This window comes from Dactylosporangium sp. McL0621 (assembly GCF_049995355.1).
GTDB lineage: Bacteria > Actinomycetota > Actinomycetes > Mycobacteriales > Micromonosporaceae > Dactylosporangium.
Genome location: NZ_CP188259.1, coordinates 1,894,480 through 1,950,851, shown reverse-complemented (window position 1 = coordinate 1,950,851; position 56,372 = coordinate 1,894,480). Strand labels below are relative to the sequence as shown.

The 56,372-nt window shown below is 72.4% G+C and carries 53 protein-coding genes (1 of these 53 running past the window's edge); 22 read left to right on the top strand and 31 right to left on the bottom strand.

What is annotated here, in order from left to right; translation table 11 throughout:
• Window positions 1-51: 51 nt before the first annotated feature.
• On the bottom strand, window positions 52-2,955 hold the full coding sequence (locus ACPPVO_RS08965) for a GNAT family N-acetyltransferase (RefSeq protein WP_426510754.1): 2,904 nt from the start codon (window positions 2,953-2,955) through the stop codon (window positions 52-54).
• A 38-nt stretch (window positions 2,956-2,993) separates the two neighbouring features.
• Here ACPPVO_RS08965 and ACPPVO_RS08960 point away from each other — a divergent pair, with 38 nt between their 5' ends.
• Entirely contained in the window at window positions 2,994-3,263 is a 270-nt protein-coding gene (locus tag ACPPVO_RS08960) for a DivIVA domain-containing protein (protein ID WP_426510753.1), read from the top strand.
• Here ACPPVO_RS08960 and ACPPVO_RS08955 read toward each other — a convergent pair.
• Both ACPPVO_RS08955 and ACPPVO_RS08950 read right to left on the bottom strand, forming a co-directional pair.
• Complete coding sequence (locus tag ACPPVO_RS08955) at window positions 3,260-4,435, bottom strand: acetoin utilization protein AcuC (RefSeq protein ID WP_426510752.1); 1,176 nt, start codon at window positions 4,433-4,435, stop codon at window positions 3,260-3,262. The genes ACPPVO_RS08960 and ACPPVO_RS08955 overlap by 4 nt on opposite strands.
• Window positions 4,432-5,223 (bottom strand): sulfurtransferase, encoded by a 792-nt coding sequence (locus ACPPVO_RS08950; RefSeq protein WP_426510751.1) that lies wholly within the window; start codon window positions 5,221-5,223, stop codon window positions 4,432-4,434. Before ACPPVO_RS08950 ends, ACPPVO_RS08955 begins: the two co-directional genes overlap by 4 nt.
• A gap of 82 nt (window positions 5,224-5,305) precedes the next feature.
• Between ACPPVO_RS08950 and ACPPVO_RS08945 the strand changes: the two genes are divergently transcribed.
• The 4 genes from ACPPVO_RS08945 to ACPPVO_RS08930 all read left to right on the top strand — a co-directional run bounded on the left by ACPPVO_RS08945 (window position 5,306) and on the right by ACPPVO_RS08930 (window position 8,105).
• Window positions 5,306-5,956, top strand: coding sequence for a metal-dependent transcriptional regulator (locus ACPPVO_RS08945; protein ID WP_426514586.1), 651 nt, complete (start codon window positions 5,306-5,308; stop codon window positions 5,954-5,956).
• A 16-nt stretch (window positions 5,957-5,972) separates the two neighbouring features.
• Window positions 5,973-6,344, top strand: coding sequence for a winged helix-turn-helix transcriptional regulator (locus ACPPVO_RS08940; protein ID WP_426510749.1), 372 nt, complete (start codon window positions 5,973-5,975; stop codon window positions 6,342-6,344).
• Window positions 6,345-6,743: 399 nt separating this feature from the next.
• Window positions 6,744-7,700 carry a hypothetical protein gene (locus ACPPVO_RS08935; protein WP_426510747.1) on the top strand — a complete coding sequence of 319 codons (957 nt, stop codon included), beginning with the start codon at window positions 6,744-6,746 and terminating at the stop codon, window positions 7,698-7,700.
• A 66-nt stretch (window positions 7,701-7,766) separates the two neighbouring features.
• Entirely contained in the window at window positions 7,767-8,105 is a 339-nt protein-coding gene (locus ACPPVO_RS08930; protein WP_426514585.1) for an aldo/keto reductase, read from the top strand.
• A 14-nt stretch (window positions 8,106-8,119) separates the two neighbouring features.
• On the opposite strand, the gene ACPPVO_RS08925 is transcribed toward ACPPVO_RS08930, so the two are convergent.
• Window positions 8,120-8,656 carry a hypothetical protein gene (locus ACPPVO_RS08925; protein ID WP_426510746.1) on the bottom strand — a complete coding sequence of 179 codons (537 nt, stop codon included), beginning with the start codon at window positions 8,654-8,656 and terminating at the stop codon, window positions 8,120-8,122.
• A gap of 10 nt (window positions 8,657-8,666) precedes the next feature.
• Complete coding sequence (gene lhgO, locus ACPPVO_RS08920; protein ID WP_426510745.1) at window positions 8,667-9,848, bottom strand: L-2-hydroxyglutarate oxidase; 1,182 nt, start codon at window positions 9,846-9,848, stop codon at window positions 8,667-8,669.
• Between the two features lie 68 nt (window positions 9,849-9,916).
• On the opposite strand from lhgO, the gene ACPPVO_RS08915 reads away from it, so the two are divergent.
• Window positions 9,917-10,948 carry a lysylphosphatidylglycerol synthase transmembrane domain-containing protein gene (locus ACPPVO_RS08915; protein WP_426510744.1) on the top strand — a complete coding sequence of 344 codons (1,032 nt, stop codon included), beginning with the start codon at window positions 9,917-9,919 and terminating at the stop codon, window positions 10,946-10,948.
• Between the two features lie 543 nt (window positions 10,949-11,491).
• Here ACPPVO_RS08915 and ACPPVO_RS08910 read toward each other — a convergent pair.
• The 3 genes from ACPPVO_RS08910 to ACPPVO_RS08900 form a co-directional block, all read right to left on the bottom strand.
• The gene (locus ACPPVO_RS08910; protein ID WP_426510743.1) at window positions 11,492-11,638 is read right to left on the bottom strand and encodes a hypothetical protein; all 147 of its coding nucleotides are present in this window, start codon (window positions 11,636-11,638) and stop codon (window positions 11,492-11,494) included.
• Between the two features lie 60 nt (window positions 11,639-11,698).
• Window positions 11,699-12,229 (bottom strand): SDR family oxidoreductase, encoded by a 531-nt coding sequence (locus tag ACPPVO_RS08905; RefSeq protein WP_426510742.1) that lies wholly within the window; start codon window positions 12,227-12,229, stop codon window positions 11,699-11,701.
• Between the two features lie 263 nt (window positions 12,230-12,492).
• Window positions 12,493-13,773, bottom strand: a complete 1,281-nt coding sequence (locus ACPPVO_RS08900) for a LysR family transcriptional regulator (RefSeq protein ID WP_426510741.1) — start codon at window positions 13,771-13,773, stop codon at window positions 12,493-12,495.
• Between ACPPVO_RS08900 and ACPPVO_RS08895 the strand changes: the two genes are divergently transcribed.
• The 4 genes from ACPPVO_RS08895 to ACPPVO_RS08880 are packed head-to-tail and all read left to right on the top strand — an operon-like array spanning window position 13,763 to window position 16,266.
• On the top strand, window positions 13,763-14,998 hold the full coding sequence (locus tag ACPPVO_RS08895; protein ID WP_426510740.1) for an NAD(P)-dependent oxidoreductase: 1,236 nt from the start codon (window positions 13,763-13,765) through the stop codon (window positions 14,996-14,998). The two genes, ACPPVO_RS08900 and ACPPVO_RS08895, sit on opposite strands and share 11 nt — an antisense overlap.
• Window positions 14,999-15,006: 8 nt before the next feature.
• A complete protein-coding gene (locus tag ACPPVO_RS08890; RefSeq protein WP_426510739.1) occupies window positions 15,007-15,402 on the top strand; it encodes a RidA family protein in 396 nt (131 codons plus the stop codon).
• 58 nt (window positions 15,403-15,460) lie between these two features.
• On the top strand, window positions 15,461-15,700 hold the full coding sequence (locus ACPPVO_RS08885; RefSeq protein WP_426510738.1) for a hypothetical protein: 240 nt from the start codon (window positions 15,461-15,463) through the stop codon (window positions 15,698-15,700).
• A gap of 5 nt (window positions 15,701-15,705) precedes the next feature.
• Window positions 15,706-16,266, top strand: a complete 561-nt coding sequence (locus ACPPVO_RS08880; RefSeq protein WP_426510737.1) for a hypothetical protein — start codon at window positions 15,706-15,708, stop codon at window positions 16,264-16,266.
• Here ACPPVO_RS08880 and ACPPVO_RS08875 read toward each other — a convergent pair.
• A complete protein-coding gene (locus ACPPVO_RS08875; protein ID WP_426510736.1) occupies window positions 16,255-16,659 on the bottom strand; it encodes a GNAT family N-acetyltransferase in 405 nt (134 codons plus the stop codon). The two genes, ACPPVO_RS08880 and ACPPVO_RS08875, sit on opposite strands and share 12 nt — an antisense overlap.
• Complete coding sequence (locus ACPPVO_RS08870; RefSeq protein WP_426510735.1) at window positions 16,656-17,747, bottom strand: acyltransferase family protein; 1,092 nt, start codon at window positions 17,745-17,747, stop codon at window positions 16,656-16,658. Before ACPPVO_RS08870 ends, ACPPVO_RS08875 begins: the two co-directional genes overlap by 4 nt.
• Before the next feature lie 57 nt (window positions 17,748-17,804).
• On the opposite strand from ACPPVO_RS08870, the gene ACPPVO_RS08865 reads away from it, so the two are divergent.
• The gene (locus ACPPVO_RS08865) at window positions 17,805-18,356 is read left to right on the top strand and encodes a hypothetical protein (RefSeq protein ID WP_426510734.1); all 552 of its coding nucleotides are present in this window, start codon (window positions 17,805-17,807) and stop codon (window positions 18,354-18,356) included.
• A 266-nt stretch (window positions 18,357-18,622) separates the two neighbouring features.
• Here the strand turns inward: ACPPVO_RS08865 and ACPPVO_RS08860 are convergent, their stop codons facing one another.
• On the bottom strand, window positions 18,623-18,922 hold the full coding sequence (locus ACPPVO_RS08860; protein ID WP_426510733.1) for a hypothetical protein: 300 nt from the start codon (window positions 18,920-18,922) through the stop codon (window positions 18,623-18,625).
• 245 nt (window positions 18,923-19,167) lie between these two features.
• Here ACPPVO_RS08860 and ACPPVO_RS08855 point away from each other — a divergent pair, with 245 nt between their 5' ends.
• On the top strand, window positions 19,168-20,163 hold the full coding sequence (locus ACPPVO_RS08855; RefSeq protein WP_426510732.1) for an ADP-ribosylglycohydrolase family protein: 996 nt from the start codon (window positions 19,168-19,170) through the stop codon (window positions 20,161-20,163).
• Between the two features lie 48 nt (window positions 20,164-20,211).
• Here the strand turns inward: ACPPVO_RS08855 and ACPPVO_RS08850 are convergent, their stop codons facing one another.
• The 3 genes from ACPPVO_RS08850 to ACPPVO_RS08840 all read right to left on the bottom strand — a co-directional run bounded on the left by ACPPVO_RS08850 (window position 20,212) and on the right by ACPPVO_RS08840 (window position 24,323).
• The gene (locus ACPPVO_RS08850) at window positions 20,212-23,073 is read right to left on the bottom strand and encodes a vitamin B12-dependent ribonucleotide reductase (RefSeq protein WP_426514584.1); all 2,862 of its coding nucleotides are present in this window, start codon (window positions 23,071-23,073) and stop codon (window positions 20,212-20,214) included.
• A gap of 83 nt (window positions 23,074-23,156) precedes the next feature.
• Window positions 23,157-23,669, bottom strand: coding sequence for a transcriptional regulator NrdR (nrdR, locus tag ACPPVO_RS08845; protein WP_360388719.1), 513 nt, complete (start codon window positions 23,667-23,669; stop codon window positions 23,157-23,159).
• Window positions 23,670-24,002: 333 nt separating this feature from the next.
• A complete protein-coding gene (locus tag ACPPVO_RS08840; protein WP_360388722.1) occupies window positions 24,003-24,323 on the bottom strand; it encodes a LysM peptidoglycan-binding domain-containing protein in 321 nt (106 codons plus the stop codon).
• Between the two features lie 572 nt (window positions 24,324-24,895).
• Here ACPPVO_RS08840 and lexA point away from each other — a divergent pair.
• Window positions 24,896-25,576: a transcriptional repressor LexA gene (gene lexA, locus ACPPVO_RS08835; RefSeq protein WP_426514583.1), complete on the top strand. Its 681-nt coding sequence runs from the start codon at window positions 24,896-24,898 to the stop codon at window positions 25,574-25,576.
• Window positions 25,577-25,655: 79 nt separating this feature from the next.
• Here lexA and ACPPVO_RS08830 read toward each other — a convergent pair whose 3' ends face one another.
• Window positions 25,656-27,311: a hypothetical protein gene (locus ACPPVO_RS08830; protein ID WP_426510731.1), complete on the bottom strand. Its 1,656-nt coding sequence runs from the start codon at window positions 27,309-27,311 to the stop codon at window positions 25,656-25,658.
• A gap of 98 nt (window positions 27,312-27,409) precedes the next feature.
• Window positions 27,410-28,852 (bottom strand): GTPase HflX, encoded by a 1,443-nt coding sequence (gene hflX, locus ACPPVO_RS08825; protein ID WP_426514582.1) that lies wholly within the window; start codon window positions 28,850-28,852, stop codon window positions 27,410-27,412.
• Window positions 28,853-28,969: 117 nt separating this feature from the next.
• Here hflX and ACPPVO_RS08820 point away from each other — a divergent pair, with 117 nt between their 5' ends.
• Window positions 28,970-30,412 carry an NAD-dependent malic enzyme gene (locus ACPPVO_RS08820; RefSeq protein WP_426510730.1) on the top strand — a complete coding sequence of 481 codons (1,443 nt, stop codon included), beginning with the start codon at window positions 28,970-28,972 and terminating at the stop codon, window positions 30,410-30,412.
• Here ACPPVO_RS08820 and dapF read toward each other — a convergent pair.
• The 3 genes from dapF to ACPPVO_RS08805 are packed head-to-tail and all read right to left on the bottom strand — an operon-like array spanning window position 30,403 to window position 32,847.
• Window positions 30,403-31,257: a diaminopimelate epimerase gene (gene dapF / locus ACPPVO_RS08815; protein ID WP_426510729.1), complete on the bottom strand. Its 855-nt coding sequence runs from the start codon at window positions 31,255-31,257 to the stop codon at window positions 30,403-30,405. The genes ACPPVO_RS08820 and dapF overlap by 10 nt on opposite strands.
• 4 nt (window positions 31,258-31,261) lie before the next feature.
• Entirely contained in the window at window positions 31,262-32,167 is a 906-nt protein-coding gene (gene miaA, locus ACPPVO_RS08810) for a tRNA (adenosine(37)-N6)-dimethylallyltransferase MiaA (RefSeq protein ID WP_426510728.1), read from the bottom strand.
• Complete coding sequence (locus ACPPVO_RS08805) at window positions 32,164-32,847, bottom strand: hypothetical protein (RefSeq protein WP_426510727.1); 684 nt, start codon at window positions 32,845-32,847, stop codon at window positions 32,164-32,166. Before ACPPVO_RS08805 ends, miaA begins: the two co-directional genes overlap by 4 nt.
• A 196-nt stretch (window positions 32,848-33,043) precedes the next feature.
• Between ACPPVO_RS08805 and ACPPVO_RS08800 the strand changes: the two genes are divergently transcribed.
• Window positions 33,044-34,252, top strand: coding sequence for a DUF349 domain-containing protein (locus ACPPVO_RS08800; RefSeq protein ID WP_360388740.1), 1,209 nt, complete (start codon window positions 33,044-33,046; stop codon window positions 34,250-34,252).
• 104 nt (window positions 34,253-34,356) lie between these two features.
• On the opposite strand, the gene miaB is transcribed toward ACPPVO_RS08800, so the two are convergent.
• Window positions 34,357-35,823 (bottom strand): tRNA (N6-isopentenyl adenosine(37)-C2)-methylthiotransferase MiaB, encoded by a 1,467-nt coding sequence (gene miaB, locus ACPPVO_RS08795; protein WP_426510726.1) that lies wholly within the window; start codon window positions 35,821-35,823, stop codon window positions 34,357-34,359.
• 13 nt (window positions 35,824-35,836) lie between these two features.
• A complete protein-coding gene (gene surE, locus ACPPVO_RS08790) occupies window positions 35,837-36,604 on the bottom strand; it encodes a 5'/3'-nucleotidase SurE (protein WP_426510725.1) in 768 nt (255 codons plus the stop codon).
• A gap of 190 nt (window positions 36,605-36,794) precedes the next feature.
• On the opposite strand from surE, the gene ACPPVO_RS08785 reads away from it, so the two are divergent.
• The 5 genes from ACPPVO_RS08785 (at window position 36,795) to ACPPVO_RS08765 (ending at window position 42,996) form a co-directional block, all read left to right on the top strand.
• Window positions 36,795-37,538: an amino acid ABC transporter ATP-binding protein gene (locus ACPPVO_RS08785; protein WP_426510724.1), complete on the top strand. Its 744-nt coding sequence runs from the start codon at window positions 36,795-36,797 to the stop codon at window positions 37,536-37,538.
• 135 nt (window positions 37,539-37,673) lie between these two features.
• Window positions 37,674-38,636 carry a transporter substrate-binding domain-containing protein gene (locus ACPPVO_RS08780; protein ID WP_426510723.1) on the top strand — a complete coding sequence of 321 codons (963 nt, stop codon included), beginning with the start codon at window positions 37,674-37,676 and terminating at the stop codon, window positions 38,634-38,636.
• Window positions 38,637-38,706: 70 nt separating this feature from the next.
• Window positions 38,707-39,363, top strand: coding sequence for an amino acid ABC transporter permease (locus tag ACPPVO_RS08775; protein WP_426510722.1), 657 nt, complete (start codon window positions 38,707-38,709; stop codon window positions 39,361-39,363).
• A complete protein-coding gene (locus ACPPVO_RS08770; RefSeq protein ID WP_426510721.1) occupies window positions 39,360-40,235 on the top strand; it encodes an amino acid ABC transporter permease in 876 nt (291 codons plus the stop codon). Before ACPPVO_RS08775 ends, ACPPVO_RS08770 begins: the two co-directional genes overlap by 4 nt.
• Before the next feature lie 40 nt (window positions 40,236-40,275).
• A complete protein-coding gene (locus ACPPVO_RS08765) occupies window positions 40,276-42,996 on the top strand; it encodes an ABC transporter substrate-binding protein (protein WP_426510720.1) in 2,721 nt (906 codons plus the stop codon).
• A gap of 234 nt (window positions 42,997-43,230) precedes the next feature.
• Here the strand turns inward: ACPPVO_RS08765 and rny are convergent, their stop codons facing one another.
• The 7 genes from rny to dhaM form a co-directional block, all read right to left on the bottom strand.
• Window positions 43,231-45,012, bottom strand: a complete 1,782-nt coding sequence (gene rny / locus ACPPVO_RS08760; RefSeq protein WP_426510719.1) for a ribonuclease Y — start codon at window positions 45,010-45,012, stop codon at window positions 43,231-43,233.
• 1,609 nt (window positions 45,013-46,621) lie between these two features.
• Window positions 46,622-47,257 (bottom strand): regulatory protein RecX, encoded by a 636-nt coding sequence (locus ACPPVO_RS08755; protein WP_426514581.1) that lies wholly within the window; start codon window positions 47,255-47,257, stop codon window positions 46,622-46,624.
• Window positions 47,258-48,426: 1,169 nt separating this feature from the next.
• Entirely contained in the window at window positions 48,427-49,476 is a 1,050-nt protein-coding gene (gene recA / locus ACPPVO_RS08750) for a recombinase RecA (RefSeq protein WP_426510718.1), read from the bottom strand.
• Between the two features lie 155 nt (window positions 49,477-49,631).
• The gene (locus ACPPVO_RS08745) at window positions 49,632-49,832 is read right to left on the bottom strand and encodes a DUF3046 domain-containing protein (RefSeq protein WP_350622017.1); all 201 of its coding nucleotides are present in this window, start codon (window positions 49,830-49,832) and stop codon (window positions 49,632-49,634) included.
• 9 nt (window positions 49,833-49,841) lie between these two features.
• Window positions 49,842-51,065 (bottom strand): MFS transporter, encoded by a 1,224-nt coding sequence (locus ACPPVO_RS08740; protein WP_426510717.1) that lies wholly within the window; start codon window positions 51,063-51,065, stop codon window positions 49,842-49,844.
• Complete coding sequence (locus tag ACPPVO_RS08735) at window positions 51,055-51,309, bottom strand: HPr family phosphocarrier protein (RefSeq protein ID WP_426510716.1); 255 nt, start codon at window positions 51,307-51,309, stop codon at window positions 51,055-51,057. The genes ACPPVO_RS08740 and ACPPVO_RS08735 overlap by 11 nt, the downstream gene beginning before the upstream one ends.
• On the bottom strand, window positions 51,293-51,685 hold the full coding sequence (gene dhaM / locus ACPPVO_RS08730) for a dihydroxyacetone kinase phosphoryl donor subunit DhaM (RefSeq protein ID WP_426510715.1): 393 nt from the start codon (window positions 51,683-51,685) through the stop codon (window positions 51,293-51,295). The genes ACPPVO_RS08735 and dhaM overlap by 17 nt, the downstream gene beginning before the upstream one ends.
• An 18-nt stretch (window positions 51,686-51,703) precedes the next feature.
• Between dhaM and dhaK the strand changes: the two genes are divergently transcribed.
• Both dhaK and dhaL read left to right on the top strand, forming a co-directional pair.
• Window positions 51,704-52,699, top strand: coding sequence for a dihydroxyacetone kinase subunit DhaK (gene dhaK / locus ACPPVO_RS08725; protein WP_426510714.1), 996 nt, complete (start codon window positions 51,704-51,706; stop codon window positions 52,697-52,699).
• Window positions 52,696-53,307 carry a dihydroxyacetone kinase subunit DhaL gene (gene dhaL, locus ACPPVO_RS08720; RefSeq protein ID WP_426510713.1) on the top strand — a complete coding sequence of 204 codons (612 nt, stop codon included), beginning with the start codon at window positions 52,696-52,698 and terminating at the stop codon, window positions 53,305-53,307. Before dhaK ends, dhaL begins: the two co-directional genes overlap by 4 nt.
• Window positions 53,308-53,485: 178 nt before the next feature.
• Here the strand turns inward: dhaL and ACPPVO_RS08715 are convergent, their stop codons facing one another.
• From ACPPVO_RS08715 to ACPPVO_RS08705, 3 genes are all read right to left on the bottom strand, one after another.
• Window positions 53,486-54,628 (bottom strand): acyl-CoA dehydrogenase family protein, encoded by a 1,143-nt coding sequence (locus ACPPVO_RS08715; protein WP_360388782.1) that lies wholly within the window; start codon window positions 54,626-54,628, stop codon window positions 53,486-53,488.
• 426 nt (window positions 54,629-55,054) lie between these two features.
• Window positions 55,055-55,795, bottom strand: coding sequence for a hypothetical protein (locus ACPPVO_RS08710; protein WP_426510712.1), 741 nt, complete (start codon window positions 55,793-55,795; stop codon window positions 55,055-55,057).
• A gap of 516 nt (window positions 55,796-56,311) precedes the next feature.
• Window positions 56,312-56,372, bottom strand: the 3' end of a protein-coding gene (locus ACPPVO_RS08705) for a hypothetical protein (RefSeq protein ID WP_426510711.1). Its footprint extends 569 nt past the window's final position; only the last 61 of its 630 coding nucleotides appear in the window; the start codon falls outside the window, past its right edge — the gene reads right to left on this strand; the stop codon is at window positions 56,312-56,314.

The window sequence follows — 56,372 nt, the reverse complement described above, 5'->3', positions numbered from 1 at the left end:
CTCGTGGCTTTTCGGGTCCGGCGCGTTGTCGAGGTAGCGCACCATGGCCGGTCACAGGCGTCGGGGGCCGCTGTCCGGTCTCGGTAGGTGCGGGGCGAACTCGGCGCTCGCGTGCAGTACCGCCAGCCCCGACGGGCGGGCCAGGACCGGGTTCAGGGTCAGCGACGACAGCGTCGTCTGCTCGTCCACCAGGCGCCCGACGCGCAGCAGCAGGTCGGCCAGGGCGTCGAGGTCCACCGGGTCGGCGCCGCGGTACCCGGTCAGCAGCGGCGCCGCCCGCGGGGCCAGGACGAGCGCCGCGGCGTCGCGGTCGGTCAGCGGGACCGGGCGCCACGCGCGGTCGCCCAGCAGGTCGACCGCCTCGCCGCCGAGGCCGAAGCCCACCACCGGGCCGAACGACGGATCGTCGACGACCTCCACGACGCACGCGACGCCCGGCGCGACCATGGGCTGCACGACCACCTCGACGCCGCGGCCGAAGAGGCGCTCGAGCTCCTCGTAGGCCTCGGCGACGGCCGTGGGCGAGGTCAGGTTCAGCCGTACCGCGCCGAGGTCGAGCCGGTGCCGCCACGGCTTCTTCGCCACCTTCAGGGCGACCGGCAGGCCCATCCCCGCGGCCAGGTCGACGATGTGGTCGCCCGAGGCCCACCGGCTCGGCACCACCGGGATGCCATAGGCGGCGAGCAGCGCATCGGCCTGCCCGCGTTCGCCGACGCCCGGCGTCGCAAAGCCGGTGCCGGCCGCGGCGCCCGGCGTCGCAGGACCGGTGCCCGCCGCAGCGCCCGGCGTCGCAGGACCGGTGCCCGCCGCGGCGCCCGGCGTCGCAGGACCGGAGTCCGCCGCGGCGCCCGGCGTCGCAGGACCGGTGCCCGCCGCGGCGCCCGGCGTCGCAGGACCGGTGCCCGCCGCGGCGCCCGGCGTCGCAGGACCGGAGTCCGCCACCGCGAGCGGCGTCGCACGACCGATGTCCGAAGCCGGCACCGCCAGCGGCGTCGCGATTCCGGCCCCCGCCACCGCCAGCCGCCGCGCGATCTCGGTTCCCCGGGCGGTGTCCACGCCGGGCAGGTCGGGCAGGGTGCCGATCGGCTCGCGGCGCCACGCGGCGTAGCGGGCGACACGGCCCAGGGCCCGCACCGCCTCCTCGATCGCCGGGTACATCGGCAGCGCGGCCGGGTCCTCGTCGCCGTACGTCGGGGCGACCGTGAACGACGGGTCGGCCGGCATCACCACGGCGAGCGGGCGCGGCGCGCCCGCCGTCGACACGCGCAGGAGCTCGGCCACGCCGAGCTGGTCGCCCTCGGCCAGCGCCGGGGCGTACGCGGCCACGACGGCGTCCGCGCCCTCGTCGTCGAGGGCGGCGTGCACGGCGCGCACGAACTCGACGTCGGTCACGGCGGGGCCGAGGTCGAGCGGGTACCCCTCGGCGATGCGCAGCCCCGCGGCCGGCGCCTTCGCCACGGTGAGCACGCCCAGCGCGGCCGCGTTGGTGACCACGGCGACCCGGTCGCCGGTCGGCAGCGGGCGGCCGGCGATGAGCAGGCCCACGTCGAAGAGCTCGGCGACGGTGTCGACGCGGATGACGCCGGAGCTGGCGAAGAGCGCCGCCACCCCGCGGGCGTCCGGGCCGACGGTCACCGCGTCGAGGGCCGGCGGGCGCACCGGGCTCGCCACCGCGGCGACGGGCTTGCGGCGGGCCAGCTCGCGGGCGATGCGGGCGAACTTGCGCGGGTTGCCGAAGGTCTCCAGATAGAGCAGTACCGCGTCGGTGTGCGGGTCCTCGCGCCAGTACTGCAGCGCGTCGTTGCCCGACACGTCGGCCCGGTTGCCGGCCGAGATGAACGTGGACAGCCCCAGGCCGCGCCGGTCGGCCTCGGCCAGCAGCGCGGTGCCCAGGGCCGCGGACTGGCTGAAGAAGCCGACCCGCCCGGCGCGCGGGAGCAGCGGGGCGAGGGTGGCGTTGAGCCGTACCGCCGCGTGGGTGTTGGCCACGCCGAGGCAGTTGGGCCCGACAAGCCGCATCCCGTGCTCGCGCACCGCACGGAGCAGGGCGGCCTGGGCCTCCGCGCCGGCCGGGCCCGACTCGGCGAAGCCGGCCGACACGATGACCAGCCCGTGCACGCCGGCCGCGGCGCAGTCGGCGACGACGGCCGGGACGGATTCGGCGGGGACCGCGATCACGGCGAGGTCGGCTCCCGCGGTACCGCCGAGGCTTGAAACGGCTGGCAGGCCGCCGACCATCGGGGCGGTCGGGTGCACCGGGACCAGTTCTCCGGCGAAGCCGGCGCCCTTCAGGTGCGACAGCAGCGCCGCGCCGATGCCCGAGCCGCCCGCGCGGGCGCCGTAGACGGCCACGACGCGCGGGGTGAGCAGCCGGGCGATCGAGCGGGCCTCGGCGCGCTGCTCGCGGTCCTGCTGCACGCGCAGGGAGTCGGGGGTCGCCTTGATCGGGAACCACAGGTGCACGACGCCGTCGGCGAACTGGCGCTCGATGTGGAAGCCGGCGGCCATGAACACGCGCAGCATGGCCTGGTTCACCGGCAGCACGTCGGCCTCGAACTCGGTGATGCCCTCGGCGTCCGCCGCGGCGACGAGGTGCTCGATGAGCACCGAGCCGATGCCGCGGCCCTGGTGCGCGTCCTCGACCACGAAGGCGACCTCGGCCTGGTGCGAGCCGGCGCCGAGCCGTTCGTAGCGGCCGACGGCGATCAGCTCGCCGGCGTGCTCGACCACGAATGCCTCACGGTCGTGGTGGTCGACGTTCACGAACCGGTCGAGGTCGCGCTGCGGGATTCGGGGGTACGCCGAGAAGTACCGCAGGTACCGCGTCCGCTCCGAGAACCGCGAGTGCAGCGCGACGATCCGGTCCGCGTCGTCGGGCCGGATCGGTCGCAAGTGGACGGTGGTCCCGTCCGAGAGCAGCACGTCGGCGGCCCGTCCGGCCGAAACGTCGTTCACCCGCATAGTCTCCACCCGTCTGGGTTACCGTGTCTGCCATGATGCTGACCCCGGCGGATGTGCAGGCGCTGCGGTTCGCCAAGGCGCCGTTCGGCAAGCGCGGGTACGACGAGGACGAGGTCGACCAGTTCCTCGACGTCGTCGCCCAGACGCTCATCGCGCTGCAGGACGAGCTCGCCAACCTGCGGGCGAGCGCCGCACCGCACGCGTCCTACGGCACCTCGGCCGCGGCCGAGACGGCGATGCTCGCCGAGCTGGACCACATCAAGCAGCGCCTGACGCGCCTCGAGGCCGCGGTCAGCCCCTAGTCCCGCGGGTCGTGCGGGTCGAGGCCGAAGAAGGGGTACACCTCACGCCGGGTCGCCATGATCGCGCGGTCCACGGCGTCCGGGGAGTCGCCCGGCACCCACGGCGTGAACCGCGTGTCGCCGCCGTCGCCCATGGTCGCCGGCAGCGGCTGGCCCGGGACGCGGCGCCCGGCCAGCTCGCGCCACTCGGCCGGCACCTCCAGCGCCGGGTCGAGCGCCTCGCCGGTCAGCACCGCGAGCAGGTGGGTCCAGGCCCGGGGCACGCACTCGACAAGCGCGTAGCCGCCGCCCCCGCTCGCGACCCATCTGCCCCCGGCGACCTCGGCGGCGAGGTCGCGCAGCGCGAGGTACGCCGCGCGCTGCCCGTCCACGGTCAACCGGAGGTTGGCGAGGGGGTCGTGGCGATACGTGTCCGCGCCGCACTGCGTGAACAGCAGCTGCGGCCGGAACGCGCGCAGCACTCCGGGGACCACCGCGTGAAAGGCCCGAAGCCAAGAGCCGTCGTCGGTACCGGGCGGCAGCGCGACGTTCACCGCGGAGCCGGGCGCGTTCGGGCCGCCGGTCTCGTCCGGGAACCCGGTGCCGGGGAACAGCGTGCGCGGCGACTCGTGCAGGCTGACGGTGAGCACGCGGGGGTCGTCGTAGAACACCTCCTGCACGCCGTCGCCGTGATGGACGTCGATGTCGACGTACGCGACGCGCTCCGCCCCGAGCTCCAGGACGCGCTTGATCGCCACGGCCGGGTCGTTGTACACGCAGAAGCCCGACGCCCGGTCCGGCATCGCGTGGTGCAGGCCGCCGGAGATGCTGACCGCGCGCTCGGCGGCGCCGGTCCACACGGCCTCGGCCGCGCGCCGGGTCGCGCCCGTGATGAGCGCGCTGGCGTCGTGCATGCCGGGGAAGGTGGGGTTGTCGCTGGTACCGAGGCCCATGAGGCTGATACGCCGGCCCGTCGAGGCCGCCTTCACCACCGCGATGTAGTCGGGGTCGTGGACGGTCGCGAGCATGTCGTCGGTGGCCGGCTCCGCCCGTTCCAGCACGACGCCGGGGCGGTCGAGGACGCCGAGGCGGCGGGCGAGGTCCATGGTCAGCTCGACGCGGACCGGGTCGAGGGGGTGATCGCCCATGTTGTACCGCAGCAGCCGCTCGTCCCACACGACAAGCGCGCTCATGCGATCGGCCGCTTCGGGTCGGTGATCCAGTGGCTCCACGACCCCACGTAGAGCGCCGCGTGCTGGCCCTGTTCGTAGAGCGCCAGGACGAGCTGCGCCGCCGTGACCCCGGAGCCGCAGTAGGCGCCGGCCGGTTCTTTCGCCTCGATGCTTTTCAGGAGCCCGTTCTCGTCGACCGTCTCCGCGGCCGGCAGATTGATCGCGCCCGGGATGTGACCGGCGACCGCGTCCACCGGCTCGACCTCGCCGCGGAACCGTTTTTCTACGCGCGCGTCGAGCAAAGTGTTACGCGAATCGCTCGCCTCGACCTCGGTCCACACCGGCATCCCGCCGGGCGTCACCGTTACGTCGCCTTCGTCCGGTTCGGGGATCTCGGTCGTCACGGGGAGTCCATCCCGCATCCACGCCGCGTAACCGCCGTCGAGCACCCGGACGTCCCGCAAGCCCGCCCAGCGCAGCGTCCACCAGGCGCGCGCCGCCGCCCCGGTAGGATTGCTACCGCCTGCGTCGTACACCACCACCGGGTGCTCGGCGCGGACCCCAAGTCTCCGCAGCGCGGCCTCCAGCGCGGCGGGATCGGGCAGCGGATGGCGCCCACCGGCGCCCGGCGGCCCACAGAGGTCCTCGTCGAGATCGGCGAAGACCGCGCCAGGCAGGTGACCGGCCGCATATGCGACCCGGCCGTCTTTCGCGAGGGTCCAGCGCACATCGAGAAGAGTCGGCGGTTGGGCGGACCGCACCAGCTCGGCGAGAGCGGCGACGTTCAAGATCGCCCGGTTGGCTGTCACGCTCCAATCTTGTCGTACGCAGCGAGTACCATCGCGTACCGGGAGGGCAACGGCAGTGAACGACCTAGTCGACACCACCGAGATGTATTTGAAGACGATCCTCGAACTCGAAGAAGAGGGTGTCGTCCCCAAGCGTGCTCGGATCGCGGAACGCCTGCACCAGAGCGGCCCCACCGTCAGCCAGACCGTCGCCCGCATGGAGCGCGACGGCCTGCTCATCGTCGAGGGCGACCGCCACCTGGCACTCACCGACCAGGGCCGCGAGCACGCGGTCGCGGTGATGCGCAAGCACCGCCTCGCCGAGCTGCTGCTCGTCAACGTGATCGGCCTGCCCTACGAGGAGGCCCACGAGGAGGCCTGCCGCTGGGAGCACGTCATGAGCGACGCGGTCGAGCAGCGGGTCTACGAGTTGCTGGGGCGCCCGACGCGCTCGCCGTACGGCAACCCGATCCCCGGCCTCGACACGCTGCAGGGCGACGCCCAGAACGAGGCCGGCGACCCGGAGCGCAACCTCGCCTTCCCGGGCCTGGCCGGCGCCGTCGTCGTGAGCCGCATCTGCGAGTCGGTCCAGACCGACGCCGACGTCCTGCGCCAGCTCCACACCGCGGGCATCGACCCCGGCGCGACCGTCACGGTCGCCCAGGAGCGCGACGGCGTCTCGATCGACCGCGAGGGCGAGCGCATCCGCCTCCCGCGCGAGGTGGCGTCGCGAGTCTTCGTGGCCGCGGCGTAGCCCCGCCCGCGCGCCCGTGCCTCCCTCGAGCCCCGACGACGGCGCCTGCGGCCCCTGCTCGGTGGAAGAGGTCCTCGACCGGATCGGGTCGAAGTGGAGCGTCTGCATTCTGGTCGCCGCTTCGGGAGCCCCGATCCGGTTCTCGGCCCTGGAGCGCGCCATCCCGGGCATCAGCCGCCGGATGCTGACCTTGACCCTGCGCAACCTGGAGCGGGACGGCCTTCTCGTGCGGACGAGCTACCCGACCGTGCCGCCGCGCGTCGAGTACTCGTTGACGCCGATGGCCTTGGAGCTGCAGACGGCGTTGACGGCGCTGACCGGTTGGGCCGAGCGGCATCGATCGGATGTGGCGGCGTCGCGGTCGCGTTACGACGAGCGCCCCGCCTAGCGAACGTCGCGCCCGGCGCCGTGGGCGCTTTGAGGCCGTGGGCGCTTGGGCGCCGTGGGCACTTGGGCGCCGTGGGCACTTGGGCGCCGTGGGCACTTGGGCGCCGTGGGCACTTGGGCGCCGTGGGCTCAAGGGCACATGGCGCTTTCGCGCCGTGGGCGCTTGGCACCGCGGACGCTGCGCATCCTTCAGCGCCACGCCGACCAGGGACTTGAGCTTGCCCCTCGTCCACCTTGGGCACCGCGGACGCCGTGGGGTGCTTCGGCCCCATGGGAGCTTGGACGCTTCGGAGCCGTGGGCGCTCGGCGCCGTGTCCGCTTCGGCGTCCCGGAAGGGCAAAGCGGGTGACATGCCGACGCAAGCCCAAACATCAGAAATTTCGCGACTTAGCCTGAGTTGGTGGCATTTGACCGTGCTTTCTCCGACGAATCCCTCGAAAAAGCTCTCTGGGCCCTGGCCGACGACGCCGACCCCACCGCCGCCCTGGAACTGATCGCCACCACCGAGGACACCGCGACCCGCGAGCACGCCGTGGCGATCCTCGGCGCGGCGGGCGTGACGCGAATCGAGCGGCTGCGCGAGCTCACGGCCCAGCAGGCCTATCTCCCCGAGCGCTGGCTCCTCCTGGGCGCCGCCCTCTCCGCCGCGGCCTGGGCCGTACGCGAGAACAACCACGCCTCCCCGGTCGTCACCGAGCGCCTGGTGCAGGAGCAGCAGGTCCTGGTCGCCGAGGCGCGGTCCGCGCTGCGCCAGGCCGCCGCGCTCTCGCGGGACGACCCGGTGCCGTGGAGCGAGCTCGCCGGCGCCGTCGTCTGCGCGCCGCTGCACCGGACCGAGGTCGCGGACGTGTTCAAGCGGGCGTGCGTGCTGGCCTCGGACCTGTACGCGGCGCACACCCGGCACCTGACCGGCCTCACGCACCGCTGGTACGGCAGCCAGGACAAGGTTATCGCCTTCGCCCTCGTCCGCACCGCCGAGCGGCCCGACGGTCACCCGCTGCACGCCCTCGTGGCGCTCGCGCACATCGAGGGCTACGTCGACGGCCTCCTGCGCGGGACCGTCGTCGGGCGGTTCTGGCGCGCCTGGCGGTACTTCGCCGACTCCAAGGTCCGCCGCGAGACCGACGCCGCCGCCGACCGCCTCCTCGCCGGCCACGCCGAGTTCGCGACGCACCCGTGGACGATGCACGCGCACCAGGCCTTCGGCGCGCTCTACCACCAGGCGAACGAGCCCGCCCGCGCGCGCACGCACCTCGAGCTCGGCGGCGACCGGGCGGCGGTCTGGCCGTGGCGGTACTTCGGCGACCCGGAGCGACAACTCGCGGCGGCCCGCAAGGCGGCCGGCCTGGACGCCTGACCTCGCCCCGCGGTCAGAGGGGTTCCGGCAGTACCGGCAACGGCGGCGTTCGGCGCCGAGCACGGCATCCTCACGCAGGCGTGGTCCCCGATCGGCGGCATCACCTTCTACCGCGACAGCGGCCACACCAGCACCCTGCAGGACCCGGTCATCGGCGGCATCGCCGCCCGGCACGGCCGCACCCCCGCCCAGGTGATGCTGCGGTGGCACCTGCAGCAGGGCCGCTCCGCCATTCCCAAGTCGACCGACCCGCGGCGCATCGCCGAGAACCTCGACATCCTCGGGTTCGAACTCACCGGGAACGAGCTCGCCGAGATCGACGGCCTGGACACCGGTCGCCGCGGCGGACCCGAGCCCACCGACATCAGGCTGGCGGCCTTCGGCCGGCCGGTTCCCGAGGCCTGACCCGGCGTCCTTGGCTACAGGCTGCTCAGGTCGATGAGCTTGGCCAGCTCGACCATCTTCGGCAGCGCCGCCTGGGCCTGGTCGTCGCCGGCGCCCGGGGCCAGCCGCAGCGACAGCTTGATGATGCGCTTGTTGCCGGCCAGCCAGCCGACCTCCACGCCCGGGCCGGCCTTCTCCGCGGCCGGCGTCGGCATCTGGTACCCGGCCACGCCCAGCCCCGGCACCGCCTGCGCGTCCTTGGGCTGGACGTCGGAGCCGAACACGTCCGCGCCGATGGTCGTCGTGCTCACGGAGAGCACGAGGTCCGGATAGCTGCCCGCGGCCGACTGCAGCACGCAGCTGAACGAGTTGTCCATGGACGCGCCCGCGGCGACGCTCAGATTGAGGCCCAGCTTCGCGTTCACCATGCCGAAGTCGAGCAGCTGGCACGCGCCGCCCGCGGCCGCCGCGGGGGCGGTCGAGGTCTGGGCGGCCGGGCTCGCGCCGGCGTCGTCGCACCCGGCGACGAGCGTGGCGGACAGGGCAACGACGGCGAGCAGCACCCTTCGCACAGCGGGCACCCTATACCGGCAGGCGCGCGGTGATGTACTTGGCGATCTCCAGCGAGCTCGTCGCCGCCGGGGACGGGGCGTTGAGCACGTGTACCTGCCGGCCCTCGGTCACGATCATGAAGTCGTCGACCAGGTCGCCGGCCGGCGTGATCGCCTGCGCACGCACCCCCGCCTCAGCCGGTACCAAATCCGCAGCAGTCACCGCCGGGACGAGCCGGGCCAGGCTCTCGGCGAAGCGGCGCTTGGACAGGGAACGGCGGACCTCCGTGAGGCCGTACCGCAGGTGCTTGCGCCCCAGCGCCCACAAACCCCTGTAGGAGGCGGCGTCGACGACGTCCCGGGGCCGGATCCGCGCCCACGAGTAGCCTTCCCGCGCCATCGCCAGCACCGCATTCGGCCCCGCGTGCACGCTCCCGTCGACCATTTTGGTCAGGTGTACCCCGAGAAAGGGGAACTGCGGATCCGGTACCGGGTAGATGAGCCCGTTGACCAGGTGACGGCGCTCGGGGCGCAGCTCGTAGTACTCCCCGCGGAACGGGATGATGCGCGCCGGCGGGCTGATGCCGGCCATCCGCGCCACCCGATCGGCGTGCAGGCCCGCGCAGTTGACGAGCACGTCGGCGGTGATGTCGCCGGTCGTCGTGCGCACCACGACCTCGCGCCCGCTCGCCCGGATGCCGAGCACGGCGGTGTTGAGGCGCAGCGTCGCGCCCGCCGTCCCGGCGAGCTCGGCGAGCTTCACGCAGACGGCCTTGTAGTCGGCGATCCCGGTCGAGGCCACGTGGATGCCCTCGACGCAGGCGACCTCCGGCTCGTACTCCCGCGCCTCCGCCGGACTCACCAGGCGCACCGGCAGCCCGTTGGCCTGCGCCCGCTCGAACAGCGCCCGCAGTCGCGGCCGCTCCTCGTCCCCGGTCGCGACGATCAGCTTGCCGGTGACCTTGTGGGCGATCCCGTGCTCGGCGCAGAACTCGACCATCGAGGCGCTGCCGGCCTTACAGAGCGTGGCCTTGAGGCTACCCGGCTTGTAGTACACGCCGGCGTGGATGACCCCGGAGTTGTGCCCGGTCTGGTGGGCGCCCCATCCCGGCTCCTTCTCCACGACGGTGACCCGGGCGTCCGGGCGGTCCTGGACGAGCCGATGGGCGGTCGCCAGCCCGACGATGCCACCACCGATGACGATGTACCGCACGCGCCGACTCCTTCACCTCGGATCGCGCCATCTTAGGGGTCTCAGATGGCGTGCTAGCGTGACCGACCGTGAGTGGGGTGGCAATGGACGACGGCACGGTGGCCCCCGCGGCCACCCTGAAACCGGCCCGCCCGTGGCGCGCCCGCCTGATCCAGGCGGTCCGCATCCTAGCGGCGCTCGCGATCGCGTACTTCATCGTCGCCACCACCGTCCAGCAGTGGTCCTCGGTCTCGGAGACGTTCCGCGGCCTGTCGTGGCCGTCCCTGGGCGCGTCCCTGGCCTGCGCCGTGGCGTGCCTGTGGGCCACGATGATGGCCTGGCGCGCGATGGTCGGCAGCCTCGACCACCCGCTGCGCATCCGCGACGCCGCGCCCATCCAGCTCATCGGCGCCCTGGGCAAGTACCTGCCGGGCACGGTGTGGGCGTACGTGGTCCAGATGGAGCTCGGCCGCCGCGTCGGCGTCTCGCGTGCGAAGGTCTTCATCGGCTCGGCCGTGGTCACCGGCCTGGGCGTGACGGTCGGCCTGATCCTGACCGCCCCCGGCTTCGGCGTCGCCTTCGACGGCGCGGACGCGACGAGCCACCAGACCTTCGCCGCGATCGCCGTCTGGTGCGCGGTGATCCTGCTCCCGTTCGGCCTGGCGTGCTGCTACCCCCCGCTGCTGACCTGGCTCGTGGGCCGCGCGATGCGCATCCTGCGCCGCCCGGCCCTGGACCGCCCCATCACCTGGCGCCCGGTACTCGTGAGCAGCGCCTGGTGCGCCGTGGGCTACCTGGCCGCGGGCCTGCACATCTGGTTCCTGGTCCGCGCCCACCTGCCCGGCGTGCACGGCCTGGTCGGCTCCATCTTCGCGATGGCCCTGGCCATGAGCATCAGCACCTTCGTGATCGTCGCGCCGTCGGGCCTGGGCGCCCGCGAGTTCCTGATGGCGATCGCGCTGGCGGGCCTGGGCGTACCGTGGCCGACGGCCTGGGCCCTGACGCTCGTCTCGCGCCTGCTGTTCACCCTGGCCGACGTGGCGGCCGCGGGCGCCTCGGCCGCGGTGGGCCTGCGCCGAATCCGCCACACTCCGCCGCCAACTCCGGCGCCGGAGTCCTAGCGCCGCGCTCGCGCTCGCGCCTTGCCGCGCACGCCGCCGCGCACGCCGCCGCGCCTCGCCCCGCACGCTCCCGCGCCCCGCCGTGCCCCACGCTCCGCGGCGCGCGCCCCCATGTCTTGCGTGCACGCTCCCGCGCCCCCCGCCGTGCCCCACGCTCCGCGGCGCGCGCCCCCACGTCCTGCGTGCACGCTCCCGCGCCCCCCGCCGTGCCCACGCTCCGCGGCGCGCGCCCCCACGTCCTGCGTGCACGCTCCCGCGCCCCCCGCCGTGCCCACGCTCCGCGGCGCGCCGCCTCGCCGCGCGCCGCCTCGCCGCGCGCCGCCTCGCCGCGCGCCCCCGCCGTGCCCCACGTTCCGCGGCGCGCGCCCCCACGTCCTGCGTGCACGCTCCCGCGCTCCGCCGAGCGCCGCCCCGCGGAGCGCCGCGCACGGCCCCGCGCGTCCCAGCCGCGACAGGCTCACGCCCCCAACGCTTCCGCGCGCGTCCCGGCCGACGGCCGCCTTACGCCTCCGCGCGCGTCTCGGCCGCGGCGGCCGGCGCCCTCTAACCCGCGCGCCGCCGCTCCAGATACTGCTCCCAGGTCACCGTCCCCAGTGCCCGGTCCGGAGCGAGATGCCCACCCGAGCGGTACCCGGCGAACGTCTTCCCCGGCAGCCGGAGCGGCACGAGGAGGCGGCGCTTGCCGTACACCTGCAGGAAGCTACGGAAGAGATCCCGCGCCGGCCGCACCTCGGGCCCGGCGAAGTCCTCCTACACGGGCGCGGCCCCCGACCCGAGCGCGGCCGCGACCGCCCCGAGCCGCCGCGCCACATCGCGCGTGTCGACGGGCTGGAAGTCGAACGCGGGATAGGGCACCACGGGCAACCGAGCGAGCCCCCGCGCGATCATGAAGATCAGGTCGTGAAACTGCGTGGCGCGGAAGATCGACCCGCCCCGGTCCCGCACGAGGCCCTCGACGGCGAGCTTCTGGCGGTAGTACGGCAGGGGCACCCGATCGACCCCGACGATCGACACGTACAGCAGCCGCTGATCGGCCCCGAGCGCACTCAAGAGCCGCCGCGCCGCCACCACGTCGCGCCGCCCGTCCGTCGCCGCGTGAATGACGAGCCCCACCCCACCGAGCGCGGCCGCGAGCCCTTCCCCGCTGACGAGATCGGCCCGCACCATCCCGGGCGCCGAGCGGCTCATCCCCCGAGCGGCCAGCCCCCGCTCCCGGAGCTCCTCCATCAGTACGCGCCCGAGCTTCCCGGTCGCCCCGGTCACGAGAATGTCCGCCGCCATACGCTCGGACGCCTCCTTAGGACCGTCTATATCGCGCAGGGTAGCGAAGTTCCCGCCGACGGTGGGCCCTGCCTTAGTCCTCGCCCGGACGTGACGGCGCGGTCGCCTCACGCCCATCCGCGCCCGGGCTGACGCCGCACCGTGAGGCCCCGAGCGGCGCCACGCGTCCCGAGCCCACCCCGAGCTATCCGCGCCCGGGCGCGTGGAGCGCTGACCGCCGCACCGTCAGGCGCCCGGACGCGCGGGCGCTGACCGCCGCACCGTCAGGCGCTCGGACGCGCGGCCTCGATGACCTCCTCACGCAGAGTGCCCAGGAAGGCCTCGACGACGGGGGGCACCGTGCGTCCGGCCAGCGTCGCCGCCACCACGGTGCGGGGCGGCACCTCGGCGGGGTCGAGCGGCAGCAGTACGACGTCGGCGGGGGCGGTACGCGCGGCGAGCCCCGGCACCAGGGTCACGCCGAGCCCGGCCGCCACGAACCCGAACTTCGCCGTCCACTCCCGCACCACGAACTCGATCCGCGGCCGGAACCCCAGCCGCACGCTCGCCCCGAGCAGCGTCTCCTCCGCACGGGCCGACCCGGCTACCCAGGCCTCGCCGGCCAGGTCACGCAGCCGCACGACGCGCCCGCCCGCACCCGGCCGGGGATCAGCCACACTTCGCCGCGCCATTTGTCCATCCGTCGGCGATATATCCGATATCCGCGAGAATGTCGGATTGGGTACCACTCCTTCGGCGCCGTGTACCGGTGCATGAGACGTCGGACTGGGTTCAGCGAAATCGGCACCGTCCGCCGATGCCGGGGATATCCGATCGGGTCCCGCCCCTTCGGCTCTACTCGCCGATGCATCGGCGAGCGGACCCAGTCCCCCACCGCCGGCGTCGTGAGGCAATGAACGGGAAGCCGGACGCGCCAGGGCGTGGGAGACGCTCACGGCGAGCAGCATCGGCTCGTCCACCAGATGATGCAGCTGGAAGCGTTCATCCGTGAACGGGCGGTCCGCGCTCGCGTTCACCAGTACCACGTCCGCGTCGCCCACCAGCAGGGCCGACAGCAGGCGCGTGGTCAGGCCCTCGACCAACGAGATCTCCACGTGCGGGTGGGACGCGCGGAAGCGGGCGAGCGCGCGTGGTACCACCGCCGCGTCCGCGGTTGCGAAGGCGCCCACGCGCAGGCGTCCGGTCTCGGCGTCGCGCACAGCCTGGACCTCGCGGCGCGCGGACGCGAGGCGGTCCAGCACCGCCGAGGCGTGCTCGAGCAGGCATTGCCCCTCCGCGGTCAGGGCCACGCCGCGCGGCAGGCGGTCGAAGAGGCGGGCGCCGAACTCGGCCTCCAGGGCGGCCATCTGCCGGGACACGGCCGATTGGGTGTACCGCAGCGTCGCCGCCGCGCCCGTGATGGACCGCTGCCGCGCCACCTCGCGGAACACCTCGAGCATCTCCGTCTGCACGATGTCGACATTCGCACGGCGCATGGCCACCATGCCAGACATTCGCTGGTGGCATGCGAGAAAGATCCATAGCGTCGTCGGCATGGACCACATCGCAGTACTCGGGCTCGGGCGGATGGGGGCCGCGATCGCCGTACGGCTCGCGGAAGCCGGCTGGGCGGTCACCGGCTGGAACCGGACGCCGCGCGGCCCGCTCCCGGGCGTCACTGTGACGACCGATCTCGCCGCCGTCGAAGCCCGCATCGGAGCCGGCAACGAAGCGGGCGCCGAAGCCGCCGTCGGAACCGGCAACGAAGCCGGCGTAGAAGCGGGCGCCGGGGCCGGCAGCGAAACGGGTGGCGGAGCCGCCGTCGAAACCGGCAGCGAAGCGGGCGTCCGAGCCGCCGTCGGAACCGGCAACGAAGCGGGCGTCGAAGCCGGCAACCAAGCCGGCGTCGTGATCACCATGCTCACCGACGGGGCCGCGGTCCAAGACGTGCTCGGTCGCGCCCGGCTGCGCGCCGGAACCGTTGTCGTGGAGATGTCGACGATTGGGCCGGATGCAGTACGCGCGGTCGCGGCCGGTCTCCCCGACGGCGTCGCGCTCGTGGATGCGCCGGTCGGGGGCAGCGTGGGGGCGGCGGCTGCGGGGAGGTTGCGCATCTTCGCGGGCGGGGACGCGGCCGACGTGGCGCGGGTGCGGCCCGTGCTGGACGCGCTCGGCGACGTGCGGCACTGCGGGCCGCTCGGCTCGGGCGCGGCGGCCAAGGTGGTGCTCAACGCGGCCATGATCTCGGCGGTCGCGGCGCTCGCCGACGTGCTGGTGGTCGCCGAGGCGGTGGGGTTGCCACGCGCGGGCGCGGTCGAGCTCATGCGGGCCGGGCCGCTCGCCTTCGCGGCCGAACGAACGCTCGGCGCCGCAGCCGAACGAACCCTCGGCGCCACGGAAGAACGAACCCTCGGCACCGCGGAAGGACGAACCCTCGGCACTGCGGAAGCACGAGCGCTCGGCACGGCGGAAGGACGAACCCTCGGCACTGCGGAAGCACGAGCGCTCGGCACGGCGGAAGAACGAACCCTCGGCACTGCGGAAGCACGAGCGCTCGGCACTGCGGAAGGACGAGCGCTCGGCACCGCGGCCGTGCGAACGGTCGGCGCCGGGAGGCCCGCGGCGCACTTCACGAACGCGCTGGCGGCCAAGGATCTCGACCTCGCGATCGCCGCCGTGGAAGGGAAGACCGGTCGTCGCGGCGGGCTGCCGGTCGTGGGGGCGGCGCGGGCCGTGGTGGGTCGGGCGGTACCGGATGCGGATATTGCCGTTCTTGTGAGAGAGGCGTGAACATGGTCATGAGGCTCGACAACCCCGCGGGTGTGACGGCGCCCGCCGGGCCCTATTCGCACGTTGCCCGGGTCGATGCCGGCGGCGCTACGTTGTTGTTCCTCGCCGGTCAGATCGCGGTCGGCGACGACGGGGCGATCGTCGGGGAGGGCGACATGGCGGCCCAGGCGCGGCACATCTTCGGTGTCGTGCGCGGCATTCTCGCGGCCCACGGTGCGGGATTCGCCGACGTCGCGCACATCCGTACGTTCGTCACCGATCTGGGGCTGCTGCCGGAGTACGGCACCGTGCGCCGCGAGCTGTTCCCCGGGACGCCGCCGGCCAGCACGACCGTCGAGGTGTCGCGGCTCTTCCGCGCGGGCGCGCTGCTGGAGGTCGAGGTGACCGCGGCCGTGCGGCGTTGACACAACCCTTACGTCGGGCCGCGGGTCGCGCTTACCCGCGGCCCGCACCATGGGCGCCATGAGACGAACGCTCGCCATCGCGCTGGCCGCGGCGCTGCTGTTCCTGGGCGGCTGCGGCAAGGATCGCGGACAGCGGCCCGCCGCACCAACCCCGCCGGCGGCGACCGTGACCACGGCCCCGGCCGCCACGACCGGCGGCGCGGCCGCCGACCAGGGCGGCGCGGACGTGGACCAGCTGCTCGACCAGGTCGGGCAGCAGCTCAGCAAGGACGCCCAGGCTCCTGAGGACGAGGACTGACGAGAATGAACCGGATCGCACGTACCCTGCTCGCCGCGACCGTCGTCGTCGGCGCCACGCTCGCCGTCGGCGCCCCCGCGAGCGCGGCCCCCACCCTCGACCAGGCCAAGCAGGCGGTCGCCGCGCGGATCGACAAGCGGCTCGACGCGCTCAAGCAGTTCGACGCCACGATCGGCGGCGCCAAGCAGCTCACCGCGGCGCACAAGGACACGCTCACCAAGCTCGTCGCCGACCAGCGCGGCGGCCTGACCGCGCTCAAGACCAAGGTCCAGGGCGAGACGACGGCGGCGGCGCTCAAGGCCGACGCGCAGAGCATGGTGAACGACTACCGCGTCTTCATGCTCACCGGCCCGAAGGTGCGCCTCACGGCCGCCATCGACACCGAGCTCGTGGTCGCGCACAAGACGGCGGGCACGGACGCGATTCAGAAGTCGCTGGAAGGGAAGGCCGACGCGCTGCTGGCGGTCAAGCCCGGCCCCGACGCCGACGCCATCAAGGCCGCGGTGAGCCCGATCCGCGACGCCGCCAAGGCCGCCCACAAGAGCCTGAAGGCGCTACGCAAGTGAGACTAGCCCGGCCGGCGTCGGGCTGAAGCCGCAGGACTCCAGGTAGAACTTCGTGAGGTGGGGTTCGAAGTCCACGTGGAGCCAGCGGCAACCGGTGGCCCTGGCCCCCTCGGCGGCCAGGGCCACCAGCCGTGTCCCGGCGCCCGTGCGGCGGTACGGCGCGGCGACCATCGTGTCCAGGACGAACGCGTGCTCGCCGCCGTCCCAGGCGACGTTCACGAAGCCGGCGAGGGCCGCCCCGTCGCGGGCGACGACCCAGCCGAGACTGTGCGCGTTGACCCGGGCCCACCAGTCGATCGGGCCGGCGGAGTCGCCGCCCCCGAAGCTGGCAGCGTGCAGGCGGCGCAGTTCGGGCGAGGTGAACGGGGCGCGCCAGGCGAAGGTGAGCGTCACCGCGCCAAGGTTAGGTGCCACTCGAAGACGCGGTGCTTCAGGGCGAGGGCCGGCCGCTCGACCAGGTGCCAGGAGGCCGCGGCCACGAGCAGGACCAGGGGCAGGCACAGCGCGACGTACGGCACGAGCCCCCACGCGGCCCCGCCGAAGTGCGCGACGGCCTGCTGGACGGGGAACGCGTAGATGTAGATGCCGTACGAGTAGTCGTGCTCCCGTCCGACCGCGTGCAGGCGGGGCGGGACGGTGCACGCGGCGTACAGCATCAGGTAGGCGAACGCCGGGTACCCGAGCACGAAGAAGCCCCCGTAGACGAGGCTGCCGGCGAGCACCAGCCCGGCGCCCAGCGCGATCGGCCACTTCAGGTAGACGTGGCCGGCGTACAGCTGCGCGCTCGCCCCGAGCAGGAACAGGAACCCGAGGTAGCAGGCGAGCTGCAGGTCCACGTAGCCCCATACCGGGAACGGGCCGAGCCCCCCGCGGTACTGCGGCGTCGTGGGACTCCGCACCGCGTCGAGCACGATGACGGCGTAGGCAACGCCCGCGAACAGCGGCACGGCCCACGGGGCGCGGCGCGGCAGCCCGGCGGCGATGAGGACCGTGAGGCCGCAGTAGCACAGCAGCTCGTACACCAGGCTCCACAGCGACCCGTTGACGACGCTGCCCTGCACGAGCCGGCCGTACGGGGTGTCGAGGAACATGGTGCCGATCCCCCACTGGTGCACGGAGCCGGCGAGGTTCGCGCGCACGAACCCCAGGTCGCCCGCGTGCCCGCTGACGGCGGCGGCGAGCGCGGTCGCGGCCAGGCAGACCCACAGGCCGGGGAAGATGCGCAGGAAGCGGTGCCAGGCGAAGCGCAGGGCCCCGCCGCGGCGCGCGGACGCGGCGACGAGGAACCCGGAGAGCACGAAGAACCCGTCGACGGCGAGGGTGCCGAGGTCGGTCTGGCCGCGGGTCAGGCCGTGACCGGGGTTGGGTTCGCCGAGGCCGAGCGGCCAGGCCTGGGCGACCAGCACCGTCAGCGCCAGGGTGAGCCGGAGCAGGCCGAGGCCGTTGGCCCGGGGGTCGTACCGCGCGCGCAGCGTCGTCACGTGAAGCCCAACGAACCGGACAGACACGAAGTTTCCCCGATAAATCGTTACACGTACGTGCCGATCCCCTCGCCCCGGCGTGTACAACTGCGCATCCCGGCCCTGGTCGCGGCCGCGTGGCTGCTGGTCACCGCCCTGTACGCGGCCCGCGCCGCCGTCGTCGTGCCGCCCCTGCTGCTGGTCGCCACCGCGGCCCTGCTGCGCGGCGGCCGCGGCCTGCTCGACCGGCTGATGCTCGCGGGCGCGGTGCTGCTCGGCGCCACCTGTGTGGACGGCCTCGTGTTCGCGTTCTGGCCGTGGGGCCTGCATCCGGTCGCCGTGGCCGGGACGGCCGCGACCGCGCTGATCCTGCTCGCGGCGTGGTCCCGGCGCCGCCCGCGCCTGCCCCGGCCGCGCTGGTCCGACGCGGTCGCGCTGGCCGCGGCCGGGGTCGTGGGCCTCGTCGCGGCGTGGCCGGTGTGGCACGCGGGGGCCGACCGGCGCCTGGCGATCATGCTCGACGGCGAGGACCTGGCCCGGCACGCGGCGGTCTTCGACGCCATCCGGCGCACCGGCGGCTACCTGTTCGCCGACCGCGCCCGGGCGAGCACCACGTCTACGGCGGCATGATCGACTATCCGCAGGGCTCGCACCTGCTGGCCGGGCTGCTCGACGGGTTCGCCCGGTCCTCGGCGGCGGATTTCGGCGGCGGTACCGGCATGCTGGCGCACTATCTCGCTGGTAGCCACCGGCCTGCTGACGCGGCGCGGGCGGCACAGCCGGATCTGGCGGCGGTACACGCTCGCCTTCGTCCCCGTCGCCGCGTTCGCCGGGGTGCTGCTGATCGGGCAGCGGCTGTTCGGGGTCGGCAGCGGGTACTACGCGAACAAGGCCCTCTACCTCGTCTTCGCCCTGCTGCTCGTGGGCGCGGGCGCGGTCGCGCTGCACCTGCCGCCGCCGGCCGTGTCCCGCCGCCACCGCTCGCTGCCGGCCGCGGTGCCGGCCCTCGTGGCGATCGTCGCGCTCACCGGGGCCGGGCGCGGCGACACGCCGTACCAGCCGCAGCCCGGCGGGTCCTGGGGTGCCTCGTGGCTGGCCGGCCCGGACGCGACGCGCACGGCCCAGGCGAACCTGCTGCTGCGGGCGTACTCGCGGCTGCCCGGCGACGCCCCCGTGCTCGTGGTCGGCGACGACACGGGCTACGAGTCGTACCGCCTGACCCTGTTCCTCTCCACGATGCAGCGCACGTCCGGCGCGACCGCGGGCGCCATCTACAACCACCTGCCGGTGACCGCGACCGGGCGCCTGGACGCCTCGGTCGCCGACGCCGGGCCCGGTGCGGCTGCTGGCCCTCTCCGACGCGGCGCAGCGGCGCGCCGAGGAGGTCCGCGCCCGCCATCCGCAGTGCCGGGTCGAGGTGGTGCGGGTATAGCTTTCCGGCATGTCAGTGAAGGCTTCCCTGTTCGGTCTCGCGTTCGGCGACGCGCTCGGCAAACCGACGGAGTTCCGCTCGTACGACGAGATCGTGGCCACGTTCGGCCCGCGCGGCCCCCGCGACCTGCCGCCGGGCGCCCTGGTCACCGACGACACCCAGATGGCCCTGGCCGTCGCCGGCGCCCTCGAGCTCGCTCTGACCACGCCGCCGCTGACCGCCGACCGGCTCGAGCCCCACCTGAACCGGCTGTTCGTCGAGTGGGCGCGCAGCCCGGAGAACAACCGCGCCCCCGGCAACACGTGCATGGCCGCGTGCGGCGCGCTCAGCCGCGGCGTGCCGTGGTGGGAGGCCACGGTGGCCGGCTCGAAGGGCTGCGGCGCCAACATGCGCGTGACCCCGATGGGCCTGGTCCCGGGCCTGACCGAGGACGAGCGCGCGGGCGCGGCCCAGCTGCAGGCCGCCCTCACCCACGGCCACCCGACCGGCCTGGCCGCCTCCGAGCTGACCGCCCTCGCCGTGCGCTGGCTGCTCGACGGCCTGCCCGTGGCCGAGCTCCCGGCGGCCCTGCGCGAGCGCTGTTCGACTCAGCGGGAGGTGTACCGCGGGGACTGGCTCGGTGACCAGCTCTGGCGGCGCTCGCCGGCCGGCTCCCCGGAGCGGTTCATCGCCACCGGCTGGGACGAGTGCGCGGACGCGCTCGCCGGCCTGGAGGACAAGGTCCGCTGGATCGGCCCGGACGCCGACCCGTGCCTGGCCGGCGGCGCGGGCTGGGTCGCCGAGGAGGCCCTCGCCACGGCCGTGTACTGCGTGCTGCTCTTCCCTGACTCGCCGGTCGACGCCATCGCGCGCGGCGCCGCCTCCTCGGGCGACTCGGACTCGATCGCCTGCCTGGCGGGTGCGTTCGCGGGCGCGGTCCACGGCGAGCCGGGCTGGCCCGCGCCGTGGTTCGGGCTGATCGAGTACCGCGACGAGCTCTCCCGCATCGCGGCCGCCTGGTCCTGAACGCGACGATGCCCGGGTCCGCACGGACCCGGGCATCGCGGTGTCACGTCAGCTGCAGCCGCTGGTGGAGCCGCAGCCCTCGCAGACGTAGCAGCTGCCCGCGGGGCGCATCTTCGTCCCGCAGGTGAAGCACAGCGGCGCGTCGGCCGCCTTGCCCTGCACCAGCTCGAGCAGCTCGGTCGAGGAGCCGATCCGCCGCGGCGGCTCGATCTCGGCGGGCTTCGCGGCCGGCTTGTCCTTCTCGGCGGCCGGCTTCTCCACCGGGGCCGAGTTGCGCATCTCGGTGAGGTCGACCTCGGAGTCGCCGCCGTTGCCCGCGGCCTCGGCGCGCAGCTGGGCCGCGCGCTCCGCCGAGGTGAGGATGCCGAGCTCCGAGCGGGTGTCGAAGTCCAGGAAGTCCAGGGCCAGGCGGCGGAAGATGTAGTCCATCACCGACGAGGCGAGGCGGATGTCCGGGTCGTCGGTCATGCCGGCCGGCTCGAAGCGCATGTTCACGAACTTCGAGACGTACGTCTCCAGCGGCACCCCGTACTGCAGGCCGATCGAGATGGCCACCGAGAACGCGTCCATGACGCCGGCGAGGGTCGAGCCCTGCTTCGACATCTTGAGGAAGACCTCGCCGAGGCCGTCGTCGGGGTAGGACGAGGCGGTCAGGTAGCCCTCGGCGCCGGCGACGGAGAACGACACCGTCGAGCTCGGCCGCTTCTTCGGCAGCCGCTTGCGCACCGGGCGGTACTCGATCACCTTCTCGGTCTTCACGACCTCCTGCACGACGGGCGCCGGCTCCTCCTTCTTGGAGGAGCTGACCGCCGACAGCGGCTGGCCGACCTTGCAGTTGTCGCGGTAGATCGCGAGCGCCTTGAGGCCGAGCTTCCAGCCCTGGTAGTAGATCTCCTCGACGTCCTCGACGGTCGCCGACTCCGGCATGTTGACCGTCTTGGAGATGGCGCCGGAGATGAACGGCTGGATCGCCGCCATCATCCGCACGTGGCCCATCGGCGCGATGGTCCGCTCGCCCATGGCGCAGTCGAAGACGCTGTAGTGCTCGGGGCGCAGCCCGGGCGCGTCGACGACGTGGCCGTGCGCCGAGATGTGCTCGACGATCGCCTCGACCTGCTCCTCCTGGTACCCGAGGGTGCGCAGGGCGCGGGGCACGGTCTGGTTGACGATCTGCATCGAGCCGCCGCCGACGAGCTTCTTGAACTTGACCAGGGCCAGGTCGGGCTCGACGCCGGTGGTGTCGCAGTCCATCATCAGGCCGATGGTGCCGGTCGGGGCCAGGACGCTGGCCTGCGAGTTGCGCCAGCCGTTCTTGGCGCCGATCTCGTTGCCGAGCGCCCACTGGGCCGTGGCCGCGTCCTTGATGGCGGCGTCGACGGCGCCGACGGTACCGATGACGACATTTGCTTCTGCGTGCTTGTGCATGACGCGGGCGTGCGCGGTCGCGTTGCGGGCGAAGCCGTCGTAGGCGCCGACCACCCCGGCCAGTTCGGCCGAGCGCCGGTACGCGGTGCCCGTCATCAGGCTGCTGATCGTGGCCGCGACGGCCCGGCCGCCCTCGGAGTCGTACGCCAGGCCGCTGGCCATGAGCAGCGCGCCCAGGTTCGCGTAGCCGATGCCGAGCTGGCGGTACGCGCGGCTGGTCTCGCCGATCTTCTCCGTCGGGAAGTCGGCGAAGGAGATCGAGATGTCCATCGCGGTGATGACCAGCTCGACCGACTTCACGAACTTCTCGACGGCGAAGGTGCCGTCGGCGTTGAGGTACTTGAGCAGGTTCAGCGAGGCCAGGTTGCAGCTGGAGTTGTCCAGGTGCATGTACTCGCTGCACGGGTTCGACCCGGTGATCCGCCCGGTCTCGGGGCAGGTGTGCCAGTCGTTGATCGTGTCGTCGTACTGGATGCCGGGGTCGGCGCACGCCCACGCGGCCTGGGCGAGCTTGTTGAACAGCTCCTTGCCCTTGACCGTCGAGATGATGCTGTTGTCCAGCCGCGAGCGCAGGCCGAACTCGGCGTCGTCCTCGACGGCGCGCATGAAGTCGGCCGAGACGCGGACGGAGTTGTTGGCGTTCTGGTACTGAACGCTGACGATGTCCTTGCCGCCGAGGTCCATGTCGAAGCCGGCGTCGCGCAGGGCCCGGATCTTGTCCTCTTCGCGGGCCTTGGTCTCGATGAACTCCTCGACGTCGGGGTGGTCGACGTCGAGGATGACCATCTTGGCCGCCCGGCGGGTGGCGCCGCCGCTCTTGATCGTCCCGGCCGACGCGTCCGCGCCGCGCATGAACGACACCGGGCCGCTGGCCGTGCCGCCGCTGGTCAGCAGCTCCTTGGAGGAGCGGATCCGCGACAGGTTGACGCCGGAGCCGGAGCCGCCCTTGAAGATCAGCCCCTCCTCCTTGTACCAGTCGAGGATCGAGTCCATCGAGTCGTCGACGGACAGGATGAAACAGGCGCTGACCTGCTGCGGCGACGACGTACCGACGTTGAACCAGACCGGCGAGTTGAAGCTGAACACCTGGTGCAGCAGCATCCAGGTCAGCTCATGGCCGAAGATCTCGGCGTCCTGCTCGGTCGCGAAGTACCCGTGCTGAAGGCCGGCCGCGACGTAGGTCGACACGACGCGGTCGATCAGCTGGCGCAGCGACTGCTCACGCTGCGGCGTGCCGACGGCGCCGCGGAAGTACTTGGTGGTGACGATGTTGGCGGCGTTGACGCTCCACGTCGCCGGGAACTCGACCCCCCGCTGCTCGAAGTTGATCGAGCCGTCCCGCCAGTTCGTCATGACGACGTCGCGACGCTCCCACGTCACCTCGTCGTAGGGGTGCACCCCCTCGGTCGTCCAGACGCGCTCGACCCGCAGCCCCTCCCGCTGGTCCTTGCGTGCCGACGTCTTCGTCTTCGTCTCCCCCGCCATCCGCGGCCCCCTCATCAGCGTGATCATCATTCGGTACCGCATGTGCGTACCGGAATTCGTTCTGTGCGCTTTTCTTGCTTTGGTCAGCCGACACGCGCGGTCGGCACGGTGGAGCCGTCCCCCGACGACTCGCTTTCCTTCACCGGCGCCTCGGCCCCGGCCCGCAGCGCCGCGATCTCCCGCTCGAAGTCGCCGAGCGAGTCGAACGACCGGTAGACGCTGGCGAACCGCAGGTACGCCACCTCGTCGAGGTCCCGCAGCGGCGCGAGGATGGCCAGCCCGACCTCGTGGCTGGGCAGCTCGGCCGCGCCCCGGGCCCGGACCGTCTCCTCGACCTTCTGCGCGAGGAGCGCGATGGAGTCCTCGTCGACGGGCCGGCCCTGGCAGGCCTTCCGCACCCCGGCGATGATCTTCAACCGGCTGAACGGCTCGGTCACCCCGCTGCGCTTGACCACGGCGAGCACCGCCTCCTCGACGGTGGTGAAGCGCCGCCCGCACTCCGGGCAGGACCGGCGCCGCCGGATGATCTGCCCATCCTCGGCCTCGCGAGAGTCGACAACCCTCGAGTCGGCGTGCCGACAGTACGGGCACCGCATGTCGATGGACCTCTCTCCAGGGTAGGCACACCAAACCGGACGAACGCCCTCGTGAGGCCTGCTCGCCGGAAAATTACAGTCAGTGAACAGCGGCTGCCGAATCCACAACCTGTGGACGACTTACACCCCTGTAACTACTACATCTTGGGGTAGACGCTATGCCGATGCCTACGCCGACGCAAGTCAAACGAGGATCCCGACCCTTTTGTGTCGCGACTCTCATTGGTAGTTCTCTGCCATGTGGACTTTTGCGGCAAGTCGGACGCCGCTTGCCCCGACTTGTCGGATTTATACCCTGAAAGATGATATTTAAGAGTCAGCGACGGCCGTACGTCAGCGGCGGCGGGGCAGGACCAGCCGTTGCCCGGCGTCGATGTCGTAGCCGTCGAGGTTGTTGAGCCGGCGGATCTCCTCCACGGTCGCGTCGCGCCCTTCGCGCCCCTTGGTGCGCGTCGCGATGTCCCAGAGCGTGTCGCCCGGCTGCACGATGACCGTCGGCGCCGGCCCCGGCGGGTCGGCCGCCTGCCCGGGCGCCGCGACGAGCGCGAAGAGCCCTCCGGCGACGGCCAGCAGGAAACAGAACACCACGATCCGCCCGCGCCGCGTGAGGCGAATCGGCCCGCTTTCGTGCCCGTTTTCGACCTGCCGTCCCATGTCGGCCCCCTTTTACGTACGCCTGTTCGATAGAACAGTCGTACGATGGTGTACCAGAGCGGGAAGACCCATGTCGAGCAGACTCGCCGAAAAATCGGCGCGCCACGTAGTACAGATGTTTGAAACTGGCGTACCCCGGCGTTACGGTGATCCACACACGATCAGCTTTCGATCGGGACTACCGGACCTATGTGACATCCCGGGCGCCCGCACGCGGGAGCCGCGAACGCACCATCGGGCCTCCGCACCCACGGATGCCCCGGCTCCCGCGGGCGCGGGAGCCACCGACACAAACACCGGCACCTGCGCCCGCAGGAGCCACCGATGCGACAACCGGGACCCGCACCCGCGCGGGGCCCGGGTGACGAGCCACCCCACGGCCCGTCAGCAGGCGCGGCGAACGCCCCGCGACTGCCAACACGAGGGAGGACGACGTGTCAGCCGACGACCGCACCGACGCACCCGCGAGCGAGCCGGACGAGCTCATCGACGGCCCCGGCGCCGAGGTCACCGCCATCGGCGGCCGCGCCGGCGCCAAGCGCGCCACCCGCCGCCGCGGCGGCGAGCCGGAGATGCGCGCGGTCACCGCCGTGGTCAGCGCCTTCCCCGACCTCTTCGCGGCCGACCTGACCGTCCGCCAGCGCCGCATCCTCGAGTTCATCCGCGCCGCGGTGGAGCGCAACGGCTATCCGCCGAGCGTGCGCGAGATCGGCGAGGCCGTGGGCCTGGTCTCCCCTTCGAGCGTGGCGTACCAGCTCAAGGAGCTCGAGCGCAAGGGCTACCTGCGCCGCGACCCCAACCGCCCCCGCGCCGTCGACGTCCGCCCGCCGAGCGAGCTCGTGGCGGTCGACGAGGAGGCGGCCCGCGCGGCCCGCCCGGCCCCCGCGTACGTGCCCGTCCTGGGCCGCATCGCCGCCGGCGGCCCGATCCTGGCCGAGCAGGCGGTGGAGGACGTCTTCCCCCTCCCCCGCGAGCTCGTCGGCGAGGGCACCCTCTTCATGCTCCAGGTCAAGGGCGACTCGATGCTGGACGCCGCGATCTGTGACGGCGACTGGGTGGTCGTGCGCCAGCAGCCCAACGCCAACAACGGCGAAATCGTGGCCGCCATGCTCGACGGCGAGGCCACCGTGAAGACCTACCGCAACCGCGACGGCCACGTGTGGCTGATGCCGCAGAACGCGGCCTTCGACCCCATCCAGGGCGACCTGGCCACGATCCTGGGCCGCGTCGTCACGGTCGTCCGCCGCATCTGACCCACGGACGTTCTGGTGGCCGGCTGAGCCAGGGAGCCGCCGGCCACAACCCTTGCCGCGGCGCTGGCCGCGACACGGCTCAGCGGTGGGGCGCGTAGCCCCGGTCGTAGCCGCCGTAACCGCCTTGGTCGCCGGGGCCGTAGCCGCCGCGGCCCTCCCGCGGAGGGGGGCCCTGGGCGAAGCCGCGCTGGTCGCCGCCGTAGCCGCCGCGCTGGTCGCCCGGCCCGCCGCCGTAGACGTTGCCGCCGCCGTCGCGTGGGGAACCACCGCCGTCGCGTGGGGAGCCGCCGCCACCGCCGTACACGCCGCCGCCCTGGCGGTTGCCGGGGCGGTCGCCACCGCCGCCGTAGACGTTGTTGCCGCCGTCGCGGCCGCCACCACCGCCACCGCCGCCCGCGCCGTAGACGTTGCCGCCGCCGGCCGGGCCCGCGCCGTACACGTTGCCACCGGGGCCGCCGCGGCCGCCACCGCCCGGCCCGGAGCCACCGTCCCGGCCGCCGGGGCCGCCCGGACCGTTGGGGCCGCCGCCGTAGACGCCCGGGCCGCCGCCGCCCACCGTGGCCGGCATCGCGAAGTCGCCGTCCGGGGCGTCGCCGCGCACGTTGCCGGTGTTCGAGCCCGCGGCGCGGCGGGCGGCGCGGGAGCGGCGGATGCCGATCACGCCCGCGATGACGAGGCCGAGGCCGAGGACGCCGATGAAGGCCACCGCGTACGTGATGTCCTGGAGGGTCAGCGACTGCAGGAACGACTGGTCCTTCGCCTTCGGCGAGGGCACGTTCGCCCCGTTGCCCCCCGACGCGACCGAGATGTCGGTCGGCGTGTACTTCAGCAGCGGCGCCTTCTTCGTGGCGTCCACGTCGGAGGCGGTCACGTAGTTCTTGCCGTCCGGCGTGTAGGTGATCGCCTCGCCCTGCGCCTCGTTCGGCAGCGGCGTGATGCGCGGCTTGCCGGTCGTCAGGGCCTTGACGATGTCGCCCCCGGCCACGTCGAACTCGTAGGCGTCGGACAACGTGCGCACGACGACCTTGGAGCCGTCGGGCGCGGCCGCGGCGCCGGTGATGAGCTTCCAGCCGAGCAGGTTCAGCGGGTTGGGGGTCTTGGTGTCCTGGAGGGACTTGAAGTCGCCGGCCTTCCTCAGCTTGACGCCGTTGGCCGTGTTCGGCACGAGCGCGGACTCGGCGATGTAGACCTCGTTCGGCGACGCCTTGGTGATGATGATCGGCAGGCCGTCGCCGTTGATGAGGAGGGCCTCGGCGTCGTGCTTCTTGCCGTCGGGGTAGGTCAGGCGGTTGATCACCGGGTTGGTCGAGCCGGGGGCCAGAGTCCAGATCGCCACGGTCTTGCGCGGGTTCTTCGAGCCCCCCGACGCCTCATCGTTGTCGCCGATGTCACCGACGTAGAGCGTGCCGTCCTTGCCCAGGGCGGCGTCCTCGGGGTCGATCGGCCGGCTCTGGTAGTTGATCGTCTTCAGCAGCTTGCAGCTGTCGTCGAGGAGCCAGATCTTGGACTTGGCCGGCTCGACCTGGCTGTCCTGGATGGCGTAGTACCCGCCGTCGGGCTTGGCCACGAGGCCCGAGACCTCGTTGACGTCCTTCGGGGCCGGCGAGCACACGGTGGCGCCCGCGCCCGTTCCGGCGGCGGACGTCGGCGACGGTGCGTAGGCGTCGGCCGGTGCCGACACCCCGGCCGACAGACAGATCACCGCAGCCGAACAGAGCACCACCCGTCGTCGCATCCCGCAAGTCTGGCAGAGCCGGACCGGCTTTGGGGTTGCCCGGTCCGGCTGTCACTCCAGGTAACTGCGGTGCGCGACGGAGAGTAACCGCCGATGGATCAGGACGAAACGGCGTACGGGGCCAGCTCGGCCGCCAGGCCCTCCGTGACCCGGGCCCGGACGCGGGTGCCCTCGGCCAGGTGGGAGGTCTCGAGGACCTCGCCGATCGAGTGGACGCGCGCCACGAGGTCGCCGCGCTCGTACGGCACGATCGCCGTCAGCTCGATGGCCGGCCACGGCAGCCCCTGCTCGATCGCCGCGCGCACGTCGTCGAGGCCGGCGCCGGTGCGGGCGGAGGCGAACACGGCCGTCGGCCACAGGCCCTTCAGCCGCAGCTGGGTCTCCTCGTCGGCCGCGTCGACCTTGTTGATGACCAGCAGCTCGGGTACGGCATCCGCACCGACCTCGGCGAGGACCTCGCGCACGGCGCGGACCTGCGCCTCGGGGTCGGGGTGGGAGCCGTCGACCACGTGGAGTACCAGATCGGCCTCCGCCACCTCCTCCAGCGTCGACCGGAAGGCCTCGACCAGCTGGTGCGGCAGGTGCCGGACGAAACCGACGGTGTCCGAGAGCGTGTAGATCCGCCCGTCGGCGGCCCGCGTCCGGCGCGTGGTCGTGTCCAGGGTGGCGAACAGCGCGTTCTCCACCAGCACGCCCGCCCCGGTGAGGCGGTTGAGCAGGCTGGACTTGCCGGCGTTGGTGTAGCCGGCGATCGCCACGGCGGGCACGCGGTTGCGCCGGCGGGTCGCCCGCTTGGTGTCGCGGATGGTCGCCATCGCCGCGATCTCGCGCTTGAGGCGGGAGATGCGGGTCCGGATGCGGCGCCGGTCGATCTCGAGCTTGGTCTCACCGGGGCCGCGCAGGCCCACGCCGCCGTTGCCGCTGGCCGAGCCGCCGGCCTGCCGGCTGAGCGCCTCACCCCAGCCTCGCAGGCGCGGCAGGAAGTACTGCAGCTGCGCCAGCTCGACCTGGGCCTTGCCCTCCTTGCTCTTGGCGTGCTGGGCGAAGATGTCGAGGATCAGCGCCGTGCGGTCGATGACCTTGACGTTGACCCGCGACTCCAGCTGCCGCAGCTGGGACGGCGACAGCTCGCCGTCGCAGATGACGGTGTCGGCGCCGCTGCTGACGACCACGGCCCGCACCTCGTCGACCTTGCCGCGGCCGATGAAGGTGGCCGAGTCGGGGCGGCTGCGGCGCTGGATGAGGCCGTCGAGGACCAGGGAGCCGGCGGTCTCGGCGAGCGCGGCCAGCTCGGTCAGCGAGTTCTCGGCGTCGGTGACGGTGCCCTCGGTCCAGACGCCGACCAGCACGACGCGCTCGAGGCGCAGCTGGCGGTACTCGACCTCGGTGACATCCACGAGTTCGGTGGACAATCCGGCGACACGCCGCAGGGCATGCCGCGCCTCGAGTTCGAGCTCGCCGTCGTCAACGAAGTCCTCGAACTCCTCAGCGTCCGCGTCGTAGGCGTCTGCGGAAAAGCTCGTTCGTGCGCGCAATGCGATCTCTCCTCGCTAAAGGGGGGTTCAACCTGTCAATCGTGACACTTGTCGGGGTGAGACGGCACTTGATATCCGCACCCGGTGCGGCGGCCGGGGGACGCGGAGGGTGAGAATGGGCTCGTGACACCTGCCACACACAGACTGCCCAGCGCCGGGTTCTCTCTCACCATCCGTGTCTCCGTCGTGGCCGACGCCTCCGCCATCGGCCGCCTGACCACCGCGGTCGGCGAGGCCGGCGGCATCGTCACCGCCGTCGACGTCGTCGACTCCGACAACGCCAACGTGGTCGTCGACCTCACCTGCGACACCGCCGACTCCCCCCACGCCGAGCAGGTCGTGGCGTGCCTGGAGAAGCTCGACGGGGTCGACGTGCGCAAGGTCTCCGACCGCACGTTCCTGCTGCACCTCGGCGGCAAGATCGAGGTCGCGCCCAAGGTCGCGCTGCGCAACCGCGACGAACTCTCCCGCGCCTACACCCCCGGCGTGGCCCGGGTGTGCCTGGCCATCGCCGAGAACCCCGACGACGCCCGCCGGCTCACGATCAAGCGCAACACGGTCGCCGTGGTGACCGACGGCTCGGCCGTGCTCGGCCTCGGCAACATCGGGCCCTATGCGGCGATGCCGGTCATGGAGGGCAAGGCCGCGCTGTTCAAACGCTTCGGCGGGGTCGACGCCTGGCCGGTGGTGCTCGACACCCAGGACACCGACGAGATCATCGCGATCGTGAAGGCGATCGCGCCCGCGTACGGCGGGATCAACCTCGAGGACATCGCCGCCCCGCGCTGCTTCGAGATCGAGGAGCGGCTGCGCGCGCAGCTCGACATCCCCGTGTTCCACGACGACCAGCACGGCACGGCCATCTGCGTGCTGGCCGCGCTGACGAACGCGCTGCGCGTGGTCGGCAAGCAGATCGGCCAGGTCAAGGTCGTGGTGAGCGGGGCCGGCGCCGCCGGTACGGCCATCATGAAGCTTCTGCTCCGCCAGGGCGTCGGCGACGTGATCGCCACCGACCGGCCCGGTGCGCTGCACCGCGGCATGACCGGTCTCACGCCCGCGTGGCAGTGGCTGGTCAACCACACCAACAAGGACAATTACGCCGGCGACCTGCGCGGGGCGCTGCGCGGGGCCGACGTGTTCATCGGGGTGAGCGCGCCCAACCTGCTCACCGGCGACGACATCGCCACGATGGCGCCGCAGTCGATCGTGTTCGCGCTGGCCAACCCCGACCCGGAGGTCGACCCGCGGGAGGCCCGCGAGCACGCCGCGATCGTCGCCACCGGCCGCTCCGACCAGCCGAACCAGATCAACAACGTGCTCGCGTTCCCGGGCGTGTTCCGGGGCATGCTCGACGCCCAGGCGCGCGAGTTCACCGAGGCGATGGCGCTCGCGGCCGCGCAGGCGATCGCGGACACGGTCGGCGAGGACAAGCTCAACCCGTCGGTCATCGTGCCGAGCGTGTTCGACGCGCGGGTCGCAACCGCGGTCGCCGCGGCCGTGCGGGCCGCGGCGAAGGGTCCCCAGCTGGACTCGACCCCGGACGGGGAGCACCCGGCTCAGGAGTAGGTGGGCGCCAGCTGCCGGATGGCCTGCGCGTCGACGTCGCCGTGCGCGACGATGACCGCAGGCCCCTGCAGCCGGCACTCCGCCGGCGACAGGGTGACGGTGAGCCGGCCGCCGAGCACGTCGACGATCACGGTGCCGGTCTCGAGGCCGGCGTGGTGCACCGCGACCGCCGCGACCGCGCACGCGCCCGAGCCGCAGGACTGGGTCTCGCCGGAGCCGCGCTCGTACACGCGCATCCGCCGGTACAGGTCGGCGCCGGCCGGGGCCGGGCCCACCGCGGCGAACTCGACGTTGACGCCGGCCGGGAAGATCAGCGGGTCGATCACGGGCGCCCGGCTCAGGTCGAGGCCCTCCAGGGTCGGCTCGTCGACCGCGCAGACGAGGTGCGGGTTGCCGACGTCGACCGCGGTCCCGCCGAAGCCCGCCCCGTTGGTGACGGCCTCGCTCTGGACATAAACCCGCGGAACGGGCATTCCCGCCGAGATCTCCTCGCCCATGGTGACCGGTACCACGCCGGCCCGGGTCACCAGGTCGAACGTGCCCTCGGGGGCGACCAGGCCGGCCTCGGCGAGGTAGCGCGCGTAGACGCGGACCCCGTTGCCGCACATCTCCGACTGCGACCCGTCGGCGTTCCAGTAGTCCATGAACCACTCGGCGCCCGCCGAGGACGCCTCCGCGTCCGGGTGGGCGGCGCTGCGCACGACCCGCAGGACGCCGTCGGCGCCGATGCCACGGCGCCGGTCGCACAGGGCGGCGACGAAGGCCGGGGTCAGGGGCAGGGTGCCTTCGGGGTCGGGCAGGATGACGAAGTCGTTGCCCGTGCCGTGGCCTTTCGCGAAGCGCATGGCGTCAATCTTGCCGCACGGCGCCCAGGGCCGCCCGCGTGATGTCCGCCGCCGCGCCGTCGAGCCAGACGATCCGCTCGTCGCGGCGGAACCAGGAGCGCTGCCGCCGGACGAAACGCCGGGTGGCGCGGGCCGTCTCGGCGCGGGCTTCCGCGGCCCCGCAGAGCCCGTCGAGCAGGTTCATGATCTGGCGGTACCCCAGCGCGCCGCTCGCCGTGCGCCCGTCGCGCAGCCCGCGGCCGAGCAGGCCGCGCACCTCCTCCACGAAGCCCAGCGCCCACATCTGCTCGACGCGCGCGTCGATCCGCGCGTCGAGCAGCGCCGTGTCGACGTCGACGCCGAGCTGGAGGGCGTCGTACACCCGGCGCGGCTGCGGCAGCTGCGCGGTGAAGGCGGTGCCGGTCAGCGCGTTCACCTCGAGGGCGCGCACGATGCGCCGGCCGTTGCTGGGCAGGATGCGCCCGGCGGCGACCGGGTCGGCCGCCTGCAGCCGGGCGTACAGCGGCGCGGGCCCGACCTCCTGCAGCTCCCGCTCCAGCTCGGCGCGCAGCTCGGGGTCGGTGCCGGGGAAGTCGAAGTCCTCGAGCACGGCCCGCACGTAGAGGCCGGAGCCGCCGACGAGCAGCGGTACGCGTCCGCGCGCGGCGATGTCCTCGATCGCGGCGCGGGCGAGGCCCTGGTACACGGCCACGCTGGCCGGCTCGGTGACGTCCCATATGTCCAGGACATGGTGCGGGACACCGGCGCGCTCGGGCTCGGTGAGCTTGGCGGTGCCGATGTCCATGCCGCGGTACAGCTGCATGGAGTCGGCGTTGACGACCTCCCCGCCCAGCTCGTCCGCGAGGCGCAGGCTCAGCGCCGACTTGCCCGCGGCCGTCGGGCCGACGATGGCGATGACGTCGTGCGTCATGCTTCCTCCGCACTCCACTTCGCCACGAAGTAGGCGACACCGTACGGAGCGGAGTCGTACAGCAACTCCCCGTGCATGTCGCGGTCCTTGGCCCCGGCGAGCACCTGCCACGGCGCGCGGCCGGCGACGAGCAGCTCGGTCGCCTCGGCCGGGTCGATCGCGGCCAGCGCGGCGGCGTCGGCCCCGGCGAGGGCGGCGGCGACGGCGGCGTCGAAGGCCTCGGCGCGCGGGTCGAAGAAGCCGGGCGCCTTTTCGGTACGGCACGCAGAGCCGTCGCCGAGCACCAGCAGCCCGACCCGCTCGGCCTCGCCGGCCAGCTTGCGGCCGAGGCGCGCGCACTCGCCGGGATCGGCGTCGGCGGCCACGCTCTGGAAGTTTCCGGCCGCCGGGGCCAGCCACGCGCCGATCAGGAGGCTGAGCGGAAGCTGCTCGCCGGACGGGTCACCGATCGGGAGATCGATGCCCCACGGGGAGAGGGTCCCCCCGAACGGGGGGTCACGGCGTACCGTCGTGCTATCAGAACCGAGGACGATGAGCGAGTCGACCGAGGCATCCGCCAGGTGCGCCACCGCGGCGCGGCAGGCCGCCCGCAGGTCGTCGAGCTCGGACGCCGCCCCGGCGGCCAGCTCCGGCACGAGCAGTGGCGGATGTGGGCAGACTGCGGCGGCGACGAGTGACACGACCTAACGTTATCGGGGACGGTCTCTGCGAAGCTCTGCGGCCTTTGAATGGCACCGGAATGGTCACGGTTCGGCCGCAGGCCCTCGACCGGCCCCGGGGCACACCTGTGAGAATGCCCTGGGGAACTTTGCTGTGCGATGGCGGCGTGAAGGTGGGATACCCGATCCTACGGGCGCCGGGAGCGAGGATGGGCAGATGAGCGACCCTACGGAGTTCGGACGGATCGACACCGACGGCAATGTCTTCGTGAAGACGGCCGCCGGTGAGCGCCCAATCGGGTCCTGGCAGGCCGGGACGCCCGAGGAGGGCCTGGCCCACTTCGCGCGCCGGTTCGCCGACCTGGTGACCGAGGTCGACCTGATCGAGGCGCGGCTCGGCAGCGGCGCCGCCGACGCCGGCCAGTCGCTGTCCACCATCCGCCGTCTGCGCAGCGGCCTCGACGAGGCCCACGTCGTGGGTGACATCGACGGCCTCGCCGCCCGGCTGGACAAGCTCACGGCGATCGCCGAGGAGAAGGCCGGCGCCGCGCGGGCCGCCCGCGACGCGGCCCGGGCCGAGTCGCTCGCCCGCAAGACCACCCTGGTCGAGGAGGCCGAGCTCATCGCGTCCGAGGCGACCGGCTGGAAGACGGCCGGCGACCGCCTCAAGGAGATCCTCGACGAGTGGAAGGCGATCCACGGCGTCGAGAAGAAGGCCGAGAGCGAGCTCTGGAAGCGCTACGCCGCCGCCCGCGACGCCTTCACCCGCCGCCGCGGCGCCCACTTCGCCACCCTGGACTCCACCCGCAAGCAGGCCCAGGGCCGCAAGGAAGAGCTCGTCATCGAGGCCGAGGGCCTGTCGGAGTCCACCGAGTGGAACGCGACGGCCGCCCGCCTCAAGGAGCTCATGAACGAGTGGAAGACGGCCCCGCGCGCCGCGAAGGACACGGAGCAGAAGCTCTGGGAACGCTTCCGGGCCGCTCAGGATGCCTTCTTCAAGCGGCGTAGCGAGGTATTCTCGGCCAGGGATGCCGAGTTCAAGGGCAACCTCGAGCGCAAGCAGGAGCTCCTGGCCCAGGCCGAGGCCCTGGACATCGACGGCGACCCGAAGGGCGCGCAGAACAAGCTGCGCGAGATCCAGGGCACCTGGCACGAGGTGGGCCGCGTGCCCCGCGAGTCGCAGGCGACCCTGGACCGCCGCCTCCGCAACGTCGAGGACAAGGTCAAGTCCGCGATGGACGCGGCGTGGCGCCGCACCCCGCCCGAGGCCAGCCCGCTGCTCGCCCAGATGCGCGAGCAGGTGGCCCGGGCCGAGCAGCAGCTGGCGAGCGCCCAGGCCGCCGGCGACCAGCGGCGCATCAAGGAGGCCGAGAAGGCCCTGGAGTCGAAGCGCAAGTTCCTGGCCATGGCGGAGCACACCGCCTGACGGACTTCTCCGGTGACGGGCAGCGTCCCGTCCGACATAGAAAGTTGACCACTACACGCCGCGTGCGTGTAGTGGTCAACGCTTTTCAGAGGTCTTTCCGCCGGTCAGCAGTGGGTCGTGGCCGGCTGCGGGGGCGGCGCGCCGATCGACGGCATGCCCAGCGAGACCCCCGGCGTCCGCGTCACCCGCCCGGCCTCCCAAGCGTCGCCCGCCCGGGTGCGGCGGTGCGACACGAGCGGCCCGTCGGCGTTGAGGTGGTGCGGCGCCGCGTACGTCACCGTGGTGTGCACGATGTCCCCCGGCCGGATGCCCGCGTCCGCGTCCGCCGCGAAGTGCACCAGCCGCCCGTCCCGGGCCCGGCCCGAGAGCCGCCCCGTCGCCGTGTCCTTGCGCCCCTCACCCACGGCCGCGAGCACCTCGAGCGTCGTACCGACCAAGCGCTTGTTCTCGGCCCAGCTGATCTCCTCGAGCACGGCGATCAACCGGTCGTAGCGCTCCTGGACCACGGCCTTCGGCACCTGCAGGTCCATCGAGGCCGCCGGGGTGCCGGGGCGCTTCGAGTACTGGAACGTGAACGCGCTGGAGTAGCGGGCCGCGCGCACCACGTCGAGCGTCCGCTCGAAGTCGGCGTCGGTCTCGCCCGGGAAGCCCACGATGATGTCGGTGGTGATCGCGGCGTCCGGCATGGCCGCGCGGACCTTCTCGATGATCCCCAGGTACTTCTCCGCGCGGTACGAGCGCCGCATCGCCCGCAGCACGTCGTCCGAGCCCGACTGCAGCGGCATGTGCAGCGAGTGGCACACGTTCGGCGTCTCGGCCATGGCCGCGATCACGTCGTCGGTGAAGTCCTTCGGGTGCGGGCTGGTGAAGCGCACGCGCTCCAGGCCGTCGACCGAGCCGCAGGCGCGCAGAAGCTTGCCGAACGCGTACCGGTCGCCGAACTCGACCCCGTAGGAGTTCACGTTCTGGCCGAGCAGCGTCACCTCGAGCACGCCCTCGGCCGCCAGCGCCCGGACCTCGGCCAGCACGTCGCCCGGCCGGCGGTCCTTCTCGCGGCCGCGCAGCGCCGGCACGATGCAGAACGTGCACGTGTTGTTGCAGCCGACCGAGATGGAGACCCAGCCGGCGTAGGTGGACTCGCGGCGGGTCGGCAGCGTCGACGGGAAGACCTCGAGCGACTCGAGGATCTCGACCTCGGCGGCGGCGTTGTGCCGGGCGCGCTCGAGCAGCACCGGCAGCGAGCCGATGTTGTGGGTGCCGAAGACGACGTCGACCCAGGGCGCCTTCTTCACGATGTCGCCGCGGTCCTTCTGGGCCAGGCAGCCGCCGACGGCGATCTGCATGCCGGGGTGCGCGAGCTTCGTGGGGCGCAGGTGGCCGAGGTTGCCGTAGAGCCGGTTGTCCGCGTTCTCCCGCACCGCGCACGTGTTGAACACGACCACGTCGGGCTCGCCGTCGCCGGCCGCCGGCACGTAGCCGGCCTCCTCCAGCAGCCCGGAGATGCGCTCGGAGTCGTGCGCATTCATCTGGCAGCCGTAGGTGATCACGCGGAAGGTACGAGTGTCAGTCATAGCGAGGCAAAGCTTAGCCCCCGATGTGTTCGCCGGCCGTATCCACGAGCCCCGGCAGCTCCACGTCCGCCGCCTCGCCGGGCGGGAACAGGGGCGTGACCGCGACGTACCCGTCACGCAGCCACCCGTCGTCGCTGCCCGGCTCGGGGACCTCCCCCACCTGCTCCAGGGACATGCTCACGAAGCCCTCGCCGCGCTCGCGCAGCGTCATCTGCACGATGCCGAACTCGGCCAGGTGGGCCCGGCGGATGCCGCGCAGCGCGCCGGCCTCGACGTCGGGCACGTTGACGTTGAGCGCGAACGGGCCGTTCAGCAGCGGTAACAGGTCGACCGCGACCTCCGCGGCGGTGTCCCAGTTGGCCTCGACGGCGTCCGGGGGCACGTCGAGGGAGACCGCGAGCGCCGGGCAGCCGTTGGCCACGGCGGTGAGGGCGGCCCCGACGGTGCCGGAGTGCAGCACCGCGGCGCCGGTGTTGGGGCCCCGGTTGATGCCGGACACGACCACGTCCGGCGGCGGCCCGAACGCACCCCGGGTGGCCAGCAGCACGATGAAGGCCGGCGTTGCCGAAACCGCAAAAGCGGCGGCGGTACCGTCGATGCCTCGCTCTTCCATCTGGATGCGCCCGCCGTCGTCGACCGCCAGCAGGGCGGCGCTCGCGCCCGAGGACTCCTCCACGGGCGCGGCGACCACCGTCTCGTACCCGGCGCGCATCACCCACTCGGCGAGCGTGAGCAGGCCGGGGCTGTCGATGCCGTCGTCATTGGTCACGAGGATCCGCATGGCCATCAGCATCGCCGGGTTGCTCGTTGTGATCAAACGGAGGCTGTAGGGAACCTGTCAGGGACACGTCACGCAATTCGGACGTCGTTATCGGCCCGTGACCACTGTGTCGCGGATCAGCAGCCTTTGCCCGGCTAACGTCATTCGCACTGGGCAGGCGACGCGGCGTCGCGACATAGTGGGGCGGGACATGACGGCAGAGCCTTTGATCGTGCTCAACGGCGTGAACAAGTGGTTCGGCGAGCTGCACGTGTTGAAGGACATCAACCTGTCGATCGGCCGCGGCGAGGTCGTCGTGGTGGTCGGCCCCTCGGGGTCGGGCAAGTCGACGCTCTGCCGGGCGATCAACCGGCTCGAGCCCATCAACGACGGCGAGATCGTGTTCGACGGCACGCAGCTGCCGGCGGAGGGCAAGCCCCTCGCCCGGCTGCGCAGCGAGGTCGGCATGGTCTTCCAGTCGTTCAACCTCTTCGCGCACAAGACGATCCTCGAGAACGTCATGCTCGGGCCGGTCAAGGTGCGCAAGGAGAAGCCCGCCGTGGTCCGCGAGCGCGCGGCGGCCCTGCTCCAGCGGGTCGGCATCGCGCAGCAGGCGGAGAAGTACCCGGCCCAGCTCTCCGGCGGCCAGCAGCAGCGCGCGGCGATCGCGCGCGCCCTGGCGATGCAGCCCAAGGCGATGCTGTTCGACGAGCCGACGAGCGCGCTCGACCCGGAGATGGTCGGCGAGGTGCTCGACGTCATGACCGGCCTGGCCAAGGAGGGCATGACGATGGTCGTCGTCACCCACGAGATGGGCTTCGCCCGGCACGCGGCCAACCGCGTCGTGTTCATGGCCGACGGCCAGCTGGTCGAGGAGGCGGCGCCGGCGGAGTTCTTCGCCAACCCGCGCACCGACCGGGCCAGGGACTTCCTCTCGAAGATCCTGACTCACTAGAGCGGCTTCGCCGCACACGCCACTGACATAGATCACACCCTCGGCACACGAGACGGCGCACCACCCCGGTTGCGCCAACGGCCGCCCGGCTCGCCCGGGATCGGCTCTGAGGTAATGGAAGGAGCACACCAGAACATGCGAATCATGCGCATCGCGGCCATCGCCGCCGTCGCCACGCTTTCACTCGGCCTTGCTGCCTGCGGCAAGGAGGGCACGCCCACGCCGGAGACCCCGGCGGGCTCCGGCGCGCCCCAGGCGGCGAGCGACGCCTGCACGTCGTCCGGCGTGGCGCTGACGCCCGCCTCGGGCGTCGACATCGCGGGCAGCCCGACGTTCGCGAAGATCAAGTCGGCCGGCAAGGTCATCGTGGGCGTCAAGTTCGACCAGCCGAACCTCGGCTACAAGGACGCCTCGGGCAAGCGCTGCGGCTTCGACATCGAGATCGCCCAGCTGGTCGCCTCGAAGCTCGGCATCGACCCGTCGAAGATCGAGTACAAGGAGGTCGCGTCCGCGAACCGCGAGACGTCGATCAAGGGTGGCGAGGTCGACTACTACGTCGGCACCTACTCGATCACCGACAAGCGCAAGGCCGACGTCTCCTTCGCCGGGCCGTACTTCATCGCCGCGCAGGACCTGCTGGTGCGCAAGGACGACACGTCCATCACCGGCTCGGCGTCGCTGAAGGGCAAGAAGGTCTGCTCCGCCACCGGCTCGACGCCGATCCAGCGGGTGCGTGACCAGAAGCTCACCGAGGACAGCAACATCGTGGAGTTCAAGACCTACTCCGAGTGCGTCTCGCAGCTGATCGACAAGAAGGTCGACGCGGTCACCACCGACGACGCGATCCTCAAGGGCTACGCCGCGCAGAACCCGAGCCTGCTGAAGGTCGTCGGCAAGCCGTTCACCGACCCGGCGACCGGCAAGCCGTACCCGGAGAAGTACGGCATCGGCCTGGCCCACGACGACAAGGCGCTGCGCGACTTCGTCAACGCCTCGCTGGAGAAGGCCGAGCAGGACGGCACCTGGCAGAAGATCTACGACGGCACCCTGGGCAAGTCCGGCTCCACCGCGACGATCCCGCCGCTCGAGAAGTACTGATCCTGACCACGGGACGCCGCCCCCACTGCGGGGCGGCGTCTCGCCCTTATTCCCCTCCGATGGGCAGCGGATGAACGAGTTTCTTCACGTCCTCACGGACAACTGGGATGTGATCGGGTCCCATTTCTGGACCACGATCCAGTTGTTCCTGATCGCCGCGGTCGGCTCGCTGGTTTTCGGGATCCTGCTGACCGCGATGCGCGTGTCTCCGGTGCCCGCCCTGCGCGGCTTCGGCACCACCTATGTGCTGCTGCTGCGCAACTGCCCGCTCACGCTGGTCTTCGCGCTGCTCGTGTTCGCGGTGCCGAAGCTGGACGTCAACATCGACTACTTCCCCAGCGCCTGCATCGCGCTCACCGCCTACACCAGCGCGTTCGTGTGCGAGGCGCTGCGCTCCGGCATCAACACGGTGCCGGTCGGGCAGGCCGAGGCCGCCCGCGCGCTGGGCATGACGTTCGGCCAGGTGCTCGGCCTCGTCGTGCTGCCCCAGGCCTTCCGCACCGTGGTACCGCCGATGGTCAGCGTCCTCAACGCCATGCTCAAGAACACCACGATCGCCGCCGGCTTCTCGGTCGCCGAGGCGGGCCAGATCCAGGCGTACCTCTCCGAGCGCGGCGAGAACCAGATCTACAGCATCCTGTGGATCGCGATCGGCTTCCTGATCCTCGTGATCCCGCTGGTCGCGCTGCAGCGCACACTCGAGCGCCGCTGGGGGGTCGCCCGATGAGCAACATCCTCTACGACCTGCCCGGTCCCAAGGCCCGGGTGCGCAACCGGCTGCTCGGCGTCGTGAGCCTCATCGGGATCGTGGCGCTGCTGACGTACATCGTGCTGCGCTTCTACGACACGGGTCAGTTCGATCCGATCAAGTGGCAGCAGTTCGAGTACGCCTCGATCCAGCAGCAGATCCTCGACGGGTACCTGACCACGATGCGCACCGCCGGCGTCGCGGCCGTGCTCGCGCTGGCGTTCGGCGCCCTGCTGGCGACCGGGCGGCTCAGCGACCACCTGTACTTCCGGGCCCCGACCTCGTTCGTCGTCGAGCTGTTCCGGGCCATCCCGCTGCTGGTGCTCATCTTCTTCGCGTACTACGGCCCGATCCAGCTCGGCTACAAGGTCGGCCCGTTCTGGCCGCTGGTGATCGGGCTCACGCTGTACAACGGCGCCGTGCTGGCCGAGATCTTCCGGGCCGGCGTGCTCGCCGTGCCCCGGGGCCAGTCCGAGGCCGCGTACGCGCTGGGCATGCGCAAGACCCAGGTGATGGTGTCCATCCTGCTGCCGCAGGCGGTCCGGGCCATGCTGCCGGCCATCGTCAGCCAGGTCGTGGTGCTGCTCAAGGACACCGCGCTGGGCTTCATCATCCAGCTGCCGGAGCTGTTGTACGTTGGCAAGCAGATCGGCGGCCGACTGCCGTTCGGCCTGCCGTACGTGCCCGCGTACCTGGTCGTCGCCACGATGTACATCGGCACCTGCGGCCTGTTGTCCTGGTTCGCCTTCTGGCTGCAGAAGCGCCTCACCGGCGGCAAGCGGGTCAAGACCGCGGCCAAGCCGATCCCGCTGTCGGTCGACACCGGGGCCGGCGGCGGAGCCGTGCTTTGAGTTGATTGGCAAGGTTGCGTCCGGTGCGTACGCTGCGCGAGTGGCGGACACTGGCTTCCGGTTGGGCATCGACTTCGGAACCTCGAACACGGTCGCGGTCCTGCGCTGGCCGGACGGGCGCACCAAGCCCCTCCTCTTCGACGGCTCGCCCCTGCTGCCGTCGGCGGTGTACGCCAACGCCGACGGCAGCATCCTGACCGGACGTGACGCGGTGCACTCGGCGCGGCTCCAGCCGCACCGCTTCGAGCCCTACCCGAAGCGGCGCGTCGAGGAGGGCACCGTCTGGCTCGGCGAGCGTGAGGTCCCCGTCGCCGAGCTCGTCACCACTGTCCTGCGCCGGGTCGCGGCCGAGGCCGAGCGGGTCGCCGGGGCCAAGCCGGCGCACGTGATGATCACGCACCCCGCGACCTGGCCGCCCCAGCGCCGCCAGACGCTCTCCCAGGCCGCCGTGGCCGCGGGGCTCCCGGTGCCGCTGCTGTCCGCCGAGCCGATCGCGGCGGCGTCGTACTTCGTGGGCACGGTCGGCACCCACGTGCCGGTCGGCGGGATCGCGGTGGTGTACGACTTCGGCGCCGGCACGTTCGACGCCAGCGTGGTGCGCCGCAACGCGGGCGGGGGCTTCGACGTCCTCGCGAGCGAGGGCCTGCCGGACGCGGGCGGCCTCGACGTCGACGCGGCCGTGGTGGCGTACCTCGGGCGCAACTTCGCCGGCCGCGCGGGCGACCAGTGGCGGCGCCTGACCAACCCGGAGACCGAGGCCGACCGCCGCGCCGCGTGGCAGCTGTGGGAGGACGCCCGCCTGGCCAAGGAGATGCTGAGCCGGGCCGCGACCACGTACGTCCACGTGCCCCTGTTCGACGAGAGCGTCCCGATCGGCCGCGAGCAGCTCGAGCAGCTGGCCCGCCCGATCCTGGACCGCACCGTCACCGCCACCCAGATCGCGGTCACCGCGGCGGCCCTGGGCGACCGGCCCGTCTCCGCGGTGTTCCTCGTCGGCGGCTCGAGCCGCATCCCGCTCGCCGCGACGCTGCTGCACCGCGCGTTCGGCCTGGCCCCGACCGCGATCGAGCAGCCCGAGCTCGTCGTCGCCGAGGGTGCCCTGCACCTGGCCCCGCCCACGGGCCGCGCGCCGGTCTCGGGCGCGGCCGGCGGCGCGACCTCGCCGATCTCCGGCGGCCCGGTCGCGACCTCGGGCGGCCCGACCTCGGGCGCCGGGGGCCACGAGCTCAGCGGCGACGTCGCCGCGGCCCCGGTGTCGGCCGCGCCGGTGTCGGGGCAGCCGGTGTCGCCCGGGTTCAGCATGCCGTCGAACACGCCGCACCTGCCGCCGCTGATCCAGACGAGCACGATGCCGGTCGTGGCGCCTCAGCCGGTACACCCGCAGCCGCAGAGGCCCGTCTCGCCTCCGCCGCCGCAGCGCCCGACGGTGGCCTTCCCGGTCCCGCGGCAGCCGGTGATGCCGCAGCAGCCGGTGCGTCCGGTGCCGGTGACCGCCATGCCGGCCAGCCCCGCGCCGACGTGGCAGGGCGGCTATCCACCGGTACCGCCGCCGAAGAAACGACGCGGAGGGCTGGTCGCGGCCATCGGCGGCGGCACCCTCGCGCTGCTGCTGATCGTCGGCGGGATCGTCTGGGCGGTCAACCGCGACGGTTCCGACAACGGCGGCGGCGGGGACGGCCCCTCGGACCAGGCGCTGCCGGCGGTGTCCCCGGCGTGCGGGCACAAGATCGCGTACCTGGGGATGTCCAGCGGCGACAACTCCGACGACGGCGTGATGATGCGCAACAGCGTCCGGCTCGCCATCGACGACTTCAACGCGGCCCACCCGAACTGCAAGGTCGAGTTCAAGGAGTTCGACACCACCGGCACCGACGACGGCAGCAAGGCCAAGGCCCAGCTCGCCGTCGACGACAAGGAGGTGATCGGCGTGGTCGGCCCCGTGTACGACAACGAGATCCTCGCGGCCGGCCCGATCCTCGAGAAGGCCAACCTGCCGATGATCACGCCGTTCGCGCCGGACGAGAAGCTCGCGAAGCAGGGCTGGGCCACGTTCCACCGCGCGATCGGCTCCGACGTGGACCAGGCCCGCGCGGGCGGGGCGTACATCAAGAACACGCTGAAGGCCAAGAAGACCGCGATCGTGTACGACGACTCGGACTTCGGCACGATCGGCCGCACCGAGGTGTCGAACGTGCTCGGCAGCGCGACGGGCGTGTCCGTCTCGATCCACCAGACCGACACCGACTTCGCCTCGGCGGTCAAGCAGGTCACCGACTCCGGCCCGGACGCGGTGTACTTCGCGGGCGTCTCGGCGGACGCCATCAACTTCGTGAAGGCGCTGCGCGCGGCCAAGTCGGATCTGCCGATCGTCGGCTCGGACAAGCTGTTCACGCAGAGCTTCGTGACCAAGACCGAGGGCAAGGCCGAGGGCGTGATCGTCACCTGCCCGTGCGTGCCGTCGAAGGACGCCGGGGCGGACTTCGCCTCGAAGTACCAGGGCACGTTCGGCGCGCAGGCCAGCTACTACGGCCCGGAGGCGTACGACGCGACGGGGGTGTTCCTGGCGGGCTTCGCGGCGGGCAAGGGCACCCGCGAGAACATGCTGTCGTACATGTCAACGTACAAGGGCAAGGGCGCCGCAACGGGCCGCGAGATCAAGTTCGACGCCCGGGGCAACCTGGACACGGCGGACAAGCTGATCTGGGCATACAAGGTCAAGAGCACGTACATGGTGGGCGACAGCTTGATCGCCCCAGCCTGACGGGCGCGGTCACAGCACAGCTACGGCCGCGGCACGGCTTGGCTGGGTCACCGCCCGGCTCGGCCCAGCCCGATTTATCCGGCGCTCCGCACCGGATAAATCGCCTTTATCATCATTTTTCCGGGCCACTGATCGCGACCTGCGGCAACGCGCTTCTCGGGCAACGACCCCCGCTTCTCAGATAGACGGCCGCCGACCCACGGCACCGCGACCAACGGGCGCCCGGGCCCCGCCTCAGCGAGCGATCTCGGTGACCCGCGACTCGCGCACGACCGTGACGCGGATCTGACCCGGATAGGTCAGCTCCTCCTCGATCTGCTTGGCCACATCGCGAGCCAGCACCGCCGCCCCGATGTCGTCGACGTCGTCGGGCCGCACCATGACCCGGATCTCGCGCCCGGCCTGCATCGCGAAGACCTTCTCGACCCCCGACTTGCCTCCGGCGATCTCCTCGATGCGTTCGAGGCGCTTGACGTACGCCTCCAGGCTCTCCCGCCGCGCCCCCGGGCGCCCGCCGGAGCACGCGTCCGAGGCCTGGGTGAGCACCGCCTCGATGGTCTGCGGCAGCACCTCGTTGTGGTGCGCCTCGATGGCGTGGACGACGTCCTCGTGCTCGCCGTACTTGCGCGCGACATCGGCCCCGATCAGCGCATGGCTGCCCTCGACCTCGTGGGTGAGCGCCTTGCCGATGTCGTGCAGGAACGCCGACCGCTTGATGATCGCCGCGTCGAGGCGCAGCTCGGCCGCCATGATGCCGGCGATGTGCGCGGTCTCCACGAGGTGCTTGAGCACGTTCTGGCCGTACGACGTGCGGTACCGCAGCCGCCCCAGCAACGTCATGAGCTCGGGGTGCAGGTCGGTGATGCCCACCTCGACGAGCGCGTCCTCGGCCGCGCGGTGGCACAGCCGCTCCACCTCGTGCTTGGCCTGGTCGAAGACCTCCTCGATGCGGTGCGGATGGATCCGCCCGTCGAGCACCAGCTTCTCGAGGGTGAGGCGGCCGATCTCCCGGCGTACCGGATCGAAGCACGACAGCAGCACGGCCTCGGGCGTGTCGTCGATGATCAGGTTCACCCCGGTCGTCGACTCGAACGCGCGGATGTTGCGCCCCTCGCGGCCGATGATCCGGCCCTTCATCTCGTCGCTGGGCAGGTGCAGCACGCTGACCACGCTCTCGGCGGTCTGCTCGCTGGCCACCCGCTGGATCGCGTCGACCACGATGTGCCGCGCCCGCTGCTCGGCCGTGTTGCGCGCGTCGTTCTCGATGTCCCGCACGAGCAGCGCCGCCTCGCGCTTGGCCTGCGCCTCGATCGTCTCGACGACCTCGACCCGGGCCGCGTCGGAGGTCAGCCCGGCGATGCGCTCCAGCTCCTCGCGGTGGCGCTCCTCGCCCTCGGCAAGCTCCGAGTCCCTCCGGGCAAAAGACGCTTCGCGTTCCAAAAGATCCGCTTCGGTACTGCTGATGCGCCGATCCCGCTCCGCCAGCCGCTCGGCCTCCTCGGCCAGCAGCCGCTCCCGCTCGTCGAGCCGGCGCTGGCGCCGCTCCGCGTCCTGCGACTGCTCCTTCGCGACCGCGGTGAGCTGGTTGACCTCGCGCTCCCCGGCCCGCCGCGCGGTCGCCCGGGCCTGCTCCGCGTCGGTCTCGGCCTGCCGGTGCGCCCGTTCGAGCAATGAGTCGGCCTCGGCCCGCGCCGCGTCGAGGATCCGCCGCGCCTCCGACCGAGCCGAACTGGCCTCGGCCTTCGCGGCCGCCGCCTCGGTACGCGCGGCCGCGGCCGCCGCCCGCGCCTCATCCACCGCGGCCGTGGCATCCTCCGCCGCCGTACGCAACGAGGCGAGCGAATGCTCCTGCCGATCCTTCTCGGCCAGGAACGCGGGATCATCCCCGGCCGGCACCGCCACGGTGACGTTCCCGCCGAGCCGGCGCACGGTCTTGAGCGCCACGAGGAGCACCGCCACGACGACGACCACGAGCACGGCCATCGCCACCGTCAGCGCAATCTGTACCCCGGTCACGCCGCCACCTGCCGCACCGAGCCCACGCCCGCCGCCCGGCTCAGGATGACCCGCGCCTCGGGACTGTTCCGGGGACCCAGCTCATTCCGGCTTCGGAAGGCCGGCTCATTCCGGAGCGCCGGCTCGTTCTCGTTCTGACTTCGGGGAGCCGGCTCGTTCTCGTTCTGGAGGACCAGCTCGCCCCGGCTTCGGGGAGCCCGCTCGTTCCGAAGAGCCGGCTCGTTCCGGTAGGACGCTTTCCACAGGTCGCTCGCGCTCCGCCGCCGCTGTTCCTCGGGGGTCTGCGCGCCACGACCGAGGCACGGGCCGGCTGGGGGCCGCACCGCTCGTGCCCGGTTCGCGCCCGACGCTCTACTCACACGCACCGCCCTGTCCGCATGGGCGGTCCCGCCCCCGATAGCCACCCTACTTGGGCCGGCCGCCCGGGTTCGCCGCTCAAGCCCGACGTGCGTGGTTCGCCCCGGGACATCACCATGCCCGACGGTCTGACCCACCGTCGGCCCGTCCTGTACTCCGGGGATGCGTCCGTCGCTCTCGTCGCCGTCGGTATCAAGCGCCGAGGCCGATCGCGCGCCGTCGCGGGGTCGTCCCGCGCTCGCCTCGGGGGCCGTCAGGCCGCCGGGGCTTTCGGGGTCGCAGAGGATGACACGGGCGCACTCCGTCACGACGTCACCTCGCTCCGCTCGGCGCCGCGCACATGCGACGGCGGGTGTTGTGGAGGAGACGCCCGACCACTGCGCATCAAGATATATCGATATCGGGACCTAGGGGGCCCCGCTGCTGGGTCGCTGCTAGCGCCGACACCTCCCGCAAGGCGTGGCGCTCATATCCGCTGTGAATCTAGTAAGTGATGCTGATCTGTGACGCGATCTATGTTGTGCGGTAAACCCGCGGTGGTTGGGCGGTCTCCATCTAGTAACGCCGAGGCTAGGTCGTGAAGGCCGCTTCGGTCAAGGACTCATGATCGGGCACCATACGGGACGTAAGTCCGTCAAGTACCCCCGCCAGCCGAAACACCCCAGCGGCAACTTTTGTACGGACCTTTCCGGCATGTCGGTCGTCCAGGTGCCAGAAACTTCCACAGCACGTGACGGTACGACACCAGAGCGCACAGGCCCCGCCCCGATCTGCGCAACCATTCCACCACAGACAGTGTGCGCCACCAACGTCACCATCGACACCCATCACCCCGAGCGCGCCCCTGAACACGGCAAGTACGCCCCGACATGGAACGGAACCCGCCACAACGCCATAAGCCCGCAAGCACCACGCGCAAGCCATCCACCCGCCATCACGAAGCGCAGATCCGACACACCCTGGATACGGCTCAACCCGGAATGCGAGCGGTAGAGATCCCGCCCATCACCGCGCACGCGAGCACGAACACGGGCAAGACATCGGATGAGCGCCGCCGAACACGAGATGCGCGACGGGGCGCCGACGAGCACAAAGCGCACAACGAGCGCGAGACGATCAACCGGCAACAGGGCACCGGATGCGCGACCGGCGACGGGCGACGGGCGACGGGCGACGGGCGACGGGCGCAAAGAGAGCGACGGGCGACAGGGGCGCAAGATGCGCGACGGGCGCTCGGTGACCCGCGGCGCGGCTACTGGGCGTCGGGGTCGATCGCCGCGTCGGCCAGGGCGTCGGCGTCGATGGAGTCCGCGAACTCGGCCGCGTCCGCGCGTTCGGCCATGGCGTCCTTGACGAGGCGGATCGCGAGGCCCGGCGGGTACCCCTTGCGGCCCAGCATCCCGACCAACCGCCGGAAGACGGCCTCGGGGGTGGCGCGGGTCTCGGTGCGGAGGCGGCGTACGACCAGTGCCTTGGCCGTCTCCTCCTCCAGGTCCGGGGTCAGCTCCTCCAGCGCCTCCCCCATCTCGTCCGCGGAGACACCCTTGCGCCGCAGCTCGCCGGCCAGTGCCCGCCGCGAGAGCCCCTTACCGTGATGGCGACTGCTCACCCAGGCCCGGGCGAACGCGGCGTCGTCGATGATGCCGACCTCGTCGTACCGATCGAGAATCTCCGCGGCGATCTCGTCCTCGACGCCACGCTTGCGCATCGCGGTCGCGAGCTCGGCCCGGGTCCGCGGCCGAACGGCCAGCTGCCGCAGACAGATCTCCCGCGCCGCCTCCCGAGCGTCCACCGGCTTAGGCGGCGGTGCGTCCCGATCCCGCTTGGACCGCCCGCGCCGCCCGCGATCGCCGCGGCCTTCGGCCGTCGAATCAGGAATTTCGGAAATGTCCGAAGCGGGAGCGGCACGCAGAGAGTCATCGCTCCAGGGCAACGACTTCGGCGGACGCCTCCGACCCGAGTCGAGAACGTCATGGTCCAACGCCGAGGAGTCCACGCGGTCGGCCGAGGAGGAGAAGCCCCGACCGGTAGCAGCCGCCGAGCCCGAAGAGTCCGCACGGCCCGAAGAGGAGGAGACCCGGCGGGCGCGAGGAGCCGAGGCCAAGGAAGACCCCGAGCCGCCATCGGAAGACGAGGATGACGACGAGGCCCGACGTGGGCGAGAAGCCGAATCAGGGCCCACGCGGTCGGCGGAGCGAGAAGCCGAGGCCGAGGAGGACTCCGCGTCATCGGAAGACGAGGAAGACGAGAAGGCCCGACGGGGACGAGAAGTCGAATCAGGATCCACGCGGTCGGCGGAGAGCGCCCGATCGGTGCGAGAAGCCGAGGCCGAGGGGGCCCAACGAGGGCGAGAAGCCGAAGCAGAGGAAGCCCGATCCGAGCGGGATGAGCCCGAGCGGGCCGAGTCGGGCCCGGCGGAAGTGCGACCCGCAGGGGGAGCTGACGAAGAGGGAAGGCTCGGCGGCGCCGACCCGGGATCAGACCAAGGATTGTCCGGCCCCGGCTCCCACACATCGCGCGGCGAAGCCGAAGACACGGAATCGTCGGCCGCCGCCCACGGATTCCCGGGCGAAGACTCCCAAGCCGGCCGCGCCACCTCGTCCACAGCAGGCGCAGAAAAAGAAGACGTCGCCCACAGGTTGCTCGCCGCCTCGTCAGCGATGACCCCCGAAGGCGAAGATCCCGCAGCCCACGGATTCCCGGGCGAGGACTCCCAAGCCGGCCGCGCCACCTCGTCAACAGCAGGCGCCGAAGAAGAAGACGCGGTCCAAGGGCTGTCGCCGCCGGGGTCGGTCCGCGGCGCGCGGCGGCGGGAAGTGTCGGGCGGCTCCGAGCCCTCGGCCGCGAGCCAAGGGTTCTCCTCGCCGGACATCAGTACCTCCAGGACAAGAGACCCGGTGCCGTCCCGAGCGGCTTGGCCCGCCAGGGGCCGGCACCGGGGGTCTCAAGCGATGCGCCACAACAAGGCGCCGCAGCCGGCGAAAAGCCGGCAGAGCGCGCCACCAACGCGCGAACTCTCAAGTCGCCGCCAACCAGACGCCGCAAAGGCGCGCCCGGTCAGAAGTCGACCGGGGCCGCCTCCGGGCCGCCGGCCGCGTCCGCGGACTGGTTGACGCCGACGCCCAGCTTCTCCTTGATCTTCTTTTCGATCTCGGCGGCGACGTCGGGGTTCTCGCGCAGGAACTTGCGCGAGTTCTCCTTGCCCTGGCCGAGCTGGTCGCCGTCGTACGTGTACCAGGCGCCCGACTTGCGAATGATCGCCTGCTCGACGCCCACGTCGATGAGCGAGCCCTCGCGGGAGATGCCCTTGCCGTACATGATGTCGAACTCGGCCTGCTTGAACGGCGAGGCGACCTTGTTCTTGACCACCTTGACGCGCGTGCGGTTGCCCACGACGTCGGTGCCGTCCTTGAGGCTCTCGATGCGCCGGATGTCGAGGCGGACCGAGGCGTAGAACTTCAGCGCGCGGCCACCGGTCGTCGTCTCCGGGCTGCCGAACATGACGCCGATCTTCTCGCGCAGCTGGTTGATGAAGATCGCCGTGGTGCCGGAGTTGTTGAGGGCACCGGTGATCTTGCGCAGGGCCTGGCTCATGAGGCGGGCCTGGAGGCCGACGTGGCTGTCGCCCATCTCGCCCTCGATCTCGGCGCGCGGCACGAGGGCGGCGACGGAGTCGATGACGATGACGTCGAGGGCGCCGGAGCGGATCAGCATGTCGACGATCTCGAGGGCCTGCTCGCCGGTGTCGGGCTGGGAGACCAGCAGCGCGTCGGTGTCCACGCCGAGGGACTTGGCGTAGTCGGGGTCGAGGGCGTGCTCGGCGTCGATGAACGCCGCGATGCCACCCTGGGCCTGGGCGTTGGCGATCGCGTGCAGCGCGACCGTGGTCTTGCCGCTGGACTCCGGCCCGAAGACCTCGATCACCCGGCCGCGGGGAAGACCGCCGATGCCGAGCGCCACGTCGAGGGCGATGGACCCGGTCGGGATCACGGACATGGGCGCGATGACGCGCTCGCCGAGCCGCATCACGGAGCCCTTGCCGAACTGCTTGTCGATCTGCGAGAGGGCCAGCCCCAGCGCCTTCTCCCGGTCAGGTTGCACTGCCATGTCCGTCACCCCTGGATTCGCGGTCTTCGTCGGCGTTCGCTTGGTCACGCTGACACGTTAAGCGCCGGGTATGACAAAAAATTCGAGCGACGCCCAACGAGCGAGAAGAGTACCCGTACATCTGTACGATCAGCACGCCGACACGCCGAAAAACATCACCTCAGACGTGCGGGAACACGCTCCGGATATGCGGCGACTACTGCGCGCCACACTTCGGCGGTATCGAAGCGGCCCGCGAGCGCCTCCTCGATGGTCAGGCCGCCGAGCTGCGACAACACCTGGTCGTGAGCGATGCTGCGAGCGTATGCAGGCCCGAAGACCTCCTCGAGCCGCTGCCAAAAATCTGTCAGACGCACGGGGTAAACCTAACGGAGTACCCGGGCGAGCAACGGAATGACGGTCACCCCGGCCAGGAGCGTCAGCACGGGGTACCCGAAGAAGTCGACGACCACGCCGGACAATGCGCCCGCCGAGGCCCCCGCGACCCCCATGATCACGTCGGAGAGCCCCTGCACGCCGGCGCGCTGCTCCACCGGCACCGACTCGGACAGCAGCGTGGACCCGGCCACCATCGTGCCGCTCCAGCCGATCCCGAGCAGCGCGAGCCCGATCGAGAGCCGGACCGTGTCCGAGCCCGCGGTCCCGGCGAACACGCAGGCCAGCACCAGCACCCCGATCCCGCCGGCGATCACCGGGCGGCGCCCGAGGCGGTCGGTGAGCAGGCCGGCGACGGGCGCGAGCGCGTACATCCCGGTGATGTGGATGCTGATCACGAGGCCGACGACGCGCAGCAGGTCGCCGTGGTCGTGGACGTACCCCTCGATGTGCACCGGTGTCATCGACATCACGCCGACCATGACCACGTGCCCGACCGCGACGGCGGCGACCCCGGTCCGGGCGCCGGCGCTGTCGCGGACGGTGCGGGCGGCCTCGCGCCAGACGGCCTTCGCCCCCGGGCGCGCGCCGCCGGCGGTGAGCAGCGGGTCGGGGCGCAGGGCCACGAACAGCACGGTCGCGGCCAGCGCGAAGGCGAGCACGCTGAAGAGGTACGGCCCGCCGTACTCCGGCACGCCCCAGCGCCCCAGCATCCGGTCGGTCAGCGGCGCGAGGTTCGGCCCGGCGACCGCCCCGACCGCGGCGGCCCAGACGACGACGGACAGGTGACGGGCCCGCCGGTCGGGCGCGGCGAGGTCGACGGCGGCGTAGCGGGACTGGAGGTTCCCCGCACTGGACCCGCCGAACAGCAGGGTGCCGAGGAACAGTAACGGTACCGACGAAATGAAGACCGACACGACGACCAGCAGCGCGCCGAGGGCCCCGACGAGGTAGGCGAAGACCAGCCCCGGCCGCCGCCCGCCGGCGCGCATCAGGCGGGTCGCCGGGATCGCGATCACGGCCCCGCCCACGACCGCGCAGCTGCCGGCGAGCCCCGCCGCCCACGGCCCGGCCAGCGAGGAGGCGAGCAGCGCGCCGACCGACACGCCGCTGGCCACGCCGAGCCCGCCGATGATCTGGGTTGCGGACAGCAGGCCGAGAGTCCGCCGCTGGAGTGCGGTGACGTCGACGGCGGTCGAACTCTCAGTGATCAAGCACCGAGACTACCGCCTCGGCGGCCTCGGCCGCGTCCTCGCCGGCGGCCCGCACGAGCACCGTGGAGCCGGCCGTCGCGTTGAGCGCCATCACCGCCAGCACGCTGCGGGCGTTCGCGATCTTCTCGCCGAAGATCACCTCGACGGTACTGCGAAATCGCGCCGCCACCCGCACCAGCGCCCCGGCCGGGCGGGCGTGCAGGTCCTCGGGCAGCACCACCGAGCGCTCAGAGCTTGCGGACATCACGCGCCTCCACCGCCGACTGGGTGACCGCGTCGAGGCTGGCCCCGGTGCCGGCCAGCACCGCCGCCGCGACCGCGCCCTCGACGAACGGCGCGTCGACGAGCACGGCGTCGTTGGCGACCCGGTCCTCCAGGACGGTACGCGCGGTGAGCACCGCACTGCCCAGGTCGGTGAGCACGATCACGCCGGCGCCGCGGTCGGCCCGGTCGATCGCCACGAGGATCCGGTCGTAACTGGTGCCGAGCCCGCCGTCGTCGGTACCGCCGGCGGCCTCGATCGGCACCTCTTCGCCCGCGACCTGGACAAGCATGTCCCGCAGGCCGTGGGCCAGCCGCTCGCTGTGCGACACCAACACGATCCCCACCAGTTGCGCCATACCAGGCATGCTATGTGCATGAAAAAGTTCATCAACGACCCGGCCGACGTCGTCCGGGAGACGCTCGCCGGGCTCGCCGCCGCCCATCCCGAGCTGCGGGTGGACCTCGAGGAGCAGTACGTCGCGCGCGCGGACGGCCCGCGGCCGGGCAAGGTCGGCCTGGTCTCCGGCGGCGGCTCCGGCCACGAGCCGCTGCACGCGGGCTTCGTCGGCCCCGGGATGCTCGACGCCGCCATCCCGGGCGAGGTGTTCACCTCCCCCGTCCCGGACCAGATCCTGGCCGCCACGAAGGCCGCCGACGCCGGCGCCGGCGTGGTACACGTGGTGAAGAACTACACCGGTGACGTGATGAACTTCCAGATGGCCGCCGAGCTCGCCGACGAGGAGGGGCTGCGGGTCGAGACCGTGCTCGTCGACGACGACGTGGCGGTCGAGGACTCGACCTGGACCGCGGGGCGCCGTGGCACCGGGGCCACCCTGCTGGTGGAGAAGATCGCCGGGGCGCTCGCCGAGGAGGGGGCCGCCCTCGAAGCCGTCGCCGCGGTCGGACGGGCCGTGAACGAGCGGTCGGCGTCGTTCGCCGTCGCGCTCTCAGCGGGTACAACTCCGGCGTCTGGAAAACCGGGATTCGAGCTCGGCGCGGACGAGATCGAGGTGGGGGTCGGCATCCACGGCGAGCCCGGCCGCAGCCGTGCGCCAATGCGCCCGGCCCGGGAGCTCGCCGCGCTCATCGTCGACGCGGTGCTCACCGCGAAACCGGTCGGGTCCGAGCCGCTCATCCTGCTCGTGAACGGGCTCGGGGGCACGCCCCTGATGGAGTTGTACCTCATGTTCGGCGAGATCCGCCGCCTGCTCGACGAGGCCGGGGCGAACGTCGCGCGCACCCTGGTCGGCAACTACGTGACAAGCCTCGACATGGCCGGCCTCTCGCTGACCGTGTGCCGCGCCGACGACGAGCTGCTGCGCCTGTGGGACGCGCCCGTGCGCACGCCCGCGCTGCGCTGGGGGGTGTGAGCGTGGACGAGGCCCTGGCCCGGGACTGGATCGCCGCCGTCGCCGAGTCGGTGCGCGCGGAGGCGGAGCACCTGACCGACCTCGACGCCGCGATCGGCGACGGCGACCACGGCGTCAACCTGCGCCGCGGCTTCGACGCCGTGACCGCCGCGCTGGGCGGCCTCGAGCCCACCTCGGCCGGCGACGTGCTCGGCAAGACCGGCACCACGCTGCTGTCGAAGGTGGGCGGCGCGTCGGGCCCGCTCTACGGCACGGTGTTCCGGGCGCTGGGCAAGACGCTGCGCCAGGGCGGCTCGTTCGCCGAGGGCCTCCAGGCGGCGCTGGACGGCGTGCGCCAGCTGGGCCGGGCCGAGGTCGGCGACAAGACCATGGTCGACGCCCTGGCCCCGGCCGTGGCGGCCTACGCGGAAGCGGCCGCGTCCGGAGAGTCCGTCGCGGCCCGGGCCGCCGCTGAAGCGGCAAAAGCAGGAGCCGCTGCGACGGTACCGCTGGTAGCCCGCAAAGGCCGAGCCTCCTACCTGGGCGAGCGCAGCGCCGGCCACCCCGACCCGGGCGCCACGTCGACCGCGCTCATCCTGGAAGCCCTGGCGAACGTCACAGACCGCTGACTTCCCGTCCCGTGGGGGAGCTCCGCTCCACCCACACCCCCTCAGGACCTTCGCCAGTGCCGACGGTCTCGAACCGGCCTGGCTTCCCCTCCCGTGAGGGAGCTCCGCTCCACCCACACCCCTCAAGACCTTCGCCAGTGCCGCCGGTCTCGAACCGGCCGCCGGCCTCGGCTCCCCGTCACAGGCCGAGCGAACGGCCGATGATCTCCTTCATGATCTCGGTGGTGCCGCCGTAGATGGTCTGGACCCGGCTGTTGAGCCACGCCTTGGCGACCGGGTACTCCATCATGAAGCCGTACCCGCCGTGCAACTGCACGCACCGGTCCGCCACCTTGTTCTGCAGCTCCGTCGTCCACCACTTCGCCTTGGCCGCGTCGGCCACGGTGAGCCGCTCCGCGTTGTGCTCCTGGATGCAGTGGTTGATGAAGGTCCGCGCGATCGTCACCTCGGTGTCGAGCTCGGCCAGCAGGAACCGGTTGTGCTGGAACTTGCCGATGGGGCGCCCGAAGGCCTCCCGGCTGCGGACGTACTCCAGCGTCATCGCGAGAATCGACTCCGCCGCCGCGACCGCCGCCACCGCGATGCCGAGCCGCTCCCGGGGCAGGTTCGCCATCAGGTGGTAGAAGCCGGCGTTCTCCTGGCCGATCAGGTGGTCGGCCGGAATGCGGCAGTCGTCGAAGAACAGCTCGGCCGTGTCGTTCGCCTTGAGCCCGACCTTCTCCAGCCGCCGCCCGCGCGTGAACCCGGGCGTGCCGGTCTCCACCGCGAACAGGCTGATGCCGTGCGCGCCCTTGGACGAGTCGGTCTTGGCCACGACCACGACCAGGTCGGCCATCTCGCCGTTGGTGATGAACGTCTTCTGCCCGTTGAGCACCCACGAGTCGCCGTCGCGCACCGCGTTGGTACGAATCCCGGCCAGATCACTGCCCGCGCCGGGCTCACTCATCGCGATGGCGGTGACGATGTCGCCGGAGCAGAAGCCCGGCAGCCACCGCTTCTTCTGCTCCTCGGTGGTCAGCTCGGTCAGGTACGGCGCGACGACATCGTTGTGCAGCCCGAACCCGAGCCCGGACGCCCCGGCCGCGATGATCTCCTCGACGAGCACCGCGTTGAACCGGAAGTCCCGCTGCCCCCCGCCGCCGTACTCCTCGTCGACGTCCATCCCGAGCAGCCCCGCGCCGCCGGCCTTGCGCCAGATCTCCCGGTCGACGATGCCGGCCTTGTCCCACTCGTCGTTGTGCGGCACGGCCTCGCGCGCGAGAAACTCCCGGCAGAGGTCCCGGAACGCCTGGTGCTCGGCCTCGTACAGGTGCTGCTCCATGCGCGCCAGTGTGCGACGCGAGACACGGTCTCGCCTAGCGCCTTCTTGCCCTCCACGCCGCCGTCGGCGCGCCGCCCCCCGTCACCCGGGCCCGGCGCCTGCGCCTCTGTTCCCATGCCCAGGCTGCCGCTCCGTCCCGCCGAGTTGGCTGCCCGCGCCTCCCCGCCGCAGCGCCGCTGTCCCGGCCGCCCGCGCCTCCCCGCCGCCGTCCCGGCCGCCCGCGCCGCCGTCCCGCGGGCTCGACTGCGCTGCGGCGCCGCTGCCCGTGCCTCCGCACCTCGGTCCCGCGGGCTCGATCGCCCGCACCTCCGCACCTCCGCGCCTTTGTCCCGCGGTCCGGCCGCCCGCGTCTCCGTTCCGCGGGCCCGGCCGGCGCGACCTGGTCCTGCGCGGCCGCGGTCTGGATCGCGCGCCTGTTGCGGGCGGTCAGAGCCCGAGCATCCCGTACAGGTGGTCGGGAAGCGGCTGGGCGTCTTTCGGCTCGGCGACGCTGACGGCGGTACCGAAGTCCGAGTACGTCGCCTCCACCGGGTTGTCCGGGATGCTCACCTTGACCGAGACGAGCCGCTCCTGCTCATCGACGCTCGCCTCGAACGGCACCGCCCGGGCCGCGTTCCCGAGCTGCATGACCTGCCCGACGTTCACCGGCCCCCAAGCGACGACCCGGGTCATGTCGACGGTCCCCGTGTACTTCCGCCCGTCGCGCCGGACATCGTGCGTGGCCGCGATCAGCGCCTGCACGCCGGTAGGGTCCTTGGTCGCACTGAGCCCAAGCGCCCCCGGCCGCGTAACCCGGGAAGAATCGATCTTGTACCAGGCCTGCCCGTCGAAGCCGGGCAACGGCAGACTCGTGAGCCGCGTGTACGCACTCCCGCGCACCTCAACGGTGTCAATCTTGAGCGAGGCCCCGTCGGAGCTGACCGCCACCGAGGCGTCGAGCAGATCCGCGAGCGGATCGATCCCGCCGGTGTAACTGCCCTCCTTGGCGACGACCTTGAACCGGTAACTACTGAACCCGAGGTGCCAGACCCCGGCCGCCAGCCCACTGGGCGAGGGTTTGACACTGACAGCGGGCCCGGGCGGGGCCGCCTTGTGCGTACACCCGGCCACGCCGAGCACGACCGCCACCGCCCCGACCAACGCGACAACCCGCCTCGCAAACGCCACCCGAACACCGCTCGTCGCCACACCCGCGCGGACGCCGGTCGTCACCGCAGCCGCGCCAACGCCAGCCCCCACCTCACGCGCGGCAGCACCCGGAGCCGAGGCCCTGGCATGCGCGCGAATCCAGGAGCGCCACGCCACCGCGCGGACGCCGATCGTCGCCACTGCCGCGCGGACGCCAGTGGTCATCGGTGCCACTCGAGCGGCAGTCGTCACCGGAGCCGCGTCAACGCCGACCCTCACCTGACGCGCGGCAGCGCCCGGAACCGAGGCCCCGACACGCGCGCGACGCTTGCCGGCGGCCGTCGCCGGAGCCGCGCCCACGGCGGCCCCCACCTCACGCGCGGCAGCGCCCGGAACCGAGGCCCAGACACGCGTGCGAGGCTCACCCGCGGCCGGTGTCGGGGCAGCCGCAAGACACAGTGCGTCGCTGGGGCGCGTCGGCGGGGCGGGCGTCCTGGTCACGCGCCGGAGCGTACCGGCCCTCGTCCGGCCCGGGCGCGCCGCGAAAGCGAAAGTTCAGTTGTTCAACAGGTTGTACACAGCGGCGTTCGCAGGCGCCACCTCCGCCGGCTTCGGG

Bases quoted from the DNA above. Each gene is read 5' to 3' on its own strand.
- ACPPVO_RS08785 (WP_426510724.1), top strand. From the start codon at position 36,795: ATGACGGCAGAGCCTTTGATCGTGCTCAACGGCGTGAACAAGTGGTTC.
- nrdR (WP_360388719.1), bottom strand. From the start codon at position 23,669: ATGCGGTGCCCGTACTGTCGGCACGCCGACTCGAGGGTTGTCGACTCT.
- ACPPVO_RS08945 (WP_426514586.1), top strand. From the start codon at position 5,306: ATGTATTTGAAGACGATCCTCGAACTCGAAGAAGAGGGTGTCGTCCCC.
- ACPPVO_RS08850 (WP_426514584.1), bottom strand. From the start codon at position 23,073: ATGGCGGGGGAGACGAAGACGAAGACGTCGGCACGCAAGGACCAGCGG.
- dhaM (WP_426510715.1), bottom strand. From the start codon at position 51,685: ATGGCGCAACTGGTGGGGATCGTGTTGGTGTCGCACAGCGAGCGGCTG.
- ACPPVO_RS08905 (WP_426510742.1), bottom strand. From the start codon at position 12,229: ATGGCGGCGGACATTCTCGTGACCGGGGCGACCGGGAAGCTCGGGCGC.
- miaB (WP_426510726.1), bottom strand. From the start codon at position 35,823: ATGACTGACACTCGTACCTTCCGCGTGATCACCTACGGCTGCCAGATG.
- ACPPVO_RS08885 (WP_426510738.1), top strand. From the start codon at position 15,461: ATGAGACGAACGCTCGCCATCGCGCTGGCCGCGGCGCTGCTGTTCCTG.
- miaA (WP_426510728.1), bottom strand. From the start codon at position 32,167: ATGACGCACGACGTCATCGCCATCGTCGGCCCGACGGCCGCGGGCAAG.
- ACPPVO_RS08900 (WP_426510741.1), bottom strand. From the start codon at position 13,773: ATGTGGTCCATGCCGACGACGCTATGGATCTTTCTCGCATGCCACCAG.
- ACPPVO_RS08735 (WP_426510716.1), bottom strand. From the start codon at position 51,309: ATGTCCGCAAGCTCTGAGCGCTCGGTGGTGCTGCCCGAGGACCTGCAC.
- ACPPVO_RS08840 (WP_360388722.1), bottom strand. From the start codon at position 24,323: ATGGGACGGCAGGTCGAAAACGGGCACGAAAGCGGGCCGATTCGCCTC.
- ACPPVO_RS08895 (WP_426510740.1), top strand. From the start codon at position 13,763: ATGGACCACATCGCAGTACTCGGGCTCGGGCGGATGGGGGCCGCGATC.
- ACPPVO_RS08775 (WP_426510722.1), top strand. From the start codon at position 38,707: ATGAACGAGTTTCTTCACGTCCTCACGGACAACTGGGATGTGATCGGG.
- recA (WP_426510718.1), bottom strand. From the start codon at position 49,476: ATGGCAGTGCAACCTGACCGGGAGAAGGCGCTGGGGCTGGCCCTCTCG.
- ACPPVO_RS08780 (WP_426510723.1), top strand. From the start codon at position 37,674: ATGCGAATCATGCGCATCGCGGCCATCGCCGCCGTCGCCACGCTTTCA.
- ACPPVO_RS08955 (WP_426510752.1), bottom strand. From the start codon at position 4,435: ATGAGCGCGCTTGTCGTGTGGGACGAGCGGCTGCTGCGGTACAACATG.
- ACPPVO_RS08715 (WP_360388782.1), bottom strand. From the start codon at position 54,628: ATGGAGCAGCACCTGTACGAGGCCGAGCACCAGGCGTTCCGGGACCTC.
- ACPPVO_RS08830 (WP_426510731.1), bottom strand. From the start codon at position 27,311: ATGCGACGACGGGTGGTGCTCTGTTCGGCTGCGGTGATCTGTCTGTCG.
- ACPPVO_RS08855 (WP_426510732.1), top strand. From the start codon at position 19,168: ATGTCAGTGAAGGCTTCCCTGTTCGGTCTCGCGTTCGGCGACGCGCTC.
- ACPPVO_RS08800 (WP_360388740.1), top strand. From the start codon at position 33,044: ATGAGCGACCCTACGGAGTTCGGACGGATCGACACCGACGGCAATGTC.
- ACPPVO_RS08960 (WP_426510753.1), top strand. From the start codon at position 2,994: ATGATGCTGACCCCGGCGGATGTGCAGGCGCTGCGGTTCGCCAAGGCG.
- ACPPVO_RS08890 (WP_426510739.1), top strand. From the start codon at position 15,007: ATGAGGCTCGACAACCCCGCGGGTGTGACGGCGCCCGCCGGGCCCTAT.
- ACPPVO_RS08880 (WP_426510737.1), top strand. From the start codon at position 15,706: ATGAACCGGATCGCACGTACCCTGCTCGCCGCGACCGTCGTCGTCGGC.
- ACPPVO_RS08770 (WP_426510721.1), top strand. From the start codon at position 39,360: ATGAGCAACATCCTCTACGACCTGCCCGGTCCCAAGGCCCGGGTGCGC.
- dhaK (WP_426510714.1), top strand. From the start codon at position 51,704: ATGAAAAAGTTCATCAACGACCCGGCCGACGTCGTCCGGGAGACGCTC.
- dapF (WP_426510729.1), bottom strand. From the start codon at position 31,257: ATGCGCTTCGCGAAAGGCCACGGCACGGGCAACGACTTCGTCATCCTG.
- lexA (WP_426514583.1), top strand. From the start codon at position 24,896: ATGCGCGCGGTCACCGCCGTGGTCAGCGCCTTCCCCGACCTCTTCGCG.
- surE (WP_426510725.1), bottom strand. From the start codon at position 36,604: ATGCGGATCCTCGTGACCAATGACGACGGCATCGACAGCCCCGGCCTG.